Here is a 55,999-nt window from a genome sequence, read left to right as displayed (position 1 = left end):
GAAGGCCGCATCGCCATAATCCCGGCGATCGCCACGCGTTGCTTTTGACCCCCAGACAGACGATGTGGTTGTGCCTGTAAATAAGACTCCATCCCTACAGAAACGAGCGCCTCATCAATACGATTTCGCATCTCTTTGGGGTCCACACCCATGTTTTCTAGGCCAAAGGCGACATCATCTTCCACAGTAGCCCCTACAATCTGATTGTCCGGGTTCTGAAAGACCATGCCAACATGTCGTCGAATTTCCCAAAGCTGTTCCCCATCTTTCGTATCCATTCCACTGATAAGTACTGCGCCGCCTTCAGGAAGCAATAGAGCATTCATCAGCTTTGCCATCGTTGATTTGCCGGAACCGTTGTGCCCCAATACGGATACAAAGGAACCTTTTTGAATGGTAAGGTCAACACCTTGTAATACCGGAACCCGTTGGCCATCCTCACCATCGTAGGTATAAGAAACATCTCGCAATGCCAGCAGGTTATCTTCATTCATGAGGCATTCACAACCTCCCCAGCCTTCACAGGGAACTGACTAGCAGGATTTCGATGTAAAAGGAAAAAAGGGTTGAATCAGAGTCCAGCCTATGACCAGATCTGCCCCCACCCTTTTCGCGGTAATCTACCAGGCTTAAAACCTGAGTAAACGACCAGTTTACATGTATTAAACGAATTCGATGTACGCCATTGGAGCAGCGTCGCCACGGCGAGGGCCGGCTTTCAGGATACGAGTGTATCCACCGTTGCGCTCTTTGAAGCGAGGAGCGATTTCATCGAACAGTTTTTGAACAGCATCGCGGCCTTCAGCATTCGCAACTTCTTTGCGAACGAAAGCAGCAACTTGACGGCGAGCATGCAGATCGCCACGTTTCGCGAGCGTAATCATTTTTTCAGCGATTGGGCGCAGTTCTTTCGCCTTCATCTCTGTAGTTTCGATGCGCTCGTTGATGATCAGGTCTGTTACCAAGTCGCGGAACAGCGCTTTACGAGCTGAGCTACGACGACCCAATTTACGTTGTGCCATGTGGTTTACCTCCCTCTTAATCGAGAGAACAAAAGTATGCTTCTTGGTTTGCTACTCTAGTCGTCACTGCGCAGGGACAGGCCCAGTTCAGCTAACTTTTCTTGAACTTCTTCAAGAGATTTGCGCCCCAGATTGCGTACTTTCATCATGTCCTCTTCGGTCTTCTGCGTCAGCTCTTGCACGGTATTAATACCGGCACGCTTCAAGCAGTTGTAGGAACGAACGGAAAGATCGAGCTCTTCGATAGTCATCTCCAAGACTTTCTCTTTCTTGTCCTCTTCCTTCTCTACCATGATTTCTGCATCCTTCGCCTCGTCAGTCAGACCAACGAACAGGTTCAGGTGCTCCGTCATGATTTTTGCGCCGAGACTCACGGCTTCTTCCGGACTGATGCTACCGTTAGTCCAAACCTCAAGTGTTAACTTGTCATAGTTGGTCATTTGCCCTACACGGGTATTTTCCACTTGATAGTTAACGCGCTTGATCGGCGTGTAGATCGAATCAATCGGAATCACACCAATAGGCAGATCCTCAGATTTGTTTCCGTCAGATTGAACATAACCACGACCACGTCCAGCTGTCATGCGGATATGCAGACGACCGCCATTGGCCAACGTTGCAATATGAAGATCAGGGTTTAAGACCTCCACATCACTGTCAGCACGGATATCTCCCGCTTTGACAACGCCTTCGCCTTCTGCATCGATCTCGATTACTTTTTCTTCATCGGAATGGATCTTCAGCGCCAAGCCTTTGATGTTCAGGATGATCTCGGTTACATCTTCAACGACGCCTTCAACCGTAGAGAATTCGTGAAGAACCCCATCGATTTGAACAGTACGAACTGCCGCGCCTGGCAAGGACGAAAGAAGAATTCGTCTCAGCGAGTTGCCAAGGGTAGTTCCGTATCCGCGCTCTAGAGGTTCTACAACAAACTTTCCATACGAGTTGTCGTCGCTTACTTCCACAACCTCGATTTTTGGTTTTTCTATTTCTATCATTAAACAAACCCTCCTTCAAAACGTCGAAATCCTTGGGTGGGCCGCATACGTGCCCACTCAGGAATTTCCCCGGCGGTTTACCGTTTGCGTGCATGACAAGCTATAAATCAGAATTTACCATTCTAGTATGGACATGTTCTGAACGATATAAACCAGTTACACGCGGCGACGTTTTGGTGGACGGCAACCGTTGTGCGGAATTGGCGTCACGTCTTTAATCATGTTCACTTCAAGACCAGTTGCTTGCAGGGAACGGATCGCAGCTTCACGACCTGCACCTGGGCCTTTTACCGATACTTCAAGGGAACGCATGCCGTGTTCCATAGCAACGCGTGCAGCCGCTTCAGCAGCCATTTGCGCAGCAAATGGAGTGCTTTTACGGGAGCCTTTGAAGCCGAGGGAACCAGCACTGGACCAAGAGATCGCGTTACCGTGTGGATCCGTGATAGTGACGATCGTATTGTTGAAAGTAGAACGAATGTGTGCTACGCCGACTTCAACATTCTTACGGTCACGACGACGGGTACGAGTTGCTGTAGCTTGTTTTCTTTTCGCCATGTCAGATTACCCTCCTTTACTTCTTCTTGTTTGCTACTGTACGGCGTGGACCTTTACGCGTACGAGCATTTGTTTTAGAACGTTGACCGCGAACTGGAAGTCCACGACGATGACGGATGCCACGGAAGCAACCGATTTCCATCAGACGCTTGATGTTGAGGGAGATCTCACGACGGAGGTCACCTTCCACCTTCACAGTTTTGTCGATGTACTCACGAAGTTTGTTCACTTCGTCTTCTGTCAGATCGCGAACACGAGTGTTCATGTCTACGCCAGTAGCGGACAGAATTTTTTGAGACGTGGGGCGGCCAATACCAAAAATGTAGGTAAGAGCAACTTCAACGCGTTTTTCGCGCGGCAAGTCTACGCCTGCAATACGTGCCATGTGTCAAAAGCACCTCCTTGTTTACCCTTGTTTTTGCTTATGCTTCGGATTTTCACAAATAACCATTACGTTACCTTTGCGACGGATAACCTTGCATTTCTCGCAGATCGGTTTAACCGAAGGTCTCACTTTCATGGTTCTTGCCTCCCTTTTCTAGGGGTTTTGCTTACTATTTATAGCGGTACGTAATACGTCCGCGGGTTAAGTCGTACGGCGACAGTTCAACAGTTACTTTATCCCCCGGCAGGATACGGATAAAGTGCATGCGGATTTTTCCAGAGACGTGAGCGAGGACTTTATGTCCATTCTCTAATTCTACTCGAAACATAGCATTTGGCAAAGGTTCGATTACCGTACCTTCCACCTCAATTACATCATCTTTTGCCATGGTAAACTCTCCTTTCTTCTGCTCTTCAGTCGGACCATGAGTTTTGCGAAATGATCACACAACGAACTTATCGTCGACACGTTGGACGACAATCCCGAACCGTTCGGAACTACCGTTTTTATGTCCGTGTAAAAATCTCATAGCCATCTTCCGTAATCGCGATGGTGTGTTCAAAATGAGCACAAGTTTTCCGATCCACTGTTACTACCGTCCAATTGTCCTCCAATGTGCGGACATAACGTTCGCCGGCATTTACCATTGGCTCAATTGCCAACACCATGCCTGGTTTTAACCGCGGTCCTCGATCAGGAGGGCCGTAATTAGGAACCTGCGGATCTTCGTGCAAGTTTTGCCCGATCCCATGCCCCACATACTCGCGAACGAGTGTGAAGCCGGCAGCTTCTGCATGAACCTGAATCGCATGAGAGATGTCGGATAAGCGTCCACCCGGAACAGCTTTTTCAAGCCCCTTGTACAACGACTCTTCCGTTACTCTGAGCAACATCTGGTTTTCTGTTGAAATCATACCGACCGGATACGTCCAAGCGGAGTCGCCATGGTAACCCTGAAACTGGGCACCAATGTCGATACTGATAATGTCTCCTTCTTGTAACGCCCGTTTACCTGGGATCCCGTGTACGAGTTCTTCATTGACTGAAGCACAGATACTTCCTGGAAAGCCACCATAGCCTTTAAACGATGGAATTGCTCCCATGCTTCGAATAAAGGTCTCGGCAATTTCGTCTAGCTGCTTCGTCGTGACACCAGGCTTGATCGCCTTGGCCAGTTCTTGATGGGTGAGTGCGACGATACGACCAGCTTCGCGCATAACCTCAAGTTCTGCTTTCGACTTTAGGATAATCATTCGCAATTACCCTCGCAACAATGACTTAATTTCCGCAAACACTACCTGGATATCTTGTTCTCCATCGATATCTCGCAGAAGTTCCTGTGCGGAGTAGTAGTCGATAAGTGGCTGTGTTTGAGCGATATTCACGTCAAGGCGTTGTGTTACCACTTCGATCTTGTCGTCTTCACGCTGATACAGCTTACCACCATCTTTATCACATACGCCAGCCTCTTTTGGAGGATTGAACATCGTGTGATAGCTAGCACCGCAAACAGGGCAGATCCAGCGACCGGTCAGACGTTCAATCAATTGCTCGCGTTGAACGTTGATGTTAATTACATGGTCAATTTCGCGTCCCAGCTCTTTTACTGTAGCTGTCAACGCTTCCGCCTGAGGAACTGTGCGCGGAAAACCATCTAAGAGGAATCCCTTTGCGCAGTCATCCATCGAAAGGCGCTCCCGCACAATACCAATGACGACCTCGTCTGGGACGAGATGTCCTTTATCCATGTAGGATTTAGCCTCTAGTCCGAGCGGCGTTTCGTTTTTGACCGCAGCTCGGAACATGTCGCCAGTCGAAATGTGCGGGATGTCAAACTCTTTTACGATACGTTCTGCCTGTGTCCCTTTACCGGCTCCAGGCAGTCCCATCAGAATTATGTTCACGTCCATTCCCTCCGTCCCATCGAAAAAGCTACAGAAGCTTTTCTGTAAACATCTAAGTCATTACTTGATAAACCCTTGGTAGTGGCGTTTGATCATTTGACTTTCAATCTGCTTCATTGTATCCAAGCTTACCCCAACCACGATCAACAGCGATGTACCACCGATGTAAATGGATTGTGGCAAGTTTGCAAGACTGCCGAAGAAGAATGGCAAAATCGCAATAATCATCAAGAACAAAGCGCCCGCCAATGTTAACCGGTTTAATGTACGAGTAATGAATACCTCAGTGTTTTTACCAGGTCGGATACCAGGAATGTAACCGCCATTTTTTCTCATGTTTTCTGCCATTTGTACAGGGTTGATCTGTACGAATGTGTAGAAGTAGGTGAATCCGAGAATCAAGATAGCGTAAAGCGTCATTCCTAATGGTTGGTTGACTTGGAAGTTCTGATAAATCCAGTTAGCAAATCCTTGACCGGATGCATCCACCCAGAACTGAGCAATCGTTGACGGGAACATTACCAGCGATACCGCAAAGATAACAGGAATAACACCAGCAGAGTTGATTTTCAGTGGAATGTGGGTAGATTGACCACCGTACATTTTGCGTCCAACCACTCGTTTCGCATATTGCACTGGAATCTTACGAAGGCCTTGCTGCATAAAGATAACCCCGACAATAATGGCGAGGATCACCAATAGGATAAGCAGAACTTTGACGATGCTGAAGAATACGTTTTGAGATGGGTCAGCGAACTGTGTTGTGTAAATCGTCGTAATCCCTTGCGGAATGTTAGCGACGATCCCGCCAACGATCAGGATCGAAATCCCGTTACCGATACCCTTCTCCGTAATCTGTTCCCCCATCCACATCATGAATGCGGTCCCAGCTGTCAATGTCAACGCAATGAGTGCATAGCTGCTAACCGAAGTGTCGTTCAGCAAACCAGGCGCCATATTGTTGAATCCAATCGTCATCCCTACAGACTGAATCAAACCAAGGATAATCGTAGCGTAACGGGTAACGGTGGCAATCTTGCGACGGCCAACTTCCCCTTCACGAGCCCATTGCGTAAGCTTAGGCACAACATCCATGGACATCAGCTGCATGATAATCGATGCCGTAATGTACGGCATGATACCCATGGCAAAAATCGAGAAGTTATGCAGTGCTCCACCTGAGAAGGTGTTTAACAAGCCCAGTAATTGGTTTGTATTCTGCTGAAACAACTCGACATTTACGTTAGGAACTGGCACATAGCTTCCGATCCGGAAAACGACCAGCATCATAAGCGTAAAAAGGATTTTGCGACGAAGGTCGCTAATTTTGAAAATGTTAGTTAAGGACGCTAACATTAGATCACCTCGGTTGTTCCACCGACTTGTGCGATCTTCTCAGCAGCAGCTCCGGAGAACTTGTGAGCTTTTACAGTCAGCTTCACAGTCAGTTCACCGTTAGCAAGAACCTTAACACCGTCGCGCAGCGCGCTGATAACACCAGTTTCTTTCAACAGCTCAGGTGTTACTACAGTGCCCTCTTCGAAACGGTTCAGCGCGTCCAAGCTAACAATCGCAAATTCTTTGCGGCTAATGTTAGTGAAACCACGCTTAGGCAGACGACGGTACAATGGGTTTTGACCACCCTCGAAACCTGGGCGTACGCCGCCACCGGAACGAGCGTTTTGACCTTTGTGACCTTTACCAGCAGTTTTGCCAGTACCGCTACCAATACCGCGACCGATGCGCTTACGAGTGTGACGGGATCCTTCTGCAGGTTGCAGTTCATGCAATTTCATACGTTGCACCTCCTAACTAATTGAGATGTTCAATTAAGCTTCTACTTCTTTCACTTCTACCAAGTGCTTCACTTTGAAAACCATTCCACGGATTGCAGGATTATCTTCCTTCACTACAGTGGAGTTGATTTTGCGAAGACCCAGAGCTTTTACAGTGTCTTGCTGATCTACTGTACGACCGATCAGGCTGCGTTTGAGGGTGATTTGCAATTTTGCCATGTTCATTCCCTCCTTATTAACCCAACAACTCGTCAACAGTCTTACCGCGCAATTTCGCGACATCTTCCGCTGTTTTCAGACGACCGAGGCCTTCCAGCGTAGCGTTGACCATGTTGATAGGATTGTTGGAACCAAGAGATTTACTCAAGATATCGCCTACACCAGCCAGTTCGAGTACGGCACGAACAGGTCCACCAGCGATAACACCTGTACCAGGGGCAGCAGGCTTGATGAGAACCTTACCAGCGCCGAATTGGCACAGTACTTGGTGCGGAACAGTTGTTCCTCTCATCGGTACACGGATCAATTTTTTCTTAGCATCGTCAATCGCTTTGCGAATGGCGTCTGGAACTTCTTGAGCTTTACCCATACCAGCACCTACGTGGCCGTTACGGTCTCCCACAACAACCAAGGCGCTGAAGCTCATACGACGTCCACCTTTAACCGTTTTTGCTACACGGTTAACTGCGACTACTTTTTCTTCGAGCTCTAATTTGCTAGGGTCGATACGCATTCCTTACCCTCCTTGTTGTTAGAATTGCAGACCAGCTTCACGAGCTGCTTCTGCCAGTGCTTTAATACGTCCATGATAGATGTAACCACCGCGGTCAAAAATCACTTCAGTCGCACCTTTTTCTTGTGCACGCTTAGCGATCAGTGTGCCAACAGCTGTAGCAGCTTCCACGTTAGCGCCATTATTCAGGCCCAGCTCTTTATCCAAAGAAGATGCAGATACCAGTGTTACGCCAGTTGCATCGTCGATCAATTGAGCGTAGATGTGCTTAGAAGAACGGAATACGTTCAGACGTGGGCGAATGGTAGAACCAATCACACGTTTGCGGATTCGCAGATGACGTTTTTTCCGAGCTTTGTTTTTATCAGCTTTCGTAAACATTAAGCGGCCTCCTTTCTCATGAAGCTAGAAGCTTATTTACCTTTTTTACCTTCTTTACGACGAACAACTTCATTGCTGTACTTGATACCTTTACCTTTGTATGGCTCAGGTTTACGCAGAGAACGGATTTCAGCAGCAACTTGGCCTACGCGCTCTTTGTTGATACCTTTTACCACCAAAGTGGTTTGGTTTGGTACATCAATTTCGATACCCTCTTCTGGAGTAACTTCCACTGGGTGGGAGAAACCAAGAGAGAGAGTAACACCGTTGCCGGACTTAGCAGCACGGTAACCTACACCGACTAGTTCCAGGGTACGAGTGAAGCCTTCAGATACGCCAGTTACCATGTTGGATACCAGCGCACGAGTCGTACCATGCAGGGAACGGTGAAGTTTGTTATCGCTTGGACGCTCAATGATTACTTCGTTTTCAGCGACGTTGATTTTGATATCTTCATGGAAGCTACGAACGAGTTGACCCTTAGGGCCTTTTACCGTCAGCTCAGTACCGTTCAGAGTGAGGGTAACGCCTGCAGGGACCACGATCGGTTTTCTACCGACACGAGACATGTGGTGCACCTCCTGTGCTATTTACAATCTGTTAATTACCAAATGTATGCGAGAACCTCTCCACCTACGTGAGCTTGACGAGCTTGCTTGTCAGTCATTACACCAGTGGATGTAGAGATGATCGCGCAACCGAGACCACCCAAAACCTTAGGTACTTCATTGTTCTTTGCATAAACACGAAGTCCTGGCTTGGAGATACGTTTCAGACCTGTGATAACACGCTCGTTGCCTGCACCATATTTCAGGAATACGCGGATGATTCCTTGTTTGTTGTCTTCAACAAACTCCGCATCGCGGATGAAGCCTTCTTCTTTCAGAATGCGCGCGATTTCCTTCTTGATGGTCGACGCCGGGATTTCCACTTTCTCGTGGCGAACCATGTTGGCGTTACGAATTCGTGTCAACATATCTGCGATTGGATCAGTCATAACCATGAGAGAAAACCTCCTTCCCGTTTCAAATTACCAGCTTGCTTTTTTCACGCCTGGAATTTGACCTTTATAAGCAAGTTCACGGAAGCAAATACGGCAGAGTTTAAATTTGCGCAATACGGAGTGAGGACGTCCGCAACGCTCGCAACGTGTGTACGCGCGTACTGCAAACTTCGGCTCCCGCTGTTGCTTGATGATCATTGATTTCTTTGCCACATTCTTCCCTCCTTACGAGTGGGTTTATTTACGGAATGGCATACCCATTTGAGTCAGCAACTCACGAGCTTCCTCATCCGTTTTCGCGGAAGTAACAATAACGATGTCCATACCACGAACTTTATCAATTTTATCGTACTCGATCTCAGGGAAGATCAGTTGTTCCTTCAGACCAAGTGTGTAGTTACCGCGACCGTCAAAAGCCTTGGAAGAAATTCCACGGAAGTCACGAACACGCGGGAGAGATACGTTCATCAATTTGTCGAGGAAGTGGTACATACGCTCGCCGCGCAGAGTAACCTTCGCACCGATCGGCATACCTTCACGCAATTTGAAACCCGCGATGGATTTCTTAGCCTTTGTTACTACAGGCTTTTGACCAGCGATGATTTGCAGGTCTTCAATTGCAGTATCCAAGGACTTAGCGTTCGCTACCGCTTCGCCAACACCCATATTGATGATGATCTTTTCTACTTTCGGCACTTGCATGATGGAAGTGTAGTTGAACTTGCTCATCAAGCTAGGCACGATTTCGCTCGTATACTTTTCTTTCAATCTTGTTGCCATCTAGGATATCCTCCTTTCCAACCTGACTACTTGTCGAGTACTTCGCCAGACTTTTTCGCGTACCGAACTTTCTTGCCGTTATCCAAAACTTTGTAACCGATGCGAGTAGCTTTTCCGGACTTCGGATCGATCAAAGATACGTTGGATACGTGAATAGCTGCTTCTTGAGTCACAATGCCACCTTGCGGGTTAGCTTGGGACGGACGGCTATGTTTCTTCACGAGGTTGATACCTTCAACCAGAACGCGTTCTTTCTTTGGATAAGCAGCGAGAACGCGACCTTTTTTGCCTTTATCTTTGCCCGCATTTACGATAACAGTGTCGCCTTTTTTAACGTGCATCGCTTGGTGCACCTCCTATCGAACAAACTGCCTGAGTTTTGCCGTTCAATTAGATAACCTCTGGAGCCAGAGAGATGATCTTCATGAAATCCTTATCGCGGAGCTCACGAGCCACAGGTCCAAAGATACGAGTACCACGTGGGGATTGATCGTCTTTGATAACTACAGCTGCATTTTCATCGAAACGGATGTAAGAACCATCGTTACGACGAACGCCACTTACTGTGCGTACTACTACCGCTTTAACTACTTGACCTTTCTTGACAACGCCGCCGGGTGTAGCGGATTTTACGGAGCACACGATAACATCACCGATGTTCGCCGTTTTACGACCGGAACCACCCAGAACCTTGATGCACATGAGTTCCTTTGCACCGGAGTTGTCAGCAACAGCCAATCTCGTCTGAGTTTGGATCATTTACTGTTCCTCCTTTCGGAATTAATATCCGAAAATCTGACTTATACGATTACTGCCTCTTCGACGATACGTACCAAACGGAAACGCTTGTCTTTAGACAATGGACGAGTTTCCATGATTTCTACGATGTCGCCCACTTTTGCCGTGTTGTTCTCGTCGTGAGCCTTGAACTTTTTCGAGAATTTCATGCGTTTGCCGTACAAAGGATGTGTCTTGTAAGTTTCAACAAGAACAACAATGGTTTTATCCATCTTGTCGGAAACAACGCGACCTACAACTGTTCGACGCATATTGCGATCTGCGGTCATCGTTCAAACCTCCTTCCTATAATTAGCCGATTCCCAATTCTCTCTGGCGCAGGACGGTTTTCGCACGAGCAATATCCTTACGCACTTGTTTAATACGAGATGTGGTTTCGAGTTGACCCGTAGCCAGCTGGAAACGAAGGTTGAACAACTCTTCTTTCAAAGAAGTAACGTTTTGTTCGATCTCGGCAGTGGTCAAATTACGGTACTCATTAGCCTTCATGTGCGTCACCACCCACTTCTTCACGCTTCACGAACTTGCACTTGATTGGCAGTTTGTGCATAGCCAGACGCATAGCTTCGCGAGCGACTTCTTCAGGAACACCAGCAAGCTCGAACATGATCTTGCCTGGCTTCACTACCGCTACCCATTTCTCAGGAGAACCTTTACCGGAACCCATGCGGACTTCGAGCGGTTTTTGTGTTACTGGTTTATCTGGGAAAATTTTGATCCAAACTTTACCACCACGTTTGATGTAACGAGTCATCGCGATACGAGCTGCCTCGATCTGACGGTTAGTTACCCAAGATGGTTCCATTGCTTGCAATCCGTATTCACCGAACGCAACAGTAGTACCGCCTTTTGCGTTACCAGCCATTTTCCCGCGGTGTTGTTTACGGTGTTTCACGCGTTTTGGCGTCAACATGATTACTTGCCTCCTTCCTCAGTAGCGACGTTCTTTCTCGCTGGAAGGACTTCTCCACGATAGATCCACACTTTAACACCGATGCGACCATAAGTGGTATGTGCTTCAGCAGTACCGTAGTCGATGTCAGCGCGCAATGTGTGAAGTGGAACAGTACCTTCGCTGTAACCTTCAGAACGTGCGATGTCCGCGCCGCCAAGACGACCGCTTACCAAGGTTTTGATACCTTTAGCACCAGAGCGCAGCGTACGAGTGATCGATTGCTTTTGCGCACGGCGGAAAGAAATGCGGTTTTCCAATTGGCGTGCAATATTTTCAGCTACCAGAGTAGCATCCAGATCCGGACGTTTGATTTCGTTGATATTGATATGAACGCGTTTGCCAGTCAGATCAGTCAGGGTTTTGCGCAGAGTTTCAACCTCTGAACCACCTTTACCAATTACCATACCAGGCTTAGCGGTGTGAATCGTAACGTTCACGCGATTAGCTGCGCGCTCGATTTCGATCGTGGATACAGCAGCATCTTTCAGACGCCCTTTTACATACTTGCGGATTTTCAAGTCTTCGTGCAACAGAGTTGCGAAGTCCTTGTCAGCGTACCATTTGGACTCCCAGTCACGAATGACACCGATCCGAAGACCTACCGGGCTTACCTTTTGACCCACACGTAATCCCTCCTTATTTCTCGTTTAGTACCACTGTGATGTGGCTCGTGCGTTTATGGATGCGGCTAGCGCGACCCATAGCGCGCGGACGGAAACGCTTCAACGTAGGACCTTGGTCTACGAAGATTTTACCCACTACGAGGCTGTTTGGATCCATCTCGTAGTTGTGCTCAGCGTTTGCAATAGCCGACTTCAGGAGTTTTTCAACAACTGGAGAAGCTGCCTTTGGCGTGTGTTTCAAGATCGCCAAAGCTTCACCTACTTGCTTGCCTCTAATCAAGTCTACCACCAGGCGGACTTTACGAGACGCGATGCGAATGTTGCGTGCAACTGCTTTTGCTTCCATCTTTGTACCTCCTCTCTGTCAAGAGAAAATTAGCGCTTCTTGGACTTCTTGTCGTTGTCGACGTGACCCTTGAAGGTACGAGTTGGTGCGAATTCACCCAATTTATGACCAACCATGTCTTCCGATACGTATACTGGTACATGTTTGCGGCCATCGTAAACTGCAAACGTGTGTCCTACGAAATCAGGGAAGATGGTGGAACGGCGAGACCAAGTTTTGATCACGCGTTTCTCGTTCTTTTCATTTTGCTCGTCAACTTTTTTCATCAAGTGGTCATCCACGAAAGGACCCTTTTTTAAGCTACGTCCCATTAGTGAACCTCCCTTCGCCAAAGGCGTTCGGTTATAGTATCAGCCTACCTTACTTCTTGCGGCGGCGGATGATGTATTGGTCGGACTTGTTCTTCTTCTTGCGAGTCTTGAGACCCAGGGTTGGTTTACCCCAAGGAGTAACAGGAGCCTTACGACCGATTGGAGCGCGACCTTCACCACCACCGTGTGGGTGATCGTTCGGGTTCATTACGCTACCGCGAACAGTTGGACGGATACCCAACCAGCGGGAACGTCCTGCTTTACCGATGTTCAGCAGTTCGTGATCCAGGTTACCTACTTGACCGATAGTAGCGCGGCATACGTTGTGAATGCGGCGAGTTTCACCGGAAGACAGGCGAACGATTACGAACTCACCATCACGACCAAGCAATTGAGCAGATGTACCAGCAGCGCGCACCAATTGGCCGCCTTTACCAGGTTTCAGCTCGATGTTGTGGATGGTAGTACCTACCGGGATTTTCTCCATTGGCAGTGCGTTACCGATTTTGATGTCGGCATCTGCTCCGGATACGATCTGGTCGCCCACTTTCAGGTTGTGTGGAGCGATAATGTAACGCTTTTCACCGTCTGCATAGTTGATCAGCGCGATGTTAGCGGAACGGTTTGGATCGTATTCAATGGTTGCTACGCGACCAATGATACCATCTTTGTTACGTTTGAAGTCAATAATACGGTATTTACGTTTATGACCGCCACCTTGATGACGAACGGTAATTCTACCTTGGTTGTTGCGACCAGCTTTTTTGCTGAGAGGCGCCAACAAGGATTTTTCGGGAGTCGACGTGGTGATCTCCTCGAAAGTAGAAACCGTCATTTGGCGACGACCAGGAGAAGTCGGTTTAAACTTTTTGATACCCATGTTAATACCCTCCTTTTCGGTAGTCGTCGAGGTTATACTCCCTCGTAGAAGGCCAATTCTTTGCTGTCATCAGTCAGCTTAACGATTGCTTTCTTCCACTCGGACGTGTAACCGGAGTATTTTCCGTAGCGTTTTGGTTTCGCAGGTACACGAACTGTGTTAACTGCTTCTACTTTTACGCCAAATACTTTTTCAACAGCTTGTTTGATTTCTGTTTTGTTAGCTTTGAGAGGTACTTCGAAAACGTACTTCTTCTCAGCCATCATATCAGTGGTGCGCTCGGTAATGACAGGGCGTTTAAGGACATCATGAAGGCTCTTCATTATGCGAGCACCTCCTCTACTTTCGCAACCGCTTCTTTCGTCACGATTACTTTGTCATGCGCTACCAGATCAAGAACGTTAATGCCTGCAGCATCTACGATTTTTGCACCTGGGATGTTACGGGAAGCGAGCGCTACGTTTTGGTCGTACTCGGAAGTAACAATCAGAACTTTGCGATCTACTTTCAAGCTGCTCAGAACAGCTGTCATTTCCTTAGTTTTAGGAGCTGCGAAGTTCAAAGCTTCCAATACCAGGAGTTCGTTGTTTTGTACTTTCGTGGAAAGTGCAGATTTCAGAGCCAAACGGCGAACTTTACGGTTCAGTTTGTAACCGTATTTGCGCGGAGTTGGACCGAATACAACACCGCCACCTTTCCATTGCGGAGAGCGAATGGAACCTTGGCGTGCACGACCTGTACCTTTTTGGCGCCATGGCTTGCGGCCACCACCACGTACTTCAGAACGGTTCTTTACATCATGTGTACCTTGGCGTTGGGATGCTTGTTGCATCACGATCGCATCGTACAGAACTGCGCTGTTAGGCTCGATACCAAATACGCTGTCTGCCAGATCGATTTCGCCAACTTGAGAACCGGTTTGGTTATAAAGAGCTACTTTCGGCATGTCAGTTCCTCCTTTCCTTACTAGTTCTTCTTGACTGCCGTGGATACCAGTACGCAGCTGTTTTTCGGACCAGGCACGGAGCCTTTTACGAGAACCAGGTTACGTTCTGTATCTACTTTAATTACTTCCAGGTTTTGAATGGTAACATTGTCGCCACCCATTTGACCTGGCAGGGTTTGACCTTTAAATACGCGGTTTGGAGCTACAGCACCCATGGAACCTGGACCGCGGTGGTAACGCGAACCGTGAGCCATAGGACCGCGGGATTGATTGTGACGTTTGATCGCACCTTGGAAACCTTTACCCTTGGATACGCCAGCTACGTCCACCATTTCTCCCTCGGCAAAAATGTCAGCTTTCAACTCTTGACCAACCTCGTAATCTGCGAGGTTAACTCCGCGAATTTCGCGAATGAAGCGCTTAGGAGCAGTATTAGCTTTCGCTGCATGTCCTTTTTCCGGCTTGTTAGCGCGCTGTTCTTTTTTGTCTTCGAAACCGATTTGAATTGCTTCATAACCGTCAGTCTCAACGTCTTTCTTCTGGAGAACTACGTTGGAACCTACTTCGATAACCGTTACAGCAGTCGCTGTTCCGTTTGGACCAAAAACTTGAGTCATGCCAAGTTTTTTCCCTAAGATTCCTTTGGTCATTTGTGCCACCTCCTGTGCTTATTTCAGTAAAACGCTTTTTATGTTGTATCAAGTCCCCATCGATGCGCAGGGGTGCCATTTTAAGGGTTTGTTGCTTGGTATAACACGCTTATCAAGACAACGTCTGCGCGTGTATCGCTTTTTGGGACCTTACAGTTTAATCTCGATGTCCACACCAGATGGCAGATCCAGACGCATCAAAGCATCTACTGTTTGTGGTGTTGGGTTCAAGATGTCGATCAAACGTTTGTGTGTACGCATCTCGAATTGCTCGCGAGAATCTTTGTACTTATGAACCGCACGCAGGATCGTGTAAACTGCTTTCTCCGTAGGGAGTGGAATCGGACCGGATACGTTAGCACCGGAACGCTTCGCAGTGTCCACAATTTTTTCTGCGGACTGATCCAGGATTTTGTGATCATACGCTTTCAAACGAATACGAATCTTTTGCTTTGCCATTGAAGTCCCTCCTTTTTCGCCCATTTTTTAAACAGACATTTCTCCGTGGAAATATCCTGCACCCCGGTCATGGCAAAGGGGCCGGGTGTGTCAGCAACCTCCCACATCATCGCAAGTCCATGACCAACATTCAATATTGTACTAAAAAGATTTGGGCAACGCAAGTTTTTTCTTGGGTTTCCGCATAATTTTTTGTACATGGTGTGCCTACTGAATGGCTCACCTTGACAATATTACAGATTTCCGTGAAAGAAGGCAAGCGGGATTACCTGCCAACTCGTCGGGTCATCTATCTATAATAGAAGGAAGACGTTATACTTATGGTTGTAATCGTTATGAAATGGAGGTTTACCTCAATGTCTGATGTGAATCAAACCCCTTATGAAATCATTGGCGGTGCAGATACTTTGGCCCGTCTTGTCGATACCTTTTATGATCTGGTAAAGCAGCATCCCGACATTACCGACCTCTTTCCGGAAGATTTAACCCACGTGAAGGAACGTCAGTATCAGTTTTTGACACAGTTTCTCGGTGGTCCAAGCCTGTATTCAGACGCACACGGTCATCCGATGCTGCGAGCGCGACACATGCCGTTCCCTATTGGACCTGTACAGGCAGAGGCTTGGCTCTCTTGTATGGATAGAGCCATGGATCTGACAGGACTAGATGGCGAAATTCGGAAGCAAATCTTTGATCGCTTGCGTTTAACTGCTCACCATATGGTCAATAAGTGGGATCAATAAGAAAAAGCGTAGGACAATTGAGTGTCCTACGCTTTTGTTGTTATATCAGAGGTTGCTGCTGCACGAGTAGTTTTGGGTCTCACCAAGCTACGCGATCCTAAATATACACCGCCTACGATCATACACAATGCTAGTAAGTGTACGAGTTGAAGGCTTTCTCCCAGAAATATCGCTGCAAATACCAAACTGGCCATCGGCATTCCATTTAAGAAAACAGCTGTTCGACTCGCTCCCAGCTGACGTATCCCGTAATTCCAGCCGATCGAGCCAAGCGCAGTTGATAGCGCACCTGAAGCAAAAATTACAAGCCATTGGAAGGATGAAACGTCCAAAGAAAGATAATAGGAAGCTGGTTGAACAGTCAATGCGACTCCCCACAAGAAGATGACCCCAAACATTTGCGATAAAGCCGTAATTAAAAGTACCGGTACACCTCTTACAACCAATTTCCGAATGAGTAAACCACCTGTCACATACATGAGCATGGAGAAAAACATTATGGCATCTCCCCAACCATTCATATGAAGGCCGCCGTGCTGAGAGATGACGACAATCAACACTCCTGCAAAACCCATTCCAATCCCAAGTCCTTTTTTCAACGACATGCCTTCCCCTAAGAAAAGCATCGCCAAGAGTGCCGTTGCCAACGGATTTAATCCAAGAATAAGCGAAGCATTTCCTGCTGTCGTGTATTGAACACCGGCCGCAAGCGTTATTTGATGAAGTGCGATAGAACTAGCACCGACTCCGGCCAATAAGAACCAATCTGTTTTGCTGAATCGCAAACTCTTTCGGTATAAGAAGATGAGTGGCGATAAACAGATTCCACCGACAGTCATCCGTATAGCCGCGACATATAATGGAGGAAACGTTGTTAAATACTTGACCATAACGACATTCAAGCCCCATAGCGTGACAACACCTGCAAGCATAAGAAACAATAATCGCTCATTATTTTTCATCTCTGATATCCCCCATCCAATCCTGATGGTATTGTAGCATATTGCTTCGAGAGGCAAATTGAATGATTTTGATGGGAGTTATTTAAAAGTTCGATAAATGCACATAAAAAAACCCGACAACCAAAGTTGTCGGGTTTTGTATATCCGTATATCTTACGCGTCGATAGAAGCTACAACGCCAGCGCCTACTGTACGGCCACCTTCGCGGATCGCGAAGCGAGTACCTTGTTCCATCGCTACTGGAGCGATCAGTTCTACAGTGAACTCAGTGTTGTCGCCAGGCATGATCATTTCAACGCCTTCTGGCAGTTGGATGATACCTGTTACGTCAGTTGTACGGAAGTAGAATTGTGGACGGTAGTTAGCAAAGAAAGGAGTGTGACGTCCGCCCTCTTCTTTGGACAGAACGTAAACTTCTGCTTTGAACTTAGTGTAAGGCTTAACGGAACCTGGTTTCGCCAAGCATTGTCCACGCTCGATGTCGTTACGGTCTACACCGCGCAGCAGAGCACCGATGTTGTCACCAGCTTGAGCTTGATCCAGCAATTTGCGGAACATCTCAACACCAGTTACAGTTGTGTTTTTAGTTTCTTCAGCCAGACCAATGATTTCTACTTGGTCACCAACTTTAACGATACCGCGCTCTACACGACCAGTAGCAACAGTACCACGACCAGTGATCGTGAACACGTCCTCTACAGGCATCAGGAACGGCTTGTCAGTTGCACGCTCAGGAGTTGGGATGTAGCTGTCAACAGCTTCCATCAGTTCGCCAATTTTCTTAGCCCACTCACCAGTTGGGTTGTCCAAAGCTTCTTTAGCAGAACCTTTGATTACTGGAGTGTCGTCACCTGGGAACTCATATTGAGACAACAGGTCACGGATTTCCATTTCAACCAGTTCCAACAACTCTTCATCGTCTACCATGTCGCATTTGTTCATGAATACTACGATGTAAGGTACGCCTACTTGTTTGGAGAGCAGGATGTGCTCGCGAGTTTGTGGCATAGGGCCATCAGCTGCGGATACAACCAGGATCGCGCCGTCCATTTGAGCAGCACCAGTAATCATGTTTTTCACATAGTCCGCGTGACCAGGGCAGTCAACGTGAGCATAGTGACGGTTTTCAGTTTCATACTCAACGTGAGCAGTGTTGATAGTGATACCGCGCTCTTTTTCTTCTGGAGCAGCGTCGATAGATGCATAGTTCATTGCTTGTGCTTGACCTGTTTGTGCCAAAACAGTTGTGATAGCAGCAGTCAGGGTAGTTTTACCATGGTCAACGTGACCGATGGTACCAATGTTAACGTGTGGTTTATTACGCTCAAATTTCGCTTTAGCCATGAGAGAAAAGCCTCCTTATAGATAAGGGTTTTATGGTTTGAAGAAAGGTTTACCTTACGAATGGTTGTCCCTTCCATATTGTAAACCTTTCTGATTGCAAGATAAAGCTGTAACCTGTAATTATTCGCCTTTAGATTTCTTGATGATCTCTTCAGCGATAAATTTAGGTACTTCTTCGTAGTGGTCGATCACCATGGAGTAAACGCCACGGCCTTGGGTACGGGAACGAAGAATTGTGGAGTAACCAAACATCTCGGACAGTGGTACCATTGCACGGATTACTTGTGCATTTGCACGAGCTTCCATACCTTCGATACGACCGCGGCGGGAGTTCAGGTCGCCCATAACGTCGCCCATGTACTCTTCTGGCATTGTAACTTCTACTTTCATGATTGGCTCGAGTAGTACAGCGCCACATTTTTTCGCAGCTTCCTTCAATGCGAGGGAACCTGCTACTTTAAATGCCATCTCGTTGGAGTCAACATCATGGTAGCTACCGTCTACGATAGTAGCTTTGATATCAACCAGCGGGAAACCGGCGATAACACCATTTTTCATGGACTCTTCGATACCCGCTTGAACAGCAGGGATGTATTCGCGTGGTACTACACCACCAACGATTTTGTTTTCGAATTGGAAGCCTTGACCAGCTTCGAGTGGAGCGAATTCCACCCAAACGTGACCGTATTGACCACGACCACCGGACTGACGAACGAATTTACCTTCCACTTTCGCTGCGTTACGGAATGTTTCACGGTAAGCAACCTGTGGAGCACCAACGTTCGACTCAACTTTAAATTCGCGTTTCAGACGGTCTACGATAATCTCCAGGTGAAGCTCACCCATACCGGAGATGATTGTTTGACCAGTCTCTTCATCTGTACGAGTTCTGAACGTTGGATCCTCTTCAGCAAGCTTGGACAGGCCGATACCCATCTTGTCTTGGTCTGCTTTGGATTTTGGTTCGATCGCAACAGAAATAACTGGCTCTGGGAAGTCCATAGACTCAAGGATTACTGGAGCCTTTTCATCACACAGAGTATCACCAGTTGTTGTATCTTTCAAACCTACAGCTGCTGCAATGTCACCGGAGTAAACCGTTGTGATCTCTTCACGGTGGTTTGCGTGCATTTGCAGGATACGGCCAACGCGCTCACGTTTACCCTTGGTAGAGTTGAGAACGTAAGAACCGGAGTTCAGTACACCGGAGTATACGCGGAAGAAAGTCAAACGACCAACATACGGGTCAGTCATGATCTTGAACGCAAGAGCAGAGAACGGACCGTTGTCGTCAGCTGGACGATCAACTTCATCTTCAGTATCTGGCAATGTACCTTTAATTGCAGGGATATCTACCGGAGACGGCAGGTAAGCAACTACGTTGTCCAGCATAGGCTGAACACCTTTGTTCTTGTAAGAAGAACCGCACATTACCGGCGTCAGTTTGCACTCGATAGTACCCTTACGCAGAGCAGCACGGATTTCGTCGTTGGTCAGCTCTTCGCCTTCCAAGTACTTCATCATGAGCTCTTCGTCTTGTTCAGCAGCTGCTTCAACCATAGCCATGCGAAGTTCTTCGCAACGTGCCAGGATGTCAGCAGGAATTTCAGCGGAGTCAGAAGTTTTACCCAAGTCATCAGTATATACGATTGCCTTCATTTCAATCAGGTCAACCATACCTTTGAATTGATCTTCTGCACCGATTGGATATTGGATCGCTACTGGATTTGCACCCAGGCGAGATTTGATCTGACCCAAGCACATATCAAAGTTAGCACCCATGATATCCATTTTGTTGATGTAGCACATGCGTGGTACGCCATAACGGTCAGCTTGGCGCCATACGGTTTCGGTTTGCGGCTCAACGCCACCTTTTGCGTCAAAAACGGTTACAGCACCGTCAAGAACGCGGAGGGAGCGCTCAACTTCTACAGTGAAGTCTACGTGGCCTGGCGTATCGATAATGTTGATTCGATGACCATTCCATTGAGCAGTAGTAGCAGCCGAAGTGATCGTGATACCACGCTCTTGCTCTTGTTCCATCCAGTCCATGGTAGCTGCACCTTCGTGCACCTCACCAATTTTATGAACGCGACCAGTGTAGAACAGAATACGCTCAGTAGTCGTCGTCTTACCAGCATCGATGTGAGCCATGATACCGATATTACGCGTATTCGGCAAAGAGAACTCGCGAGCCATTAGGTATGCTCCTTCCATACTCGAGTTTGAGAATAAACGGGTATCCAATACGGACACCCGATTCAATTCCTACCAGCGATAGTGAGCAAACGCTTTGTTCGCTTCAGCCATCTTGTGCGTGTCTTCACGCTTTTTAACTGCTGCACCGGTGTTGTTAGCAGCGTCCATGATCTCGTTAGCAAGACGTTGTTCCATGGTTTTCTCTCCACGGTTACGGGAGTAGTTAACCATCCAACGCAGGCCAAGAGTGGTACGGCGCTCCGGTTTTACTTCGATTGGTACTTGGTAGTTAGCACCACCTACACGGCGAGCTTTAACTTCCAGTACTGGCATTACGTTTTTCAGTGCTTCTTCAAACACTTCCATCGGGTTGCGACCTGTGCGCTCCTGGATGATGTCAAATGCGTTGTAGAGAATGTTCTGAGCTACACCACGCTTACCATCCAACATCAGGCGGTTAATCAAGCGAGTAACCAACTTGCTGTTGTGAATAGGATCAGGCAGCACGTCACGACGGGTTACAGGACCTTTACGAGGCATCGTATTCCCTCCTTCTTTTCGTTATAAATTCACGCCACTTCACAGGCGTTTTTTTATTACTTCTTCGCTGCTGCTTGACCTGGCTTCGGACGCTTAGTACCGTATTTGGAACGACCTTGTTTACGGTTGTTCACACCAGCAGTGTCAAGAGCACCACGAACGATATGGTAGCGTACCCCTGGCAAGTCTTTTACACGACCGCCGCGCACCAGCACGACGCTATGCTCTTGCAGGTTGTGGCCAATACCACCGATGTAAGCTGTTACCTCGATTCCGTTAGTCAAACGCACACGAGCGTATTTACGCAACGCGGAGTTCGGTTTTTTCGGAGTCATGGTACCTACACGAGTGCAAACACCACGTTTTTGAGGAGAGCTTTGGTTAGTTTGGCTTTTCTTGAAGCTGTTGTACCCCTTTTGAAGAGCTGGGGACTTCGACTTCACAACCTTATCCTCGCGACCTTTACGCACCAATTGGTTAATTGTAGGCATGATGTTACCTCCCTTCTTAATACCCAATCTTCAAGACCACAGATCCAGGTGAGTCATTTTTAGGTCAAATAGAAAGTCCTTGTCCAGCATTACGCAACGTGTAAGCCGCTGACAAAAACATCGTTAACCACTTTTTTTAATCGCAGCAGTAGCCGCTCCCACTTCAATTCCGCACGCTTTGCCTAAGCGATACATGGAATCTACATGAATGACTGGAACACCCTTCTCTTTGCAAAGGAGCTCGACTTTTTGGGTCAAACGCTTATCTGCATCAACAGCGATATACACCGCTTCTACCTGTTGGTTTTCCACAGCTTTGATCGTCTGCTTAATGCCGATTGTCAAGTCCTTGGCCCGCTCTACTTTTTCATAAGACATGATTCTCATATCCTCCAAAGTACAGATGTCAGGCACACTTGAATATAATATCAGGTGGGCTAGTTGTTGTCAACGCCCATTTGATATTTTTATTTAGGAAAGCGCCCACCAATCGGTGATGGGCGCTTTTCCCGCCATTACTCTACAGAAACTGCTTCTTGCTCAGCTTTCGCTGCTTCCAGCTCTGCTTCGTAATCTACTTGACTAGCAACTTTTACATTGCGGTAACGTGACATACCGGTACCTGCTGGAACCAGCTTCCCGATAATAACGTTCTCTTTCAAACCTAGCAAGCGGTCCACTTTTCCTTTGATCGCTGCATCGGTAAGAACGCGAGTCGTTTCCTGGAAGGATGCTGCCGACAGGAAGGAGTCGGTTTCGAGGGATGCTTTGGTGATCCCCAGAAGAACCGGACGGCCCACTGCTGGATTTCTGCCTTCCATGAGAACTTTAGCGTTCGCTTGCTCAAATTCAGGAACCTCTACATAGGAACCTGGCAAGAGGTCTGTATCTCCGCTGTCGATAACGCGCAATTTGCGCAGCATCTGACGAATCATTACCTCTACGTGCTTGTCGTTAATTTCTACCCCTTGCATACGGTAAACTTTTTGTACCTCTTGCAAGATGTAGTTGGAAACGCCGCGCATACCACGAACTTTGAGCATTTCTTTCGGGTCTACGGAACCTTCCGTGAGCTCGTCACCAGCATTCAGCTTGACACCAACAGAAACCTTGATGCGTGAGCCATACGGTGCTGCATACACTTTGTTCTCCGCTTCTCCACGTACTTCGATCTCGCGACGATCTTTCCCTTCGCGAATATCAACAACTTCACCATCAATTTCGGAGATGACTGCTTGCCCTTTCGGATTACGCGCTTCGAACAACTCCTGAATACGCGGCAAACCTTGGGTAATATCGTCTCCCGCAACCCCACCGGTATGGAAGGTACGCATGGTCAGCTGGGTACCCGGCTCACCAATGGACTGAGCAGCGATAATACCGACTGCTTCTCCCACTTCCACCTCGGCTCCTGTTGCCAGGTTGCGTCCGTAGCACAGTTTGCAGACACCATGGCTGGTACGGCAAGCAAGTACGTTACGGATGTAAACGTCAGTGATTCCAACTTTTTCGATATACTCGGCAACCTCTTCAGAGATCTCCTCATTGCGGTGCACGATAATTTCTTTTGTCTCAGGGTGGCGCAAAGTCTCGAAGCAAGTACGTCCTACCAGACGGTCAGACAGCTTCTCGATTTCTTCTTTACCATCCTTGATCGCTGTTACACGGATACCTTTATCTGTTCCGCAATCGGTTTCGCGTACAATCACGTCTTGGGCAACGTCTACCAGACGACGAGTCAGGTAACCCGAGTCCGCTGTACGCAAGGCTGTATCGGCGAGACCTTTACGCGCACCGTGCGTGGAGATAAAGTACTCCAATACCGTCAGACCTTCACGGAAGTTGGATTTAATCGGCAACTCGATGATTCGACCGGATGGGTTTGCCATCAGACCGCGCATACCAGCCAGCTGAGTGATCTGGGATACGTTACCACGGGCACCGGAGTTCGCCATCATGAAGATCGCATTGAACTTATCCATGGACTTCATCAAAACGTCTGTTACTTCATCCTTCGCTTTGGACCAGATGGAGATTACGCGGTCATAGCGCTCGTCTTCGGTGATCAAACCGCGACGGAACTGCGTCATGACAGTTGCAACCTTTTCATCCGCTGCGTCGAGGATGTCTTTTTTCTTTCCTGGTACCGCAATGTCCGCTACAGCAATCGTGATACCTGCTTTTGTCGAGTACGTGAAGCCCAGTTCCTTGATTCTGTCGAGAATCATGGACGTTTTCATCGTACCGAAGCGACGGAAGCACTCGGAAATGATCGTTCCCAAGAAGCCTTTCTTTACTGCACCCGGGTCAGGCAGGTTCTTGATGAACTCTGAAACATTTGTACCTTTATCAAAGATAAAGCACTCGTCTGGAACCATAAATTGCAGGTTAGCCTTGGTGGGTGCATTGATGAACGGCAGATCTGCAGGGAATATCTCGTTGAAGATCACTTTCCCTACTGTCGTTACGAGAAGCGCGTTCTCTTGACGTTCAGTAAAGCTGGTTTTGTTCAGGCGTTTCGCTGGCAGAGCAATGCGCGTATGCAGGCTGATAAAGCCTTGCTGATAAGCGGCAATCGCATCGTGAGGATCGCGATAGATCGTACCCTCGCCTTTGTCGCCCTCACGTTCCAGTGTCAGGTAGTAGGAACCAAGCACCATGTCCTGGGATGGTGTTACTACCGGTTTACCGTCTTTCGGGTTCAAGATGTTCTGCGCTGCCAGCATGAGGATACGTGCTTCTGCCTGTGCCTCAGCAGACAACGGAACGTGAACCGCCATTTGGTCACCGTCAAAGTCCGCGTTGTACGCTGTACAAACGAGTGGATGCAGACGGATCGCACGGCCTTCAACCAGAACTGGTTCGAATGCCTGGATACCCAGACGGTGCAAGGTGGGGGCACGGTTCAACAGTACCGGATGCTCGCGAATAACGTCCTCGAGAACGTCCCATACCTCTGGCTGAACGCGCTCAACCTTGCGCTTTGCGCTCTTGATGTTGTGAGCGAGGCCTTTGGAAACCAGCTCTTTCATCACGAACGGTTTGAAGAGCTCTAGTGCCATTTCTTTAGGCAAACCGCACTGATACATCTTCAGGTTAGGTCCTACAACGATAACGGAACGACCGGAGTAGTCAACACGCTTACCGAGCAGGTTTTGACGGAAACGACCTTGTTTACCTTTCAGCATGTGGCTGAGAGATTTCAAAGGACGGTTACCTGGTCCTGTTACCGGACGTCCACGACGACCGTTATCGATGAGCGCGTCTACTGCTTCCTGCAGCATGCGTTTCTCGTTTTGTACGATAATGTCAGGAGCACCCAGTTCGAGCAGGCGCTTCAGACGGTTATTACGGTTGATTACACGGCGGTACAGGTCATTCAGGTCGGAAGTGGCAAAACGTCCACCATCCAACTGAACCATTGGACGAAGCTCTGGCGGGATAACCGGCAGTACGTCGAGAACCATCCAATCCGGGTGGTTACCGGAGTTGCGGAATGCCTCGAGCACTTCCAGACGCTTGATCGCACGGTTGCGACGCTGGCCTTGTGCTGTTTTCAAATCTTCTTTTAGCGTTTCCACGTCTTTATCCAGATCGATTTCAGCAAGCAGGCGCTTGATCGCTTCTGCTCCCATCATCGCTTGGAAGGAGTGGCCGTATTTCTCACGATAGTTGCGATACTCTTTTTCGGAGAGCAATTGCTTTTTATCGAGAGGAGTGTCACCTGGATCGGTTACTACGTAAGAAGCAAAGTAGATAACTTCCTCCAGGGAACGAGGGGACATGTCGAGCACCAAGCCCATACGGCTCGGAATCCCTTTGAAGTACCAGATGTGAGAAACTGGGGCAGCCAGTTCAATGTGCCCCATGCGCTCACGCCGTACTTTGGCGCGGGTCACTTCCACGCCACAACGGTCGCACACTACACCTTTATAACGAACACGCTTGTATTTACCGCAATGGCATTCCCAGTCCTTGGTCGGTCCAAAGATGCGTTCACAGAACAAGCCGTCTTTTTCCGGTTTCAGTGTGCGGTAGTTGATCGTCTCTGGCTTCTTCACTTCCCCGAAAGACCACGAACGGATCTTATCGGGGGAAGCCAAGCCGATCTTCATATATTCGAAGTTGTTCACGTCAATCACAGGGCGTTACCTCCCTTGGTACCGGAATCTTACTCGTCGTTCAAGCTTCCGCCTTCGAGAACGAGGTTCAGTTTTTCACCGTTGCCTTCATCCTCGTCTTCCATTTCACGCATTTCAATCTCCTGCTCGTCTCCGGACAGAATCTTCACGTCCATACCCAAGCTCTGGAGTTCCTTGATCAATACCTTGAAGGACTCTGGAACACCTGGTTCTGGAACGTTTTCGCCCTTAACGATCGCTTCGTACGTCTTCACGCGGCCCACGACGTCATCCGACTTGACAGTGAGAATTTCTTGCAAGGTGTAGGCAGCACCATATGCCTCCAATGCCCAAACCTCCATCTCCCCGAAACGCTGTCCACCGAATTGAGCTTTACCACCCAATGGCTGCTGCGTAACAAGAGAGTAAGGACCAGTAGAACGAGCATGGATTTTATCGTCAACCAAGTGAGCCAGTTTCAGCATGTATACGCAACCTACCGTTACACGGCGGTCAAACGGTTCACCTGTACGACCATCGAACAAGATCGTTTTTCCGTCACGATCCAGACCTGCTTCTTCCAACGTTTCGAATACTTCTGCCTGACGTGCACCGTCGAATACCGGCGTTGCTACGTGGATACCCAGAAGCTTCGCTGCCATACCCAAGTGAGTCTCCAATACCTGACCGATGTTCATACGCGAAGGTACGCCCAACGGGTTGAGTACGATCTCTACTGGAGAGCCATCTGGCAGGAACGGCATATCTTCTTCCGCCATGATGCGGGCGATAACCCCTTTGTTACCATGTCGACCGGCCATTTTGTCACCCACGGAGATTTTCCGTTTTTGGGCGATGTAAACGCGAACGAGTTGGTTTACGCCTGGTGGCAATTCGTCGCCATTCTCACGCGTAAATACTTTAACGTCTACGATGATACCGGAACCACCATGCGGTACGCGCAGGGATGTATCACGAACTTCACGAGCTTTTTCACCGAAGATGGCATGCAGGAGGCGTTCTTCTGCTGTCAGCTCAGTAACCCCTTTAGGTGTAACCTTACCAACGAGAATGTCGCCGTCCTGAATCTCCGCACCAACACGGATGATACCGCGTTCGTCCAGGTTTTTCAGAGCATCTTCCCCAACGTTTGGAATATCGCGAGTGATTTCCTCTGGACCCAGCTTGGTGTCGCGAGCTTCGGACTCGTATTCTTCAATATGGATAGACGTATACACGTCATCTTTTACAAGTTTTTCACTCAGAAGAATCGCGTCTTCGTAGTTGTATCCTTCCCACGTCATAAACGCAACGATTACGTTACGACCGAGAGCCAATTCACCTTTTTCAGTGGATGGGCCGTCCCCAATGATATCGCCTTTTTCAATCCAGTCCCCAGTGCTTACAATTGGACGCTGGTTGATGCAGGTACCTTGGTTGGAACGGATAAACTTGTGCATTTTGTATTTATCGAGATCGCCGGCAACTTTTCTTCCGTCGATTTCTTGGTAACGACGAATCCAGATTTCGCGAGCCGTTACGCGCTCTACTTGACCCGGATGCTTGGCAACGATCGCCACGCCGGAGTCTTGCGCTGCTTTATGTTCCATACCCGTACCGACAAACGGTGCTTGTGGAATCAAAAGCGGAACGGCCTGCCGCTGCATGTTTGAACCCATCAGTGCGCGGTTGGCGTCATCGTTCTCGAGGAACGGAATCAGCGCTGTCGCTACGGATACAACCTGCTTCGGAGATACGTCCATGAAGTCTACCTTGTCGCGCGGTACGCTCAAGATCTCACCTTTACGACGGCAGATTACCATGTCGTTTACGAAACGACCATCTTCATCAAGTGGCTGATTCGCCTGTGCCACGTTGAACACGTCTTCCTCATCAGCAGTCAAGTAGCTGATATCAGTCAACACGAAGCCCGTTTCCGGATCTACTTTACGACGAGGCGTTTCAATGAATCCGTAATCGTTAATGCGTGCAAAGGACGACAGGGAGTTGATCAAACCAATGTTTGGTCCCTCTGGCGTCTCAATTGGACACATACGACCGTAGTGGGAATGGTGAACGTCGCGCACTTCGAAGCCCGCGCGCTCACGCGTCAAACCACCAGGTCCGAGTGCGGACAGACGGCGTTTGTGCGTCAGCTCAGCCAATGGGTTTGTTTGATCCATGAACTGAGACAGCTGCGAGCTACCAAAGAACTCCTTCAGTGATGCAATCACTGGACGGATGTTAATGAGAGCTTGCGGTGTAATTTGGTTTTGATCCTGGATGGACATGCGCTCACGAACCACACGTTCCATACGGGACAAACCGATACGGAATTGGTTCTGTAGAAGCTCACCCACGGAACGCAGACGACGGTTACCCAAGTGGTCGATATCGTCTGTGGAACCTACACCGTGCAAGAGGTTCATGAAATAGTTGATCGCCGATACGATATCCGCCGGCGTAATATGTTTGAAGGACTTATCTACATTTCCGTTTCCGATTACTTTGATGATCTTGCCATCCTCAATCGGAGAGAAAATATTGATAGATTGCAAATGAATCGCTTCATCTTCCAATACACCGCCATGCGTACGAACATCGATAAAGCCGATGTTTCCTTCCAGCGCTGGCACGATGCGATCAAGGACACGACGGTCAATCATTTGACCTGCTTCGGCAAAAATTTCACCTGTTGTCGTATCGACCAGCGTCTCAGCCAAACGTTGGTTGTACAGACGGTTTTTCAAATGAAGCTTTTTGTTCATTTTGTAACGACCAACAGAAGCCAAATCATAGCGCTTAGGGTCGAAGAAACGAGAGATCAAGAGGCTCTTCGCATTTTCGACTGTTGGTGGCTCACCCGGACGAAGACGCTCGTAGATTTCAATGAGCGCTTTTTCCGTAGAATCGGTATTGTCTTTTTCCAGCGTGTTCTTGATGTATTCATCTTCACCCAGCAAGTTGAGAATCTCAATGTCGGAACCAAAGCCCAACGCACGCAAAAGAACCGTTACCGGGATTTTTCGCGTACGGTCGATGCGGACATAAATAACGTCCTTCGCATCGGTCTCCAGCTCCAGCCAAGCACCCCGGTTCGGGATTACTGTAGCTGTAAACGTCTGCTTGCCGTTTTTGTCCACTTTGGTGTTGTAATATACACTGGGGGAACGAACAAGCTGGCTGACAATAACGCGCTCAGCACCATTAATAATGAAGGTTCCCGTTTCGGTCATGAGCGGGAAGTCCCCCATGAATACTTCTTGTTCCTTCACTTCTCCCGTCTCTTTGTTCAACAAACGTACCTTCACACGCAGAGGCGCCGCATAGGTGACGTCACGTTCTTTCGACTCGTCAACATCGTACTTCGGCTCTCCCAAGCTGTAGTCGATAAACTCCAGCACGAGATTACCTGTGAAGTCCTGGATTGGCGAAATGTCTTGGAACATCTCACGGAGCCCCTCATCAAGGAACCACTGGTAGGACTTTTGTTGAATCTCGATGAGATTTGGAAGGCCCAGCACTTCGTTAATACGTGAATACGTACGACGCTGGCGGTGTCGGCCACTTTGAATCACTTTACCTGCCAACTTATTCACCCCTCAGGTTGTGTTTTCACACATAGAAACTCGGCATTCGGCAACTTCTTTCAGTCGCATTCGAATGCCTAAAAATAAAAATGGGTTAAAGCAGCTTCAACCATTTTTAACCCAGAGAAACTCTATTTTAAAAGAATTCCCATGTTTTCACGCAAACATTCCTATCTCAGGAAAAAAGTAGAAACGCTTGACAGACAGGGAATTGCTGAAAAATAGACATTTATCCCATATTGACATTTTATAATGCTACCACATTCAATTATTCGCGTCAAGAAAACTTTTCTAATGATTTCTTCTTGCTTATTTGATTGCCCTGAATATGTGATAGCCTTTTTCCCGATCTACCTCTATTACTTCCCGGTACGTTTCCTGTAGCTTCTTCAATGCGGATGGGGCGCCTTGCTTCTTCTGAATGACAACCCACATTTCTCCACCTTCTACTAACAGGTCGTATCCTTCTACAAAAATGCGATGAACGATTTCCTTACCCGCACGAATAGGCGGATTGGTCAGAATGACATCAAACTGCTCGCCTTGTACGCCGTTGTAGACATCACTCACTCGAACCTCAACATTTTTAATACCATTTGCTTCTGCATTACGACGAGCCAGGTTAACCGCACGCTCGTTCACGTCGATCATCGTCACCCGACCATGATCAGCAAGCTTGGCAGCCGTCAATCCCATCGGACCATACCCGCATCCCACATCAAGCACACGCGCATGACTGTCGATCTCCATGTTCTCGATGAGCAATACACTTCCAAAGTCAATCCGGTCTCGGGAAAAAACGCCAGCATCCGTTATGAAACGAAATTCATTACCACGGAGCTTGAACGTAAATTGCTGTTCATCATGTGCAGCGCCCGGTTGATTGGTATAGTAATGGTCTGCCACGTGTGATTCACCCTTCCTCATCGTTTAAATAAACCTTTATCATCAAAAGTTTATAGAAAATCCCCCTGCCGCAGGCAAGGGGATATCCTAAAGGAAGCTAACTTACTTTACTTCTACTTGAGCGCCAGCTTCTTCGAGTTTTGCTTTGAGGGCTTCTGCTTCGTCTTTGGAAACGCCCTCTTTGAGTGTTTTTGGAGCGTTGTCTACCAGGTCTTTTGCTTCTTTCAGACCCAAGCCAGTCAGCTCGCGAACAACTTTGATTACGTTGATTTTGGAAGCGCCGCCGCTTACCAGGTTTACAGTGAACTCAGTTTGCTCAGCAGCAGCTTCTGCTCCGCCACCAGCAACTACAGCTACAGGAGCAGCAGCAGTTACGCCGAATTCTTCTTCAATTGCTTTTACCAGATCGTTCAGTTCGAGAACGGACATGCCTTTAATGGCTTCCAAGATTTGGTCTTTAGACATTTGTAAATCCTCCATTCAAGGAATAGTATTTGTAAAACATTAACCGATCAGACGATTACGCGCCTTGACCTTCTTTTTGTTCTGCCACTGCTTTGACTGCCAGTGCAACGTTGCGCATTGGAGCTTGCAGGACGGAAAGAAGCATGGACAAGAGACCTTCGCGGTTCGGCAGGGAAGCCAGAGCTTTAATTTGCTCAGCATCAACTACTTTACCCTCGATAACGCCACCCTTGATTTCCAGCTTGTCGTTTTTCTTAGCGAATTCAGCGATAACTTTCGCTGGAGCGATGATATCCTCTTTGGAGAACGCCAGAGCGTTTGGTCCAGTCAGATATTGATCCAGTTCAGTCAGGCTTTCCTTCTCAGTAGCCAAACGAGTCAGGGAGTTTTTCAACACCTGGAACTCAACACCAGCTTCACGCAATTGCTTACGGAGCTCAGTTACTTGTGCTACTGTCAGACCGCGGTAGTCAGCTACCACTGTAGTTTGGCTTTCGCGAAGTTTAGTTGCGATTTCGTTGATCGCTTGTACCTTTTCTTCACGAATAACGGTTGGACGAATTTCTGCCATTGATTACACCTCCCGTGCTCTAATCCTAGAAAATGAAGAATGCCCTCGCAGACTCACGAGGGCATAATGCTATATCGTCAAAGGAAAACAGCGTTTCCTCATTCGTACATTACACGCCTCGGAGGGATATTAAGCGTTACTCTCACAAGCACCGCACCTTCTGTCTACGGCATATTCTTTTCATCAACAGGGACTATCTTAACAACTCCCATAAAGGAAGTCAAGTGTCATTATTTTACAGCTACGCGTACGCCAGGGCCCATAGTGGAGCTCAGGGTTACGTTTCTCATGTAAACACCTTTAGCAGCAGCTGGTTTCGCACGGTTCAGTGCTTCAGTCAGAGCAGCCAGGTTTTCTACCAGTTTGTCAGCATCGAAGGATGCTTTTCCGATAGGAGCGTGGATGTTACCCGCTTTGTCTACACGGTACTCAATTTTACCTGCTTTGATTTCGTTAACCGCTTTGGTTACATCGAAAGTAACTGTACCGGTCTTAGGGTTTGGCATCAGGCCTTTTGGACCGAGTACACGACCCAATTTACCTACTTCACCCATCATATCAGGAGTAGCTACTACAACGTCAAAGTCGAACCAGCCACCTTGAATTTTCGCGATCATGTCTGCATCGCCTACGAAGTCTGCGCCAGCTGCTTCTGCATCTTTCGCTTTTTCGCCTTTTGCGAATACGAGAACACGTTGTACTTTACCAGTACCATGTGGCAATACAACTGCGCCACGAATTTGTTGGTCAGCACGCTTAGGATCTACGCCCAAACGGAAAGCTGCTTCAACAGTTTCATCGAATTTAGCTGTAGCTGCTTTTTTAACCAGCTCAACGCCTTCAACTACTTCGTAAACTTTGTTTTTATCAACGAGCTTTACAGCCTCTTGATATTTCTTACCTTTTTTCGCCATGATTAAATCTCCCTTCAATGTGGTCGTAGCGGTTGATCCTCCCACAGACAGGGGGGCACAACGTCTGTGCCCCCTTGCACTCAAGACAATTAGTCTTCGATTACGATACCCATAGAACGAGCTGTACCTTCTACCATGCGCATAGCCGCTTCTACGGATGCAGCATTCAGGTCAGGACGCTTCAGTTCTGCGATTTCACGAACTTTATCACGCTTCAGCGTAGCAACCTTTGTTTTGTTTGGTACGCCAGAACCGGACTCGATACCAGCAGCTTTCTTCAACAGAACTGCAGCTGGAGGAGTTTTTGTGATAAAAGTGAAAGAACGGTCTTCAAACACGGTGATTTCCACCGGAATGATCATACCTACTTCGCTTTCAGTGCGAGCATTGAATTCTTTACAGAATCCCATGATGTTTACACCAGCTTGACCGAGAGCCGGACCTACTGGAGGTGCAGGATTCGCTTTACCTGCTGGGATTTGTAATTTAATTACGCGGATAACCTTCTTAGCCACGTAACACACCTCCTTACTTCACATGTGGTTATTACGGGGGAATGCCCCCTCCCACCGTTTTTTGAAAGTCTGTATGTAAAAGACTTTCGATCTATAGTGAGAGTGCAAGAAACCCCAAATAGTGTTGTGGGATTGTTAAAACAAAATGAAATGTACCACATAGCGCGATACTTTTCAAGTTGAATCCTAATCCAATTGTTGAACTTGTGTAAAGTCTAGCTCTACCGGTGTTTCGCGACCGAAGATGTCCACCAACACGCGAACCTTCTGCCTGTCCGGGTAAATCTCGATAATCTCCCCGGTGCGATTGGAAAACGGACCATCTGTGACGCGCACCATATCGCGGAGAGCAAAATCGACTTTGATCTTGGGAATTTCGATTCCCATTTGCTTGAGAATCGTATCGGCCTCTTCAGGACGCAGCGCTGTCGGTTTAGAGCCAGCACCCGTGGATCCGACAAAGCCGGTAACCCCAGGGGTGTTGCGCACGACATACCAAGAGTCGTCCGTCATCACCATTTCAACAAGGACGTATCCAGGAAACACTTTTTTCGTGACGGTGCGCTTTTTACCATCCTTGGTTTCCACCTCTTCTTCAGTGGGAACAAGAACGCGAAAGATCTTGTCTTCCATGCCCATCGACTCGAGTCGCTTCTCCAGATTTGCTTTTACCTTGTTTTCGTAACCTGAGTACGTATGAAGTACATACCATGCTTTTTCCATATCCAACAGGACGATAACCGTCCGTCCCTCCTAAGACTTGCATAATTACGTTCCTAGAATCAAATCGATCAAGCGCGAGATACCCAAATCAACGACGAAGAAGAATATTGCAAGGAGCACGACCGTAACGAGTACAACAAGCGTATAGGTTGTTAACTCTTTACGGTTGGGCCAACGGACTTTCTTTAGCTCGGACATTACGTCACTAAAAAAACCACCGGTACGGCGAAAACTGGCTCCGATTCGTGATAAAAAACCCACTTTGCCACCCCCTGACTTCGTCGCATCAACCATTACTTCGTCTCGCGATGAAGGGTTTGCTTCTTGTCACGGGAGCAATACTTTTTCAGTTCAACACGTTCAGTAGTGGTGCGCTTGTTCTTTGTGGAGATATAGTTACGCTCGCCACACTCGGTGCACGCCAACGTGATGTTTACTCGCATTTATTGCCACCTCCATCTCATTTCAAACCTGCTATTAGTTAAAAGTACCCCGATGATAAATAGTACGGGAAAACCGCTACTTTTTCCAGACCATTTCATTCACCTAAGTAACCATAGAACAGAGAGATAAGAGTCTATGGCTACCTAAATAAATTTATCATACCGAAATACCCATGTCAAACAAAATGACTTGACAAGAGATAGTCCTTTTGCTTCCAAAATAAAAAGAGAGATTCTCTACAGATGAATCTCTCTTCCTTCCAAATAGCGCTCTAGCTTGCGCTTTACTCGCTGCAATGCATTATCAATAGACTTGACGTGACGCTTCAGCTCGACGGCAATCTGCTGATAGGATCGTCCATCCAAATAGAGCATGAGAACCTGGCGCTCCAAGTCGCTCAAAATTTCACTCATCTTGCCCTCGATATCATCGAACTCTTCCCGATTGATAAACAATTCCTCTGGATCGGTCACTTTTGTTCCCGAGATCACATCGAGAAGTGTTCGGTCAGAATCTTCATCATAGATAGGCTTGTCCAGTGAAACGTAAGAATTGAGCGGGATGTGCTTTTGGCGTGTCGCTGTCTTGATCGCGGTAATGATCTGACGGGTAATACACAGCTCGGCAAATGCTTTGAACGACGTGAGCTTGTCTCCTCGGAAGTCGCGAATAGACTTGTACAGTCCGATCATCCCTTCCTGCACGATGTCTTCGCGGTCAGCCCCAATAAGAAAATAGGATCTCGCTTTGGCACGAACGAAGTTCTTGTATTTGTTGATCAAATACTCCAAAGCTTCGGCGTCATTATCGCGAACCAGGTCGACTACTTCTTCGTCGGTCATTAGTTCATATTGGGCATGTTTTAACTCCTTGAGGTCAACACTCACAAATGATCCCTCCGCCAACCGGTTTCTCCAATAGATAGCGCTATTATACATGATGCCGTAAAAAAGCGTCAACCGAATCCAAGTTATTCCCTTCTCCATTTTTCGAATATTTTCGCTATTTCATCATTCAGCGTAATCCGCGTGGAGAAACGTTCTTCTTGCGTTTTTTCGACTTGTTTCTTGATTTCCTTGCCTGCATTTTCCATATCGAGCAACAACTCCCGCGCTGATTTGCGCAAAGCCCCCTGCCCAAATATGACACGTTGAGAGGTATAGTCAGAAGTTGCTACATAAATTTGTCGATTTTTATTGTGAAATTGGGAGACTAACTGCTCAATTTTCTCGTCTGCCGTCTCCTTTTTCTTCGTAAAATAAACTTCAACCTGGAAGTCTTCCATTTGACGGCCAATGCCAGGAACGTTGTACGCATCGAAGACAATGATGACCTTCACACCAGTGTAGCTCTGGTACTCAGCCATTTTTGCGATTAATTGATCACGCGCCTCGTCCATCCGCTCTTGATCCTTCAGCAGGCGCAGATCGGGCCAGGCGCCGATGATATTGTATCCATCTACGATCAACAGCTGCTTGGCTTTTCGTTTCGCCATGTCATTTCACCCGCGTCGGAATTGGACTCCTGGAGCGATAGACTTCATACATCAACAAGGCAGCTGCTACAGAAGCATTGAGTGAGGTAACATTTCCCGCCATCGGAAGGCTGTACAGAAAATCACAGTTTTCCCGGACGAGACGACTCATGCCTTTTCCTTCACTACCAATGACAATCGCAAGCGGCATCGTATAATCACCCTCGCGGAAATCTTGTTTGGCACTCGCGTCTGTTCCCGCGATCCAAACACCGCGTTCTTTGAGCTCTTCCATGGTACGAACCAAATTCGTCACTCGCGCTACTGGCACGTAGTTGATCGCCCCAGCCGAAGCTTTTGCCACTGTTGCTGTAAGACTGACAGAACGCCGTTTCGGAATGATGACACCATGAGCCCCAACTGCATCGGCTGTCCGCATGATGGAGCCTAGGTTATGCGGATCTTCCAGCTCGTCCAACAGCAAAATGAACGGCGCTTCGTTTTTTTCCTCTGCCCGCTTCAAAATATCGTCTACTTCTACGTAATCGTAAGCAGCAACAGAAGCCACAACACCCTGATGGTTGTCCGTCGACACGAGCTGATCCAGCTTTTTGCGGTTCGCTGTCGTCACAATGACACCCTGTTCTTTTGCCAAGGCAAAGACAGGCCCCATCAGATTTTTATTCGTTCCCTCTGCAATCCAAATCTTATTGATCGTACGGCCAGATCGCAAAGCCTCGATGACGGGGTTTTTCCCCAGAATCCACTCTTCACTCATTTCATGATTCTCCTTCCACTATGGCAAAAGCCTGCTGCACAATTTCAGCGATCCGCTCTTCTTTTCCACTCAAGTACAGGTACCCGATCAATGCTTCAAAAGCCGTTGCATGACGGTAGTCGATAATATCGGCGTTTTTGGCACTGGAGCCGGATTTGGCATTCCGCCCCCGCTTCACTACATTCAATTCTTCCTCTGGCAATGTGGGCATTAACGTCAACAACACATTGGCCTGTGCTTTCGCTGAAACATAGCGGTTTGCCGCCTTGTGGAGCTGGTTTGGTTTAACCAGCCCCTTGGCGATCAAATGATACCTGACACAGTGCGAATAGGTAGCATCACCGAGGAAGGCAAGCACGAGTGGATTTGTCAGATTAGGATCTCGGGTCAGTTCTTCTTTTTGCATCTATTTTCTTCGGCCCCTTATTTTCGACGCCAGCGAACACCTTGTGGCGTGTCCTCCAGCACGATTCCTTTTGCTGCGAGCAGATCGCGGATTTCGTCAGAACGCGCAAAGTTTCTTGCTTTGCGAGCTTCTGTGCGCTCTTCGATTAACGCATCAATCTCACTATCCAACAGCTCCTGCCCTTCTGCAATTTCAAGACCAAGAACTTCCGTCAACTCCACCAACAAATCCATGTACGCACGAACTTCGGTTTCGCCTACATTTTGATGACGCAAATACAGGTTGGCTTCCTTCACGACGTCAAAAATAACGGTAATCGCATTCGCAGTATTAATATCATCATCCATCTCAGCAATGAAGCGCTCGCGAAGCTCTCCAATGATTCGTGCCTGCTCCTGTGCCTGATCATTCGGCTCTTCTGCGCGCACGGTATCCAGTCGATGGGACAGATTCGTATACGCCGTCTTGATTCTATCCAAACCATTGGCCGCTTGTTCGATCAACTCTTCGCTAAAATTGATCGGGTTGCGATAGTGTCCCTGAAGCATAAAGAAGCGAATTAATTGACCACCGAATTTTTCCGAAAGATCGCGTGCAAGCAAGAAATTCCCGAGAGATTTGGACATTTTTTCGTTATCGATATTGAGCATACCGTTGTGTAGCCAGTAGCGAGCAAAAACTTTACCCGTAAAGCACTCCGACTGGGCAATTTCGTTTTCGTGATGCGGGAACACAAGGTCTGTTCCGCCCGCATGGATATCGATTTCCTCACCCAAAAACTTCAGGGCCATTGCCGAGCACTCAATATGCCATCCCGGTCTTCCTTCGCCCCACGGACTATTCCAGGTAACTTCTCCAGTCTTAGCCGCTTTCCAAAGTACAAAGTCCAGGGGATGTTCCTTTTTCTCGTTGATTTCCACACGAGCACCTGCCTGCAAATCATCCAACGGTTGATGCGATAGCTTTCCGTATTCCTGAAAACGTCCTGTGCGGAAATAGACGTCACCTTCACTCTCATAGGCGAAGCCTTTTTCAATCAGTCCTTGCACGAATTCAATGATTTCTGGAATTGTCTGCATCACTCGCGGTTGAATATCCGGTGGTGATACGTTCAGTGATTTCAGATCAGCATTGTACGCATCTGTGTATCGATCCGCCACTTCTTTGACAGTGACACCCTCCTGATTCGCCACACGAATCAGTTTGTCATCTACGTCCGTAATATTTTGCACGAATGTCACTTCGTAGCCACGATATTTCAAGTAACGGCGCAATGTATCAAATACAATGGCAGGGCGCGCATTTCCAATGTGGATGTAATTGTACACGGTCGGGCCGCACACGTACATTTTTACCTTTCCTGGCTCCAATGTGTGAAACGGTTCCTTTCGCCGTGTCATCGTGTTAGTTAGCTGAATGCCCATCGTTCTTTTTATCCTCCCTCAAAAGCTCCAATTCTTTGCGTAATTGATCAATTTCCTTTTGCATCATACGAATCGTATCCGCTACCGGGTCTGGCATGTTTACATGGTCGAGATCGTTTTTGACCCGCTTGCCATCCTGAATGACGATGCGTCCCTTGATTCCTACTACGGTCGAGTTAGGCGGTACCTCCTGCAAGACAACAGCACCAGCCCCTATCTTTGAATTATCGCCAATTTTGAAGGAGCCCAACACTTTTGCTCCCGTCGCAATAATGACATCATTGCCGATCGTAGGGTGACGCTTCCCTTTTTCTTTACCTGTTCCCCCGAGTGTAACCCCTTGATAAATCGTTACATTGTCTCCGATTTCGCATGTTTCTCCGATCACAACACCCATGCCATGGTCAATGAACAGGCCGCGGCCAATAGTTGCGCCCGGGTGAATCTCAATTCCCGTGAAAAAACGGGATAGTTGAGAAACAATTCGGGCGAGTGTACACAGCTCAGCCTTCCAGAGCCTGTGGGCAATCCGGTGCCCCCATATCGCGTGCAAACCGGAATAGGTCATGACGACTTCCAACGTACTGCGCGCAGCCGGGTCTCGTTCAAAAACAGCATGAATGTCATCTCTCATCTGTGCTAACATTTTTGGGTGGCACCTCCTGCCTGATTTACCTGCCGAGTGTTCAACTTCCTCTAAAATAAAAAACGTCCCCATCCCCTCAAATACGAAGGGACAGAGACGGGTTTACCGTGGTTCCACTCTGCTTAGATCGTCTTGGCTGCAAAGACTTAACAAACAACTTTGAACGATCTCGCTCTTATCCCGATAACGGCGGGAAGCCGATGGCGCCTACTGACATCTTTTCAAAAAGATAGGTTCAGCTCATTGCTCACAGGGGCATTTCCATACAGGGCACATCAGATGGCTCTCACCTATCCATCCTCTCTGTAGATGTGCAGACTGTTGTACTTCTCCTGATCGTCGCATTCCATATTTATAAAAGAAAACCAGCCAATACTTACTGACCGTTTGCAATTACTTGCTGTGCGCGTGCAATCACCTTGTCGCGGCCGAGCAGATACAACGTCTCTGCCAAATCACGACCATGCGCCTGGCCAGTTGCTCCTACGCGAACCGGCATAAACAACGCCTTGCCTTTGTGACCCGTTTCCTTTTGCACGTCCTTGAGTACCGCTTTAATAACATCCACATTATATGCATCCTGGGCAGAAAGGTGTTTCACAAAGGAAGTCAGCACTTCCGGCAATTGCGGTTCTTTCAGCACCAGAGTTGCTTCTTCATCGTACACCACTTCGTCGAGGAAGAAAAGAGCTGCCAACGGAACGATTTGCGCACAGTAGGACATTTGTTCCTGGTACAGACCTACGATACTGCGAACCCATTCGCGCTTCTCGGCAGACAAATTCTCTTCGATGAAGCCAGCCTTTTGCAGATGCGGGATACACATGTCTGTGATCATATCCAGCGGTTGGCGCTTCAAATAGAAGTTGTTCATCCAGTTCATCTTCGTTGCATCAAAGACAGCTGGCGACTTGTTCACGCGGTCCATAGAGAACAGCTTGATCAGATCTTCCATTAAGAAAATCTCTTCTTCGCCACCTGGAGACCATCCCAAAAGAACAAGGAAGTTCACGATTGCTTCTGGCAAGAAGCCGAGGTCACGATACTGTTCAATGAACTGAAGAATGCTCTCGTCGCGCTTGGACATCTTTTTGCCGTCTTGGTTGAGGATCAGTGCCAAGTGAGCAAAGTCAGGCGCTTCCCACCCAAACGCTTCATAAATCATCAATTGACGAGGCGTGTTGGACAGATGCTCTTCTCCACGGATGACGTGGCTAATTTTCATCAAATAGTCGTCCACTACAACGGCGAAGTTGTATGTAGGAATCCCATCCGGACGGCAAATAACGAAATCGCCCATCTCGTTGGAGTTGAATGTTACCTGGCCACGAATCAGGTCGTTCACGACATACTCGCGATCATCCTGAACGAGGAAGTGAATGGATGGCACTCGGCCTTCTGCTTCGTACTGAGCACGCTGCTCGTCCGTTACATGGCGATGCTTTTCCAGAATACGTGGCGTTTCTCCACGCGCGAGCTGTTCTTCACGCTCTGCATCCAACTCTTCTTTTGTCGCGTAGCAGTAGTACGCTTTGCCTTCTGCCAGCAGTTGATCGATATATTTCCGATAAATGTCCAGGCGCTCTGTTTGACGGTACGGTCCATATGGTCCACCAACGTCTGTACCTTCTTCCCATGTTACGCCGAGCCATTTCAGGTTTTTCATTTGTTCTTCGTCCGCATTTTCCTTATTGCGCGTTTGGTCCGTATCTTCAATCCGAACGATGAATGAACCACCGTGATGTTTCGCAAAAAGATAATTGAAGAGCGCTGTTCGCGCACCGCCGATGTGTAAATGCCCCGTAGGACTCGGCGCATAACGAGTGCGAATTTCTTTCGCCATTGGTAGCACCATCCTTATGAATGTAAAAGGCTATAACCTTGACCTAAGTAAAAACGTATCTAAGGCTTTATGTTACACCTTGCCCCTCTACTTGACAAGCAAGCATACCGCCTGAGCAGCGATTCCTTCTCCTCTGCCTGTAAAACCGAGTTTCTCCGATGTCGTCGCCTTCACATTCACTTGCGAGAGATCGTCTGCCTCCAACACGCGGGCAATGACTGCACACATTTGCGGGATGTACGGCGCCATCTTCGGTGCTTGGGCAATGATCGTTGCATCCACGTTTCCTAAACGGTAACCGCGCTCCCGAACCAGCTTCCATACATGCTCCAGCAGCTTTACGCTATCGGCATCCTTGAAAGCCGGGTCTGTATCCGGGAAATGACGACCAATATCCCCCTCACCAATCGCACCAAGAATCGCGTCACTAATCGCATGGAGAAGAACGTCCGCGTCAGAATGCCCTAGCAAACCTTTTTCATACGGGATGGTGACGCCTCCGATAATGCATGGACGTCCCTCTACCAATTGATGCACGTCAAAACCTTGTCCAATACGCATGAGCTACTCTCCCTTTCGTTTCCGCAATATCTCTTCACCAAACCACAGATCGTCTGGCGTCGTAATCTTAATGTTCTCATAGTTTCCCTGCATAATCGATACCGGATGACCTAGCCACTCAACCAGCATCGCATCATCCGTACCCTGCTTCCCCGCTGCCTCAGCTGCCTGATGTGCCTCTCGCAATAAAGACATACGAAAAGCTTGTGGGGTTTGAACCGCCCACAAGCTTTCCCGTGCCGGAGTTGACTCTACGAGTCCATTTGCCCCCACCACTTTAATCGTATCTTTGACAGGTACTGCCATGATCGTTGCCTGATCTTGTTGCACCTGTTTGATCATGTCACTGATCTGTTTGCGAGTGACGAAAGGACGGGCAGCATCGTGAACCAGTACGTAATCGCAATTTGCGGATAGTGATGCCAAGCCGTTTCTCACACTGTCTTGTCGCTCTGCTCCACCCAGAGTAACCACGACCGCCAGCTTTTCAGCCGAGATCCAGGCCATAACTTCTGCGTGGTCTGCTTCACTCACCACCAGCACGACTTCATCAATGTCGGGATGAGTGGCAAAAAGACGTACCGTATGAGCCAAGATCGGCTCGCCCGCAAGCGGTAACCACAACTTGTTTCGTTGTCCACCCATTCGTTTACCCGAACCGGCTGCAACGATCACGACACCCGTGCTCACTGATTCATCCCTCTCCTGTTGGCTTTTCTATAATGCTCGTTCCAGTAACTTTGGTTTGGCGAAGATCATACGTCCTGCTGAAGTTTGCAGTACACTCGTTACGAGAACATCAACGTCGTTTCCGATGTATTCTCGTCCGCCCTCTACAACAATCATCGTGCCATCATCCAGATAAGCGACACCCTGACCGTGCTCTTTTCCATCCTTGATGACTTGAACGTTCATCTCTTCTCCAGGTAAAACTACAGGCTTGACTGCATTTGCCAAATCATTGATGTTCAATACCGCAACACCTTGCAGCTCACATACCTTATTCAGGTTAAAGTCGTTTGTTACGACCTTTCCGTTAATGAGCTTTGCGAGCTTGATCAGCTTGCTGTCCACCTCGGATACTTCTTCAAAATCGCCTTCCCAAATCTGAACCTTTACCTTCATTTCTTTTTGAATCTTGTTCAAGATATCCAGACCCCGACGACCGCGGTTTCTCTTCAGTACATCGGAGGAATCGGCGATATGCTGCAGCTCCTCTAACACAAATCCCGGAATGACCAGTACCCCTTCCAGAAAGCCGGTACGGCAAATATCTGCGATGCGTCCGTCAATGATGACACTGGTATCGAGAATTTTATTTTCCAAGTTAACGGCAGTTGTCGCACTTTCCTTTTTCCTGTCCTTGCGTCCAATCGAAAATACCGACATAATCTCGTCCCGCTTGCGAAATCCTACCTGGAAGCCCAAATAACCGAGCAACCCGGAAACAATTAACGGCAAAAGATCTCCTACAAATGGAATCGGAATTTTACTGATGGGCAGGAATAATAAGAATGCAACAATAAGACCACTAATCAACCCCATCGCTCCGAACATCACATCGACAACCGGCATTTTGACGAGTGCCTCTTCACCCCATCGAACGATGCGCAGAACATAATCCACAACCCAATTCGCTAAAAAGAAAAACAAGATGGCACCCAGTATAGCTCCAATATATTGCGATCCGGCTACTACACCAAAGTTTAACAATGGATCGAGCAACGAAAACAATTCGTCACCAAATCGATACCCCAATCCGCCACCAATCAAAACAAAAATGAATTTTCCTACTCGGCGTAACATGCCTTCACCTCCTTTTACTAATATAGACAGAAGCCTAAGAGTAAAACCCTATTTTTTTCCAAATCATTATAATGCTTCATTTTACTTTCCCTCACTATAGCAAAAAAGATTTTGCCATGTCAAATAGCCAAAAATTTTAACATAGTTGTCATTTTCTCGTCAACCCGGGAACACTCGTTTCCTTTGATGATAAATTGACAGGGAGCTGACTCCCTTCTTATAATGTCAGTATCGTAATGAGAGAAAATTATGACGATACCAACAGCCTAAAGCAGAGGTGAACCAGATGGACAATCGAAACATAGACGACTTTCAAACGCAAGTATCGGAGCTTTTGATCAGACATCGTAGCGTACTGGACGTCATGTCCAAAGTTCAGGAAACGGCATCCCGCATTAACCGTTCACTGACAAAAGCCATCACCGAATGCGGCTGTGTCGAAGTGGTTGCCAAAAAACAGACGTACGATTCGAACAAGAATCTGGAGGACAACAAGTCCCATTTGGACACCCACTTTAACGGACCGCTGTGCGAGCATTGTCGCGATGTAGTTACTGCTGAGCTTGGCAAAAACATCTTCTACCTCACTGCTTTGTGCAATATTACTGACATTAAGCTAGAAGATGTGCTTCAGAAAGAATCCAACCGCCTGAATACTTTGGGTGTCTTCAATCTGTCTTAAAAGTCCGTTACTCGTATTACGAATGAACCCTAAAAAAAGTTGCATACAAAAAAGAAAAACCCGCACATTGAAGTGTGGGTTTTTTTAGGTCGTAACTATTCAAACGGAACGGTTTCTTCCTCTTTGTTTTTACGCTTGCGTAATTTTTTGACGAGAAAGTCAACGTTTTTTTTTATTCCGTACAGTGCATAAAAAGCAAGTGGCAGGAAAACGATTTTTGGAAATTGCTGCGGGTACTTAATCGCTACAACAACCACAATCGCGATGATAATGGGTGTGATCCAGTAAGCAGACTTTGGAATCCCCACTTTTTTAAAGTTAGGATACTTGACCTTTGATACCATCAAAAAGGCAAGCAACAACATACTTACGGCAAGCAATACCGGAGTGAATACCTGGTGATAGAGTGCGAGCGTAGCCAGTACGCCCCCCGCTGCCGTAATCGGCAAGCCGATGAAATACCCCGGAACCCCGGCCTGTACGTTAAAACGCGCCAAACGTAGCGCACCGCAGATCGGAAAAATGGCTGTAATGAGAATCCCAAGCAAATCAAAGTGTTGCAAGACGACAACATACATGATGAACGCTGGCGCAATCCCAAATGTAATAACGTCAGAAAGGGAATCCAATTCCTTCCCGAACTCACTTTGGGCATTCAACATACGAGCTACACGTCCATCCAGCCCGTCTGCCAGCATACCAATGATCACTGTGATCGCTGCATATTCGACGTATTGATCGCCTCGAAACGCAAGAATAATTGCTAAAACTCCCAGAAACAAATTGCTTACGGTTAGTATGTTCGGTAACGATTTCACGAACATAGACTACCTCCTGATTTCTTTTGCGTAAGGAGCAGGTTATCCTGTTGACCTTGTTTTTATCCAAGTCCCTTAGGCAAATGCTGAATACAAATAATGCCTTTATCCTATTCTACTTTAAATGTGCCTGTCAATGAACACTTGTTCTTGAATCCGTTTCAGTCCCTCTTTAATCGCTCTCGCTCGAACCTCGCCAATGCCTTCCACTTCGTCTAATTCCTGAATCGTTGCCATCATGATTCGAGGCAGATGATGAAAATGTTCTACCAGATTCGAGATGATCGTAACGGGCAGACGCCTGATCTTGTACAGGATCCGATAACCTCTAGGGGAAACCGATTCATCCAGCATACTGGCATTGGAGGAATACCCCAGCGTTCGCAAAAAAGAGGTGAGCTCCAGCATTTCCTCCGAGTTTAATTTTTTCATGTCCCGCAGCACAAGATCAGGTGAATAGGATGCATCTCGGGAATAATCCCGGATAAGCATATGAGCCTCTTCCTCAATGTTTGAAACCAGTTCCTCCAACTGCATACTGACGAGCCTTCCTTCTACTCCTAGCTCGCATATGTACTTGGAGACCTCTGTCTTAATACGTAACACCATCTCAATCCGTTGCAAAACCGAGGCAACTTCGTGCAAAGTAACGAGCTCCTCGAATTCTAACGCACCGAGATTCGTCAAAGTTTGATCAAGCACGGCCTTGTATTTCTCAAGGGTAGATACAGCTTGATTCGCCTTGGCCAAAATGACACTAATTTCGCTTAAAACATACCGGAAATTCCCCTGGTATAGCGTGATTACATTGCGACGCTGGGAGATAGCAATGACCAGATGATTCGTTTGAATGGCCGTGCGTTGTGCTGTACGATGCCGTGTCCCCGTCTCGCTCGTGGGGATTGAGGAGGGCGGGAAGATTTGCGTATTTGCGTACAGGATGCGTTTTGCGTCTTCACTTACTATAATCGCCCCATCCATCTTCGCTAATTCATACAAATGGGCAGGAGAAAAATCACAATTGATGGAAAAACCGCCATCGACAATCGACTTCATCTCCGGACCGCACCCAATAACGATCAAACCCCCGGTTTTGGCCCGTAAAACATTTTCCAACCCTTCACGAAGCTGTGTACCGGGTGCCACGAGACGAAGCACATCACCGATTTGCGGAATTCTTTTGATGTTCCCCTGCATGCCCACTCCTACCTCCTTATCACCTCGTTCAACGCATCGGCAATATTGCTCACACCAATTACTTGAATATCTGCTGGGGCATCCAGACCGCGGATGTTTTTCTCTGGTATGATGACACGCTTAAAGCCCAATTTATGTGCTTCTCGTACTCGTTGCTCAATACGAGAGACACCGCGCACCTCACCAGTCAAGCCAATTTCTCCGATAACAACATCATGCGGATTGGTAGCGTGGTCACGGAAGCTGCTTGCAATGCTTACGGCAATCGCCAAATCAACTGCTGGCTCATCCAGTCTGACCCCACCTGCTACGTTTACATATGCATCCTGATTTTGCAGCATCATGCCCATGCGCTTTTCCAACACTGCCATAATCATCGCCACACGCTGATGGTCGACCCCTGTTGCCGTTCTCCGTGGGGTTACAAAGCTGGTCGGGGCAACGAGAGCTTGCAGCTCAACCAAAACGGGACGTGTGCCCTCCATACTGGCTACGACCGTGGAACCCGCAACGCCAAATGGACGCTCTGCCAAAAATATCTCAGATGGATTCGCCACTTCCTCCAAGCCGCGATCCTTCATTTCGAAAATACCGATTTCGTTTGTCGAACCAAAACGGTTTTTGACGGCGCGCAAAATTCGAAACGTATTATGGCGCTCCCCTTCAAAATAGAGAACAGCATCCACCATGTGCTCAAGCATACGCGGACCAGCGATAGAACCTTCCTTGGTTACGTGACCGACAATGAAGGTACCGATCCCTTTTCCTTTTGCAATTCGCATCAATTGAGCAGTAGCCTCGCGCACTTGTGCGACGCTCCCCGCAGCCGATTGGATCGTCGGGTGAAACACGGTCTGGATCGAGTCAATAATCAGCACATCCGGGTCTACTTGATTAATATGCTGTTCGATCAAATCCAAATCATTTTCTGCCAATACAAACATCGGCGGCGTTTGCAAATGAAGTCGATCCGCGCGAATTTTGATTTGTTTTGCCGACTCCTCTCCCGATACATAGAGAACCTTCGCCCCTTGATGAGCCAAGGCAAAAGAAGTCTGCAAAAGCAATGTCGACTTTCCGATTCCGGGATCTCCCCCCACCAAAATGAGTGAACCCGGAACAAGCCCTCCACCTAGAACACGATTCAATTCTCCTATCGTCGTATCCATCCGTGGCTCTTCTTCACTGGCTACCTGGGTTAATGGAATCGCAGATTGGCGCTGGCCTCCGCTCAGCCCTTCGTGACGATGGGCATTTTTTACCGTCACTTCCTCTACCAACGTGTTCCAGCTGCTGCATCCTGGACATTTCCCCATCCATTTTGGCGATTCATAGCCACATTCTTGACACGCGTATTTCGTTTTATACTTTGACATAATCGCACCCTCACTTGGATTTCTTTCTCTACTTTTATCATAATTACGCACCCAAAAAAAGAATACCTCCTGAATCAGGAGGCATTCTATTACGTTTCAACAGCTTACGATTTCGTTTTTTCGAGGCGCTTGACAACCAGCTTGCCTTCTTCGGCTTCGATATTGACGGTATCGCCTTTACTGATCGTACCCTTGAGCAATTCCTCAGACAAATTATCCTCGATGTGGCGCTGGATAGCACGACGCAGAGGACGTGCACCATAGGCCGGATCAAAGCCTTCTTTTGCCAGTACTTTCTTGGCTTCTTCGGTCAATTGGAAATCAATGTCTTGCTCTTTCAAACGTTTACGCAGCTCTTCTGTCATGAGCGATACGATTTGCTCGATGTGCTCTTGCTCCAAAGAGTGGAACACGATTACTTCATCGATACGGTTCAGGAACTCAGGACGGAAGCTCTTCTTCAGCTCATCCATGACTTTGTCCTTCATGTCCTGATACTTTCTTTCCGAATCGTTGGTCGTGAAGCCAAGCGTTGTATTTTTCTTGATCATGCTGGCTCCGACGTTGGAAGTCATGATGACAACCGTGTTGCGGAAATCGACGGTACGCCCCTTGGAGTCTGTCAGACGGCCATCATCCAATACTTGCAAGAGGATGTTGAATACGTCTGGGTGAGCTTTCTCGATTTCGTCCAGCAAAATGACGGAGTAAGGCTTGCGACGAACTTTTTCGGTTAGCTGGCCGCCTTCGTCAAAGCCTACGTAGCCAGGAGGGGCACCTACCAAGCGAGCGGTGGAATGCTTCTCCATGTACTCAGACATATCCACACGGATCATGGCATCCTCGTCACCGAAAAGTGTCTCCGCCACAGCACGAGCCAATTCAGTTTTACCCACACCGGTAGGTCCCAGGAAGATAAACGAGCCGATCGGGCGTTTTGGGTCTTTCAAGCCAGCACGGGCACGGCGGATCGCACGCGAGATGGATTTGACTGCTTCATCTTGGCCAATGACACGATCGTGCAAAATCTCTTCCATCTTCAGCAAGCGCTCTGTTTCTTCTTCCTTCAGCTTCAACACAGGAATACCCGTCCAGCTCGCCACTACTTGCGCGATGTCTTCTGGCGTAACCTCCATGTTCAGCTGGCCTTGGCGCTCTTTCCAGTCTTTTTTCGTTTTATCCAGCTCTTCACGCAGTTTTTGCTCCTGATCGCGAAGGGCTGCTGCTTCCTCGAACTCTTGTGATTGTACGGCAGCGTCTTTTTCCTTGCGTACCTCTTCCAAACGTCCCTCCAGCTCTTTGAGGTTGGGTGGAACCGTAAAGGATTGCAAGCGAACTTTGGATGCCGCCTCGTCAACCAAGTCGATGGCCTTGTCAGGCAGGAAGCGTTCCGTAATATAGCGGTCAGACAGTTTTACTGCCTGCTCAATTGCTTCATCGGTAATTTTGACGCGATGGTGGGCTTCGTAACGATCACGTAGGCCATGCAGGATACGAATAGCATCCTCCGCTGTCGGTTCATCAACCTGAATCGGTTGGAAACGACGCTCCAGTGCTGCGTCTTTTTCGATGTACTTGCGATATTCATCCAGCGTAGTAGCACCTACGCACTGTAGCTCGCCACGTGCCAGAGCAGGCTTCAAAATGTTGGAGGCATCAATTGCGCCTTCTGCTCCACCGGCACCAATCAAGGTGTGCAGCTCATCAATAAACAGGATGATGTTTCCTGCTTGGCGAATTTCGTCCATGATTTTTTTCAGACGATCCTCGAACTCACCGCGATATTTGGTTCCCGCAACAACAGTTCCCATATCGAGGGTCATGACGCGCTTATCACGAAGGGTCTCCGGAATTTCGTTGTTCACGATTTTTTGGGCAAGACCTTCTGCGATAGCTGTTTTCCCGACGCCAGGCTCCCCAATCAAAACAGGGTTGTTCTTGGTGCGTCTGCTAAGTACTTGGATCACACGCTCGATTTCTTTTTGGCGACCGATGACTGGGTCCAGCCCGCCATCACGAGCAATTGCAGTCAGATCCCGAGCCAAGCCGTCCAGTGTCGGCGTATTCGCAGCTGGATTCCCTCCAGACGGTTGATGAGATGCCATCATTTCCGAGCTGCCAAGCAGCTGAAGCACCTGTTGACGTGCCTTGTTCAGGCTAACGCCCAAATTGTTCATGATTCTTGCAGCAATGCCTTCTCCTTCACGGATCAAGCCAAGCAGAATATGTTCAGTCCCCACATAGGTATGACCCAGTTTGCGGGCTTCGTCCATCGACAGTTCAATGACCTTTTTGGCGCGAGGTGTATAGTTTGGTGTGTAATTGCTACCGGACTGCTCTGTTCCTCGCCCGATTAACGACTCCACTTCACTCTGGATTTTATCGAGGCCAAGCCCAAGTGATTGCAGTGCCTTTGCAGCAATCCCTTCGCCTTCTCGAATGAGTCCCAGCAGCACATGCTCTGTCCCAATATCTTTGTGCCCGAGACGAACCGCCTCTTCCAGGGCAAGCGCCAGTACTTTTTGTGCTCGTTCTGTAAAACGTCCAAACATCATATCGTACACCTCCGTATAACCGTGTTTTTTCTCTATATGGTTAACAATTGCGTGATACCATTACTCTTGCGATTCTACTACGCGCAGACGCTCGCGGATCAACCTTGCCCTTCTTTCGTCGCGTTGGTCCGGAGTGAGCTTTTGACCAGCGTGGTGTTGTAAAAACCCTGGCTGTGTCGTGACCAACAGTTCGTTTAGGACCAGCGGAGACACGTTTGGAATGATGCCAAGATCAATCCCCAGACGGACATCGGACAGGCGCTGAGCCGCTTCTTTGGACTCTACCGTGCGAGCATACATCAAGATGCCAAACGACCGAAAAATCCGATCCTCCAAAGAAACCCGTGTATGCTCCAGCAAGTACGTACGTGCCACACGCTCTTGCTCAATAATCTGTCTGGCTACACCGTAGAGATTGGAAAGGATATCGGACTCAGACATCCCCAGTGTGACCTGATTGGATAACTGAAAAAGATTCCCTAGAGCTTCGCTGCCCTCTCCGTAAATTCCTCTAACGACCAGACCAACTTGATTAATCGCCTGTAAAATTCTGCTGATCTGCTGCGTCATAACCAGAGCGGGCAAGTGCAGCATCACGGATGCACGAATTCCCGTACCCACATTGGTTGGGCAACTTGTAAGATATCCACGTGTTTCGTCGAACGCGTAGTTCAAGTTTTTCTCAAAAATGTCGTCTATCTTCGTACCTATTTCCCATGCCTCGTTCAAACGAAACCCGGGTAATAGTACCTGTATTCGAATGTGATCTTCTTCATTAACCATAATGCTGACAGACTCATCTTCCCGAAGTAATACGGCACCTTTGCGAGATTCCTCTGCCAGATGGGGGCTAATTAGATGCTTTTCTACGAGCACGCGTTTTTCTAACGGGTTAATTTGATCCATATGGATGACCTGGAGCTGATGCCGTTTGCGCATTGCCTCCGAATCGCTTACTTCCGTTACCTTTCTGACGACTTCCTCGCCCTGCGAGTCCGTTGCCAATAACGGAAAGGGGTGCTGGCGCAGGTTACGGGCGATACGCAGCCGTGTACTAATGACAATGTCGGAATCAGGACCTTCTCCTTTCATCCAATTGCTCCACGGGTTTTGCATAAACTGCTTTTGGGACATAACCAGCTAACCTCCCTTGCTACGATTGGGCCATTTTTTGTTCCAATGCTCGAATTCGATCACGCATTTCTGCTGCCTTCTCGAACTCTTCACTGGCGACATGACTTTGCAGCGCTTGCTTTAGTTGCTCCAGCTCTTTACGGATCTTCAGTTTGCCACCGGTGCGCTCTGGTACTTTTCCACTATGCTGTGTGTTTCCATGAATCCGGCGGAAAAGTGGGTCCAGCCGATCTCCCAAAAAGGTGTAGCAATCACTACAGCCAAATCGGCCACTTTTACTAAATTGAGCATATGTGAGTCCACATGTTTCGCATTGAAGCGGCTTATTCGTTGCCGTTTCGCGTCCATTCTTTTGCATGGGATCAAATTTTAAAAGTCCTGACAGGAGATTGTTGATGCTGAAGTTGTGAAAGCCGGTAAAGACGTCCCCTTTTTCATGAGCACACTGCTCGCAAATATGGTATTCGGTTTTTTCGCCATTGACGATTTTCGTCAAATGAAGTGTCGCCGGTCGTTTTCCGCATTCCTCACAGTTCATATCATCATACCTCCTTTTACTTCAACAAGATTGCTGCGATCATCTGCTTTAAAATATTTGCCCGCAAACGATCCCGCAATTCAGCTTCTAAGGTCAATACGTTTCTCGAGGTAGCGATTTTCATCAAGGTGGCTTCTCTGATGTTGACTAATCCTTCCTCAAATAGTCTTTCTACGATCGCATTTCCCACGCTTTGACTGATGCTCTCACCAATCAGTTCTTCTGTTAGCAATTCTTGCAAGCGTGCTTTGCTGACAATCTGCACCTTGCGTATGCGAATATACCCGCCGCCCCCGCGCTTACTCTCTACGATGTAGCCTTTTTGAACGGTAAAGCGCGTATTGATGACGTAATTGATCTGAGACGGCACACATTGAAAATGGTCGGCAAGCTCACTACGCTGAATCTCGATCGATCCATTGGGACTGTTTGTAATGATGCTTTTCAAGTGATGTTCAATGATGTCCGAGATGTTACGCAAGTCATCGCCTCCTATTCCTCTGTGTATGTTCTTATGAGGTACCTATTGACTTTGACTATCTTTGACTTTAATTATAATGGGTTTAGTGCGTGCCCGCAAGTGTCCCTTACACATTCTAGTGTGGGCAAAAGAGGGTCGCTTGAAACTTGGACATGATCAACAAAAAAACCACTCCCTGAGGAATGGTTTATGCCTGTTTTTACGTATTGGTGTCGATTGCTGGCAAATGATTTAGTAGCTGTGAGAAGCTGGTAATGATGATATCTGCCCCATCAAGCTCGCCTGGTTTGGCAAAGCCAAAGTCGCATCCAATGGTAAATAAACCGTTTGTTTTGCCTGCTTCCACATCGGAGTGACGATCTCCTACCATGATGGCTTGCCCAATTTTGTAATCAGACAACAATTTTGCAACCAGATCATTTTTGGAATGCGTACGGAAACGGCCAGCGGAGTACAGGTCGGTCATCAGCGGCTTTAACTCGTATTCCTGACAAATGGCATCGATATATTCTTCCTGCCCATTGCTTGCTACAAACAATGCAAATCCTTTTTCATGCAGCTTTTCTAAGGTTGATTTTACATCCGGGTATAGCTCAGTCACTCGTTCTTTGAGTAACTGGATTTCATTGTCTAGCAAAAAGGCGTCTGCTGAGTGAATGGCTTCCTCACTCGCGCCCGGTAGCAATTTGTCCCAGATCTGCTCGATCGTCATTCCCAGTACATTGATCAGTTCACTTTCGTCAGGGGTTTCTCCTTGCCATAGCCCTTTTTGACGAAGCTGGTCAAACGTTCGGATAAATGCCGGGGTCGACAGCTTTTCAGTTTGCAGTAACGTGCCATCCATATCAAATAATATCGCGAATGGTACAGTCATGGGTTCCTCCATTTTGTCTGGCTAGGCAGCTATTCTATTTTCCCTGGCAACATATTCATATCATCCATGATAAACTCAGTAATTCGTTGTGCAGCATCTGGCTTTGAGATTTTCTGTCCCATTCTGCGCATATATTCCACCTTGGACGGGCTATGCAATAGTTCATCGATAAAGTAAATCAACTGCTCGGATAGATTCGCGTGCACTGCGCATCCATTATTGAGCAAAAAGTGGCTGTTCCTCTCTTCCTGTCCAGGCAGAGGGTTGTAAACAATCATGGGTACCCGTTTACTCATTACTTCAGCTGATGTAAGTCCGCCTGATTTGGTGACAATTAAATCAGCAGTCTCCAAGTATTCGTGGAAGTTATTGATGAATTTTAGCGGAACGACTTCATGGCGATACGTACGATTTGTCACTTTATTGTACAGCTTGTCGTTTGTCCCTGTTAACACAAAGGTTTTCAGAGGAATGTTAATCTCTTCTAACCCATCTAATACCTTTTCCATCGAGCCGAGACCCAATCCGCCCCCCGAAAGAATAATGCTCTTTTGTCCAGGAGCGAGGCCCAGCTTTTGCCGAATCAAATCGGCGTCCAATGGCAAGCTGAATTTTTTCATGATGGGAATGCCCATCGGAATGAATTTTTGATGATCCTGTCGATAAACGTCTAACAGGTAATACAGTTGCTCATGGCCGATGAAGTAATAGTTGATATGATGATTAATCCATGAAGGATGGATGGTATAGTCGGTAATAATTGTATAGATTGGTTCCTTCCAGTCATTTCTTCCTTTCAGTACGGAGAGCATACAGCTTGCAAATGGATGCGTAGCAATAAAGGCATCAGGCTGTACACTGTTGATCAGCTTTTTTAGTTTGTTTGCTAATAACTTATTCATCAGCACATTCATATCGAAGAAACGGGTTTTTTCTGTATTATGATAAATTCTGCCCCACATCTTGGGTGACAGCCTTAACAGATTCATATAGCTTTCCAGCAAAATCTTGTGAAAGGTGGGGCTAATATATTCCAGCGTATCGATGATCATTGATGTGCAACCACTCTCAGCCAAGCTTTCTTGCATAGCCCGCGCTGCCTGGTTGTGTCCGTTACCGATGGAAGCGGAAAAGATTAGAATTTTTTTCATGAACGATTCTCCTTCATAACCTCGCCTACTCCAACGCTTGGATCAGGTACCTTCTCATGTTAGTCTACCCCAAGACCCGTCTGCAAGAGGGAACTTGTCGGTCATTCGGCCTAACTTATCGACAAAATAATCGCGAGTTTGACTTTTTGCTGTAAAAACGAAAAACCTCCTTACCCATTCTGGGGTAAAGAGGTTGGATTCATTCCCTGAAAACTGAATACGCATGATTGCTAAGTGTGTGGATAAGTCCTCGACCGATTAGTATTCGTCAGCTCCACGCGTTACCGCGCTTCCACACCGAACCTATCAACCTCATCGTCTATGAGGGGTCTTACGAGCTTGCGCTGTGGGAAGTCTCATCTTGGAGGGGGCTTCACGCTTAGATGCTTTCAGCGCTTATCCCGTCCGCACATAGCTACCCAGCTGTGCCACTGGCGTGACAACTGGTGCACCAGCGGTGCGTCCATCCCGGTCCTCTCGTACTAAGGACAGCTCTCCTCAAACTTCCTACGCCCGCGACAGATAGGGACCGAACTGTCTCACGACGTTCTGAACCCAGCTCGCGTACCGCTTTAATGGGCGAACAGCCCAACCCTTGGGACCTACTTCAGCCCCAGGATGCGATGAGCCGACATCGAGGTGCCAAACCTCCCCGTCGATGTGGACTCTTGGGGGAGATAAGCCTGTTATCCCCAGGGTAGCTTTTATCCGTTGAGCGATACTCTTCCATGCGGAACCACCGGATCACTAAGCCCGACTTTCGTCCCTGCTCGACTTGTAGGTCTCGCAGTCAAGCTCCCTTCTGCCTTTACACTCTACGAATGATTTCCGACCATTCTGAGGGAACCTTTGGGCGCCTCCGTTACCTTTTAGGAGGCGACCGCCCCAGTCAAACTGCCCACCTGGCATGGTCCTCTCGCCCGATAAGGGCGACGAGTTAGAAACTCCGTACATCAAGGGTGGTATCCCACCGACAGCTCCACAGAGGCTGGCGCCCCTGCTTCTCAGCTTCCCACCTATCCTGTACATGATGCACAAAGTTCCAATACCAGGCTACAGTAAAGCTCCATGGGGTCTTTCCGTCTTGTCGCGGGTAACCTGCATCTTCACAGGTATTATGATTTCACCGGGTCTCTTGCCGAGACAGCGCCCAAGTCGTTACGCCTTTCGTGCGGGTCGGAACTTACCCGACAAGGAATTTCGCTACCTTAGGACCGTTATAGTTACGGGCCGCCGTTTACTGGGGCTTCGGTTCAAAGCTTCGCTTGCGCTAACTCATCCCCTTAACCTTCCAGCACCGGGCAGGCGTCAGCCCCTATACTTCGCCTTGCGGCTTCGCAGAGACCTGTGTTTTTGCTAAACAGTCGCTTGGGCTTTTCACTGGCCCCTCGGGCTATTAACCCTACCGAGGCGCCCCTTCTCCCGAAGTTACGTACCATTTTGCCGAGTTCCTTAGCAAGAGTTATCCCGCGCACCTTAGATTCTCTCCTCGCCTACCTGTGTCGGTTTGCGGTACGGGCACCTTGTTCCTCGCTAGACGCTTTTCTTGGCAGTGTGAAATCAGGGACTTCGGTACTAAAATTTCCCTCGCCATCACAGCTCATGCTTCACGGTGTGCGGATTTGCCTACACACCACACTCACTGCTTGGACCATCCAGTATACCGCTCACCCTATCCTCCTGCGTCACGCCATTGCTCAAGCGGAACAGAGGTGGTACAGGAATATCAACCTGTTGTCCATCGCCTACGCCTTTTACTCAGCTTAGGTCCCGACTAACCCTGGGAGGACGAGCCTTCCCCAGGAAACCTTAGGCTTTCGGTGGACAAGATTCTCACTTGTCTTTTCGCTACTTACACCGGCATTCTCACTTCCAAGCGCTCCACCGCTCTTTCCAGTACGGCTTCACTGCTGCTTGGAACGCTCCCCTACCCAGTCCGTAAGGACTGCCATAGCTTCGGTGATACGTTTAGCCCCGTTACATTTTCCGCGCAGAGTCACTCGACCAGTGAGCTATTACGCACTCTTTAAATGGTGGCTGCTTCTAAGCCAACATCCTGGTTGTCTGGGCAACTCCACATCGTTTCCCACTTAACGTATACTTGGGGACCTTAGCTGATGGTCTGGGCTGTTTCCCTTTTGACGATGGATCTTAGCACTCACTCACCGTCTGACTCCCGGACATAAGTCATTGGCA

68 protein-coding genes, 1 rRNA gene and 2 other annotated features (2 of these 71 cut by a window edge) are annotated in these 55,999 nt (G+C 48.0%); of the genes, 2 read left to right on the top strand and 67 right to left on the bottom strand.

What is annotated here, in order from left to right; all coding sequences use genetic code 11:
• The 31 genes from HP567_RS04100 to rpsJ all read right to left on the bottom strand — a co-directional run.
• On the bottom strand, positions 1-494 hold the 5' portion of the coding sequence (locus tag HP567_RS04100; protein WP_173612332.1) for an energy-coupling factor transporter ATPase. 358 nt of this gene lie to the left of the window's left edge; 494 of the gene's 852 nt are visible here — the first part of the coding sequence; the start codon lies at positions 492-494; the stop codon falls past the left edge of the window.
• 168 nt (positions 495-662) lie between these two features.
• Positions 663-1,022: a 50S ribosomal protein L17 gene (gene rplQ / locus HP567_RS04095; protein ID WP_012684000.1), complete on the bottom strand. Its 360-nt coding sequence runs from the start codon at positions 1,020-1,022 to the stop codon at positions 663-665.
• Positions 1,023-1,078: 56 nt separating this feature from the next.
• On the bottom strand, positions 1,079-2,023 hold the full coding sequence (locus HP567_RS04090; RefSeq protein WP_005828801.1) for a DNA-directed RNA polymerase subunit alpha: 945 nt from the start codon (positions 2,021-2,023) through the stop codon (positions 1,079-1,081).
• Positions 2,024-2,179: 156 nt separating this feature from the next.
• Positions 2,180-2,581: a 30S ribosomal protein S11 gene (gene rpsK / locus HP567_RS04085; RefSeq protein WP_005828803.1), complete on the bottom strand. Its 402-nt coding sequence runs from the start codon at positions 2,579-2,581 to the stop codon at positions 2,180-2,182.
• A gap of 16 nt (positions 2,582-2,597) precedes the next feature.
• Positions 2,598-2,966, bottom strand: coding sequence for a 30S ribosomal protein S13 (rpsM, locus tag HP567_RS04080; RefSeq protein ID WP_012683999.1), 369 nt, complete (start codon positions 2,964-2,966; stop codon positions 2,598-2,600).
• Between the two features lie 21 nt (positions 2,967-2,987).
• On the bottom strand, positions 2,988-3,101 hold the full coding sequence (gene rpmJ, locus HP567_RS04075; RefSeq protein ID WP_003333770.1) for a 50S ribosomal protein L36: 114 nt from the start codon (positions 3,099-3,101) through the stop codon (positions 2,988-2,990).
• Between the two features lie 34 nt (positions 3,102-3,135).
• Entirely contained in the window at positions 3,136-3,354 is a 219-nt protein-coding gene (gene infA, locus HP567_RS04070; protein WP_003333772.1) for a translation initiation factor IF-1, read from the bottom strand.
• Positions 3,355-3,472: 118 nt separating this feature from the next.
• Positions 3,473-4,219, bottom strand: a complete 747-nt coding sequence (gene map, locus HP567_RS04065) for a type I methionyl aminopeptidase (RefSeq protein ID WP_173612331.1) — start codon at positions 4,217-4,219, stop codon at positions 3,473-3,475.
• A 6-nt stretch (positions 4,220-4,225) separates the two neighbouring features.
• The gene (locus HP567_RS04060; protein WP_012683997.1) at positions 4,226-4,870 is read right to left on the bottom strand and encodes an adenylate kinase; all 645 of its coding nucleotides are present in this window, start codon (positions 4,868-4,870) and stop codon (positions 4,226-4,228) included.
• Positions 4,871-4,930: 60 nt separating this feature from the next.
• Positions 4,931-6,226 (bottom strand): preprotein translocase subunit SecY, encoded by a 1,296-nt coding sequence (gene secY, locus HP567_RS04055; protein ID WP_173612330.1) that lies wholly within the window; start codon positions 6,224-6,226, stop codon positions 4,931-4,933.
• Positions 6,226-6,666: a 50S ribosomal protein L15 gene (gene rplO, locus HP567_RS04050; RefSeq protein ID WP_007716272.1), complete on the bottom strand. Its 441-nt coding sequence runs from the start codon at positions 6,664-6,666 to the stop codon at positions 6,226-6,228. The genes secY and rplO overlap by 1 nt, the downstream gene beginning before the upstream one ends.
• 33 nt (positions 6,667-6,699) lie before the next feature.
• Positions 6,700-6,885, bottom strand: coding sequence for a 50S ribosomal protein L30 (rpmD, locus tag HP567_RS04045; protein ID WP_012683995.1), 186 nt, complete (start codon positions 6,883-6,885; stop codon positions 6,700-6,702).
• A gap of 16 nt (positions 6,886-6,901) precedes the next feature.
• Entirely contained in the window at positions 6,902-7,399 is a 498-nt protein-coding gene (gene rpsE, locus HP567_RS04040; RefSeq protein WP_007716268.1) for a 30S ribosomal protein S5, read from the bottom strand.
• Positions 7,400-7,417: 18 nt separating this feature from the next.
• Entirely contained in the window at positions 7,418-7,780 is a 363-nt protein-coding gene (rplR, locus tag HP567_RS04035) for a 50S ribosomal protein L18 (RefSeq protein ID WP_017247053.1), read from the bottom strand.
• Positions 7,781-7,812: 32 nt separating this feature from the next.
• Positions 7,813-8,349, bottom strand: a complete 537-nt coding sequence (rplF, locus tag HP567_RS04030) for a 50S ribosomal protein L6 (RefSeq protein WP_173612329.1) — start codon at positions 8,347-8,349, stop codon at positions 7,813-7,815.
• A gap of 35 nt (positions 8,350-8,384) precedes the next feature.
• Positions 8,385-8,783, bottom strand: a complete 399-nt coding sequence (gene rpsH, locus HP567_RS04025; protein ID WP_012683992.1) for a 30S ribosomal protein S8 — start codon at positions 8,781-8,783, stop codon at positions 8,385-8,387.
• 27 nt (positions 8,784-8,810) lie between these two features.
• A complete protein-coding gene (locus HP567_RS04020) occupies positions 8,811-8,996 on the bottom strand; it encodes a type Z 30S ribosomal protein S14 (RefSeq protein ID WP_007716256.1) in 186 nt (61 codons plus the stop codon).
• 24 nt (positions 8,997-9,020) lie between these two features.
• The gene (rplE, locus tag HP567_RS04015; protein ID WP_047074703.1) at positions 9,021-9,563 is read right to left on the bottom strand and encodes a 50S ribosomal protein L5; all 543 of its coding nucleotides are present in this window, start codon (positions 9,561-9,563) and stop codon (positions 9,021-9,023) included.
• Between the two features lie 26 nt (positions 9,564-9,589).
• Entirely contained in the window at positions 9,590-9,904 is a 315-nt protein-coding gene (gene rplX / locus HP567_RS04010; RefSeq protein WP_007716253.1) for a 50S ribosomal protein L24, read from the bottom strand.
• Positions 9,905-9,953: 49 nt separating this feature from the next.
• On the bottom strand, positions 9,954-10,322 hold the full coding sequence (gene rplN, locus HP567_RS04005; protein ID WP_012683990.1) for a 50S ribosomal protein L14: 369 nt from the start codon (positions 10,320-10,322) through the stop codon (positions 9,954-9,956).
• 41 nt (positions 10,323-10,363) lie between these two features.
• Entirely contained in the window at positions 10,364-10,630 is a 267-nt protein-coding gene (gene rpsQ / locus HP567_RS04000) for a 30S ribosomal protein S17 (protein ID WP_012683989.1), read from the bottom strand.
• A 22-nt stretch (positions 10,631-10,652) separates the two neighbouring features.
• A complete protein-coding gene (rpmC, locus tag HP567_RS03995; RefSeq protein WP_012683988.1) occupies positions 10,653-10,850 on the bottom strand; it encodes a 50S ribosomal protein L29 in 198 nt (65 codons plus the stop codon).
• Positions 10,840-11,274 (bottom strand): 50S ribosomal protein L16, encoded by a 435-nt coding sequence (rplP, locus tag HP567_RS03990; RefSeq protein ID WP_007716249.1) that lies wholly within the window; start codon positions 11,272-11,274, stop codon positions 10,840-10,842. The genes rpmC and rplP overlap by 11 nt, the downstream gene beginning before the upstream one ends.
• 2 nt (positions 11,275-11,276) lie before the next feature.
• Entirely contained in the window at positions 11,277-11,939 is a 663-nt protein-coding gene (gene rpsC / locus HP567_RS03985; protein ID WP_012683987.1) for a 30S ribosomal protein S3, read from the bottom strand.
• Positions 11,940-11,952: 13 nt separating this feature from the next.
• Positions 11,953-12,285 (bottom strand): 50S ribosomal protein L22, encoded by a 333-nt coding sequence (gene rplV / locus HP567_RS03980; protein ID WP_047074707.1) that lies wholly within the window; start codon positions 12,283-12,285, stop codon positions 11,953-11,955.
• A gap of 29 nt (positions 12,286-12,314) precedes the next feature.
• Positions 12,315-12,596 (bottom strand): 30S ribosomal protein S19, encoded by a 282-nt coding sequence (gene rpsS / locus HP567_RS03975; RefSeq protein ID WP_007716246.1) that lies wholly within the window; start codon positions 12,594-12,596, stop codon positions 12,315-12,317.
• A 49-nt stretch (positions 12,597-12,645) separates the two neighbouring features.
• Positions 12,646-13,476 carry a 50S ribosomal protein L2 gene (gene rplB, locus HP567_RS03970; RefSeq protein WP_012683985.1) on the bottom strand — a complete coding sequence of 277 codons (831 nt, stop codon included), beginning with the start codon at positions 13,474-13,476 and terminating at the stop codon, positions 12,646-12,648.
• Positions 13,477-13,508: 32 nt separating this feature from the next.
• Complete coding sequence (gene rplW, locus HP567_RS03965; protein WP_007716243.1) at positions 13,509-13,799, bottom strand: 50S ribosomal protein L23; 291 nt, start codon at positions 13,797-13,799, stop codon at positions 13,509-13,511.
• Positions 13,799-14,422 carry a 50S ribosomal protein L4 gene (gene rplD / locus HP567_RS03960; RefSeq protein ID WP_016742844.1) on the bottom strand — a complete coding sequence of 208 codons (624 nt, stop codon included), beginning with the start codon at positions 14,420-14,422 and terminating at the stop codon, positions 13,799-13,801. The genes rplW and rplD overlap by 1 nt, the downstream gene beginning before the upstream one ends.
• Before the next feature lie 20 nt (positions 14,423-14,442).
• Positions 14,443-15,072: a 50S ribosomal protein L3 gene (gene rplC, locus HP567_RS03955; protein WP_012683983.1), complete on the bottom strand. Its 630-nt coding sequence runs from the start codon at positions 15,070-15,072 to the stop codon at positions 14,443-14,445.
• Between the two features lie 150 nt (positions 15,073-15,222).
• Positions 15,223-15,531, bottom strand: a complete 309-nt coding sequence (gene rpsJ, locus HP567_RS03950; protein ID WP_005828858.1) for a 30S ribosomal protein S10 — start codon at positions 15,529-15,531, stop codon at positions 15,223-15,225.
• Positions 15,532-15,887: 356 nt separating this feature from the next.
• On the opposite strand from rpsJ, the gene HP567_RS03945 reads away from it, so the two are divergent.
• The gene (locus HP567_RS03945) at positions 15,888-16,274 is read left to right on the top strand and encodes a globin domain-containing protein (RefSeq protein WP_173612328.1); all 387 of its coding nucleotides are present in this window, start codon (positions 15,888-15,890) and stop codon (positions 16,272-16,274) included.
• A gap of 26 nt (positions 16,275-16,300) precedes the next feature.
• Here the strand turns inward: HP567_RS03945 and HP567_RS03940 are convergent, their stop codons facing one another.
• The 26 genes from HP567_RS03940 to HP567_RS03815 form a co-directional block, all read right to left on the bottom strand.
• Positions 16,301-17,236, bottom strand: a complete 936-nt coding sequence (locus HP567_RS03940; RefSeq protein ID WP_173612327.1) for a DMT family transporter — start codon at positions 17,234-17,236, stop codon at positions 16,301-16,303.
• A gap of 153 nt (positions 17,237-17,389) precedes the next feature.
• Complete coding sequence (tuf, locus tag HP567_RS03935) at positions 17,390-18,580, bottom strand: elongation factor Tu (protein ID WP_012683980.1); 1,191 nt, start codon at positions 18,578-18,580, stop codon at positions 17,390-17,392.
• Between the two features lie 120 nt (positions 18,581-18,700).
• Entirely contained in the window at positions 18,701-20,779 is a 2,079-nt protein-coding gene (fusA, locus tag HP567_RS03930; protein WP_088910283.1) for an elongation factor G, read from the bottom strand.
• Positions 20,780-20,848: 69 nt separating this feature from the next.
• A complete protein-coding gene (gene rpsG / locus HP567_RS03925; RefSeq protein WP_007716226.1) occupies positions 20,849-21,319 on the bottom strand; it encodes a 30S ribosomal protein S7 in 471 nt (156 codons plus the stop codon).
• A gap of 56 nt (positions 21,320-21,375) precedes the next feature.
• Positions 21,376-21,810: a 30S ribosomal protein S12 gene (rpsL, locus tag HP567_RS03920; RefSeq protein WP_012683978.1), complete on the bottom strand. Its 435-nt coding sequence runs from the start codon at positions 21,808-21,810 to the stop codon at positions 21,376-21,378.
• 123 nt (positions 21,811-21,933) lie between these two features.
• On the bottom strand, positions 21,934-22,188 hold the full coding sequence (locus HP567_RS03915; RefSeq protein ID WP_173612326.1) for a 50S ribosomal protein L7ae-like protein: 255 nt from the start codon (positions 22,186-22,188) through the stop codon (positions 21,934-21,936).
• A gap of 137 nt (positions 22,189-22,325) precedes the next feature.
• Complete coding sequence (rpoC, locus tag HP567_RS03910) at positions 22,326-25,952, bottom strand: DNA-directed RNA polymerase subunit beta' (RefSeq protein WP_173612325.1); 3,627 nt, start codon at positions 25,950-25,952, stop codon at positions 22,326-22,328.
• 29 nt (positions 25,953-25,981) lie between these two features.
• On the bottom strand, positions 25,982-29,521 hold the full coding sequence (rpoB, locus tag HP567_RS03905) for a DNA-directed RNA polymerase subunit beta (protein ID WP_173612324.1): 3,540 nt from the start codon (positions 29,519-29,521) through the stop codon (positions 25,982-25,984).
• Positions 29,522-29,830: 309 nt separating this feature from the next.
• The gene (locus HP567_RS03900; protein ID WP_173612323.1) at positions 29,831-30,427 is read right to left on the bottom strand and encodes a class I SAM-dependent methyltransferase; all 597 of its coding nucleotides are present in this window, start codon (positions 30,425-30,427) and stop codon (positions 29,831-29,833) included.
• 102 nt (positions 30,428-30,529) lie between these two features.
• Positions 30,530-30,892 carry a 50S ribosomal protein L7/L12 gene (gene rplL, locus HP567_RS03895; protein WP_007716218.1) on the bottom strand — a complete coding sequence of 121 codons (363 nt, stop codon included), beginning with the start codon at positions 30,890-30,892 and terminating at the stop codon, positions 30,530-30,532.
• A gap of 55 nt (positions 30,893-30,947) precedes the next feature.
• Positions 30,948-31,463, bottom strand: coding sequence for a 50S ribosomal protein L10 (gene rplJ, locus HP567_RS03890; protein ID WP_173612322.1), 516 nt, complete (start codon positions 31,461-31,463; stop codon positions 30,948-30,950).
• 24 nt (positions 31,464-31,487) lie between these two features.
• Positions 31,488-31,651 (bottom strand) — a sequence feature (ribosomal protein L10 leader region).
• Between the two features lie 42 nt (positions 31,652-31,693).
• Complete coding sequence (rplA, locus tag HP567_RS03885) at positions 31,694-32,377, bottom strand: 50S ribosomal protein L1 (RefSeq protein ID WP_016742853.1); 684 nt, start codon at positions 32,375-32,377, stop codon at positions 31,694-31,696.
• 89 nt (positions 32,378-32,466) lie between these two features.
• Positions 32,467-32,892, bottom strand: coding sequence for a 50S ribosomal protein L11 (gene rplK, locus HP567_RS03880; RefSeq protein WP_005828886.1), 426 nt, complete (start codon positions 32,890-32,892; stop codon positions 32,467-32,469).
• Positions 32,893-33,078: 186 nt separating this feature from the next.
• Entirely contained in the window at positions 33,079-33,615 is a 537-nt protein-coding gene (gene nusG, locus HP567_RS03875) for a transcription termination/antitermination protein NusG (RefSeq protein ID WP_173612344.1), read from the bottom strand.
• 45 nt (positions 33,616-33,660) lie between these two features.
• On the bottom strand, positions 33,661-33,909 hold the full coding sequence (gene secE / locus HP567_RS03870) for a preprotein translocase subunit SecE (protein ID WP_012683970.1): 249 nt from the start codon (positions 33,907-33,909) through the stop codon (positions 33,661-33,663).
• Positions 33,909-34,058, bottom strand: coding sequence for a 50S ribosomal protein L33 (gene rpmG, locus HP567_RS03865; protein WP_003392018.1), 150 nt, complete (start codon positions 34,056-34,058; stop codon positions 33,909-33,911). The genes secE and rpmG overlap by 1 nt, the downstream gene beginning before the upstream one ends.
• Before the next feature lie 237 nt (positions 34,059-34,295).
• A complete protein-coding gene (gene sigH, locus HP567_RS03860; RefSeq protein WP_005828894.1) occupies positions 34,296-34,946 on the bottom strand; it encodes an RNA polymerase sporulation sigma factor SigH in 651 nt (216 codons plus the stop codon).
• Between the two features lie 83 nt (positions 34,947-35,029).
• Positions 35,030-35,554 (bottom strand): NYN domain-containing protein, encoded by a 525-nt coding sequence (locus HP567_RS03855; RefSeq protein WP_047074734.1) that lies wholly within the window; start codon positions 35,552-35,554, stop codon positions 35,030-35,032.
• A 1-nt stretch (position 35,555) separates the two neighbouring features.
• Entirely contained in the window at positions 35,556-36,311 is a 756-nt protein-coding gene (gene rlmB, locus HP567_RS03850) for a 23S rRNA (guanosine(2251)-2'-O)-methyltransferase RlmB (RefSeq protein ID WP_173612321.1), read from the bottom strand.
• 1 nt (position 36,312) lies between these two features.
• Positions 36,313-36,717, bottom strand: a complete 405-nt coding sequence (locus HP567_RS03845; RefSeq protein ID WP_007716204.1) for a Mini-ribonuclease 3 — start codon at positions 36,715-36,717, stop codon at positions 36,313-36,315.
• 17 nt (positions 36,718-36,734) lie between these two features.
• Positions 36,735-38,141 carry a cysteine--tRNA ligase gene (cysS, locus tag HP567_RS03840; RefSeq protein WP_173612320.1) on the bottom strand — a complete coding sequence of 469 codons (1,407 nt, stop codon included), beginning with the start codon at positions 38,139-38,141 and terminating at the stop codon, positions 36,735-36,737.
• Positions 38,122-38,787, bottom strand: a complete 666-nt coding sequence (gene cysE / locus HP567_RS03835) for a serine O-acetyltransferase (protein ID WP_064202937.1) — start codon at positions 38,785-38,787, stop codon at positions 38,122-38,124. Before cysE ends, cysS begins: the two co-directional genes overlap by 20 nt.
• 89 nt (positions 38,788-38,876) lie before the next feature.
• Positions 38,877-39,136, bottom strand: a binding site (T-box leader).
• A gap of 27 nt (positions 39,137-39,163) precedes the next feature.
• Entirely contained in the window at positions 39,164-40,630 is a 1,467-nt protein-coding gene (gene gltX / locus HP567_RS03830; RefSeq protein WP_173612319.1) for a glutamate--tRNA ligase, read from the bottom strand.
• 87 nt (positions 40,631-40,717) lie between these two features.
• On the bottom strand, positions 40,718-41,191 hold the full coding sequence (ispF, locus tag HP567_RS03825; RefSeq protein WP_173612318.1) for a 2-C-methyl-D-erythritol 2,4-cyclodiphosphate synthase: 474 nt from the start codon (positions 41,189-41,191) through the stop codon (positions 40,718-40,720).
• A 3-nt stretch (positions 41,192-41,194) separates the two neighbouring features.
• On the bottom strand, positions 41,195-41,881 hold the full coding sequence (gene ispD / locus HP567_RS03820; RefSeq protein ID WP_173612317.1) for a 2-C-methyl-D-erythritol 4-phosphate cytidylyltransferase: 687 nt from the start codon (positions 41,879-41,881) through the stop codon (positions 41,195-41,197).
• Between the two features lie 27 nt (positions 41,882-41,908).
• Positions 41,909-42,997 carry a PIN/TRAM domain-containing protein gene (locus tag HP567_RS03815; protein WP_173612316.1) on the bottom strand — a complete coding sequence of 363 codons (1,089 nt, stop codon included), beginning with the start codon at positions 42,995-42,997 and terminating at the stop codon, positions 41,909-41,911.
• Between the two features lie 286 nt (positions 42,998-43,283).
• Between HP567_RS03815 and HP567_RS03810 the strand changes: the two genes are divergently transcribed.
• The gene (locus HP567_RS03810) at positions 43,284-43,679 is read left to right on the top strand and encodes a DUF1573 domain-containing protein (protein ID WP_173612315.1); all 396 of its coding nucleotides are present in this window, start codon (positions 43,284-43,286) and stop codon (positions 43,677-43,679) included.
• Between the two features lie 95 nt (positions 43,680-43,774).
• Here the strand turns inward: HP567_RS03810 and pssA are convergent, their stop codons facing one another.
• The 10 genes from pssA to HP567_RS03760 form a co-directional block, all read right to left on the bottom strand.
• A complete protein-coding gene (pssA, locus tag HP567_RS03805; RefSeq protein ID WP_173612314.1) occupies positions 43,775-44,503 on the bottom strand; it encodes a CDP-diacylglycerol--serine O-phosphatidyltransferase in 729 nt (242 codons plus the stop codon).
• 114 nt (positions 44,504-44,617) lie between these two features.
• Positions 44,618-45,694, bottom strand: coding sequence for a DNA integrity scanning diadenylate cyclase DisA (disA, locus tag HP567_RS03800; protein ID WP_173612313.1), 1,077 nt, complete (start codon positions 45,692-45,694; stop codon positions 44,618-44,620).
• Positions 45,695-45,702: 8 nt separating this feature from the next.
• Positions 45,703-47,070, bottom strand: coding sequence for a DNA repair protein RadA (radA, locus tag HP567_RS03795; protein ID WP_088910268.1), 1,368 nt, complete (start codon positions 47,068-47,070; stop codon positions 45,703-45,705).
• Between the two features lie 104 nt (positions 47,071-47,174).
• Positions 47,175-49,625: an ATP-dependent Clp protease ATP-binding subunit gene (locus HP567_RS03790; protein ID WP_016742864.1), complete on the bottom strand. Its 2,451-nt coding sequence runs from the start codon at positions 49,623-49,625 to the stop codon at positions 47,175-47,177.
• 60 nt (positions 49,626-49,685) lie between these two features.
• The gene (locus tag HP567_RS03785) at positions 49,686-50,759 is read right to left on the bottom strand and encodes a protein arginine kinase (protein WP_173612312.1); all 1,074 of its coding nucleotides are present in this window, start codon (positions 50,757-50,759) and stop codon (positions 49,686-49,688) included.
• 19 nt (positions 50,760-50,778) lie between these two features.
• The gene (locus tag HP567_RS03780) at positions 50,779-51,297 is read right to left on the bottom strand and encodes a UvrB/UvrC motif-containing protein (protein ID WP_012683955.1); all 519 of its coding nucleotides are present in this window, start codon (positions 51,295-51,297) and stop codon (positions 50,779-50,781) included.
• Positions 51,298-51,313: 16 nt separating this feature from the next.
• Positions 51,314-51,778, bottom strand: a complete 465-nt coding sequence (locus tag HP567_RS03775) for a CtsR family transcriptional regulator (protein WP_048035636.1) — start codon at positions 51,776-51,778, stop codon at positions 51,314-51,316.
• Between the two features lie 199 nt (positions 51,779-51,977).
• Positions 51,978-52,652 (bottom strand): HAD hydrolase-like protein, encoded by a 675-nt coding sequence (locus HP567_RS03770; RefSeq protein WP_173612311.1) that lies wholly within the window; start codon positions 52,650-52,652, stop codon positions 51,978-51,980.
• A 29-nt stretch (positions 52,653-52,681) separates the two neighbouring features.
• Complete coding sequence (locus HP567_RS03765) at positions 52,682-53,803, bottom strand: MGDG synthase family glycosyltransferase (RefSeq protein WP_173612310.1); 1,122 nt, start codon at positions 53,801-53,803, stop codon at positions 52,682-52,684.
• 238 nt (positions 53,804-54,041) lie between these two features.
• Positions 54,042-55,999 (bottom strand): 23S ribosomal RNA (locus HP567_RS03760); it runs 960 nt beyond the window's last position.

The organism is Brevibacillus sp. M2.1A, assembly GCF_013284355.2.
In the GTDB taxonomy this organism is placed as follows: Bacteria; Bacillota; Bacilli; order Brevibacillales; family Brevibacillaceae; genus Brevibacillus.
The sequence above is the reverse complement of the archived record's forward strand: the minus strand, read 5'-3'. Positions and strand labels throughout refer to the sequence as shown.

What these genes read in the sequence shown, in the direction of transcription:
- rpmJ (WP_003333770.1), bottom strand. Translation starts at nt 3,101, where the DNA reads ATGAAAGTGAGACCTTCGGTTAAACCGATCTGCGAGAAATGCAAGGTT.
- HP567_RS03780 (WP_012683955.1), bottom strand. Translation starts at nt 51,297, where the DNA reads ATGAACTGTGAGGAATGCGGAAAACGACCGGCGACACTTCATTTGACG.
- rplP (WP_007716249.1), bottom strand. Translation starts at nt 11,274, where the DNA reads ATGTTGACGCCAAAACGCGTGAAACACCGTAAACAACACCGCGGGAAA.
- rplR (WP_017247053.1), bottom strand. Translation starts at nt 7,780, where the DNA reads ATGTTTACGAAAGCTGATAAAAACAAAGCTCGGAAAAAACGTCATCTG.
- HP567_RS03815 (WP_173612316.1), bottom strand. Translation starts at nt 42,997, where the DNA reads ATGTTACGCCGAGTAGGAAAATTCATTTTTGTTTTGATTGGTGGCGGA.
- cysS (WP_173612320.1), bottom strand. Translation starts at nt 38,141, where the DNA reads ATGGGCATTCAGCTAACTAACACGATGACACGGCGAAAGGAACCGTTT.
- HP567_RS03785 (WP_173612312.1), bottom strand. Translation starts at nt 50,759, where the DNA reads ATGTCCCAAAAGCAGTTTATGCAAAACCCGTGGAGCAATTGGATGAAA.
- rplF (WP_173612329.1), bottom strand. Translation starts at nt 8,349, where the DNA reads ATGTCTCGTGTCGGTAGAAAACCGATCGTGGTCCCTGCAGGCGTTACC.
- HP567_RS03810 (WP_173612315.1), top strand. Translation starts at nt 43,284, where the DNA reads ATGGACAATCGAAACATAGACGACTTTCAAACGCAAGTATCGGAGCTT.
- HP567_RS03915 (WP_173612326.1), bottom strand. Translation starts at nt 22,188, where the DNA reads ATGTCTTATGAAAAAGTAGAGCGGGCCAAGGACTTGACAATCGGCATT.
- rplW (WP_007716243.1), bottom strand. Translation starts at nt 13,799, where the DNA reads ATGAAGAGCCTTCATGATGTCCTTAAACGCCCTGTCATTACCGAGCGC.
- rpmD (WP_012683995.1), bottom strand. Translation starts at nt 6,885, where the DNA reads ATGGCAAAATTGCAAATCACCCTCAAACGCAGCCTGATCGGTCGTACA.
- rpsS (WP_007716246.1), bottom strand. Translation starts at nt 12,596, where the DNA reads ATGGGACGTAGCTTAAAAAAGGGTCCTTTCGTGGATGACCACTTGATG.
- HP567_RS03845 (WP_007716204.1), bottom strand. Translation starts at nt 36,717, where the DNA reads ATGCAAAAAGAAGAACTGACCCGAGATCCTAATCTGACAAATCCACTC.
- rpsE (WP_007716268.1), bottom strand. Translation starts at nt 7,399, where the DNA reads ATGCGTATCGACCCTAGCAAATTAGAGCTCGAAGAAAAAGTAGTCGCA.
- pssA (WP_173612314.1), bottom strand. Translation starts at nt 44,503, where the DNA reads ATGTTCGTGAAATCGTTACCGAACATACTAACCGTAAGCAATTTGTTT.
- rpsK (WP_005828803.1), bottom strand. Translation starts at nt 2,581, where the DNA reads ATGGCGAAAAGAAAACAAGCTACAGCAACTCGTACCCGTCGTCGTGAC.
- rlmB (WP_173612321.1), bottom strand. Translation starts at nt 36,311, where the DNA reads ATGAGTGAAGAGTGGATTCTGGGGAAAAACCCCGTCATCGAGGCTTTG.
- tuf (WP_012683980.1), bottom strand. Translation starts at nt 18,580, where the DNA reads ATGGCTAAAGCGAAATTTGAGCGTAATAAACCACACGTTAACATTGGT.
- HP567_RS03770 (WP_173612311.1), bottom strand. Translation starts at nt 52,652, where the DNA reads ATGACTGTACCATTCGCGATATTATTTGATATGGATGGCACGTTACTG.
- rplC (WP_012683983.1), bottom strand. Translation starts at nt 15,072, where the DNA reads ATGACCAAAGGAATCTTAGGGAAAAAACTTGGCATGACTCAAGTTTTT.
- rplQ (WP_012684000.1), bottom strand. Translation starts at nt 1,022, where the DNA reads ATGGCACAACGTAAATTGGGTCGTCGTAGCTCAGCTCGTAAAGCGCTG.
- rpmC (WP_012683988.1), bottom strand. Translation starts at nt 10,850, where the DNA reads ATGAAGGCTAATGAGTACCGTAATTTGACCACTGCCGAGATCGAACAA.
- radA (WP_088910268.1), bottom strand. Translation starts at nt 47,070, where the DNA reads ATGTCAAAGTATAAAACGAAATACGCGTGTCAAGAATGTGGCTATGAA.
- ispF (WP_173612318.1), bottom strand. Translation starts at nt 41,191, where the DNA reads ATGCGTATTGGACAAGGTTTTGACGTGCATCAATTGGTAGAGGGACGT.
- rpsM (WP_012683999.1), bottom strand. Translation starts at nt 2,966, where the DNA reads ATGGCACGTATTGCAGGCGTAGACTTGCCGCGCGAAAAACGCGTTGAA.
- rplA (WP_016742853.1), bottom strand. Translation starts at nt 32,377, where the DNA reads ATGGCGAAAAAAGGTAAGAAATATCAAGAGGCTGTAAAGCTCGTTGAT.
- disA (WP_173612313.1), bottom strand. Translation starts at nt 45,694, where the DNA reads ATGCAGGGGAACATCAAAAGAATTCCGCAAATCGGTGATGTGCTTCGT.
- secE (WP_012683970.1), bottom strand. Translation starts at nt 33,909, where the DNA reads ATGGTTGATGCGACGAAGTCAGGGGGTGGCAAAGTGGGTTTTTTATCA.
- secY (WP_173612330.1), bottom strand. Translation starts at nt 6,226, where the DNA reads ATGTTAGCGTCCTTAACTAACATTTTCAAAATTAGCGACCTTCGTCGC.
- gltX (WP_173612319.1), bottom strand. Translation starts at nt 40,630, where the DNA reads ATGGCGAAAGAAATTCGCACTCGTTATGCGCCGAGTCCTACGGGGCAT.
- nusG (WP_173612344.1), bottom strand. Translation starts at nt 33,615, where the DNA reads ATGGAAAAAGCATGGTATGTACTTCATACGTACTCAGGTTACGAAAAC.
- rplL (WP_007716218.1), bottom strand. Translation starts at nt 30,892, where the DNA reads ATGTCTAAAGACCAAATCTTGGAAGCCATTAAAGGCATGTCCGTTCTC.
- rpsQ (WP_012683989.1), bottom strand. Translation starts at nt 10,630, where the DNA reads ATGACCGCAGATCGCAATATGCGTCGAACAGTTGTAGGTCGCGTTGTT.
- HP567_RS03855 (WP_047074734.1), bottom strand. Translation starts at nt 35,554, where the DNA reads ATGGCGAAACGAAAAGCCAAGCAGCTGTTGATCGTAGATGGATACAAT.
- fusA (WP_088910283.1), bottom strand. Translation starts at nt 20,779, where the DNA reads ATGGCTCGCGAGTTCTCTTTGCCGAATACGCGTAATATCGGTATCATG.
- rpsH (WP_012683992.1), bottom strand. Translation starts at nt 8,783, where the DNA reads ATGGTTATGACTGATCCAATCGCAGATATGTTGACACGAATTCGTAAC.
- rplD (WP_016742844.1), bottom strand. Translation starts at nt 14,422, where the DNA reads ATGCCGAAAGTAGCTCTTTATAACCAAACCGGTTCTCAAGTTGGCGAA.
- rplE (WP_047074703.1), bottom strand. Translation starts at nt 9,563, where the DNA reads ATGGCAACAAGATTGAAAGAAAAGTATACGAGCGAAATCGTGCCTAGC.
- rplJ (WP_173612322.1), bottom strand. Translation starts at nt 31,463, where the DNA reads ATGGCAGAAATTCGTCCAACCGTTATTCGTGAAGAAAAGGTACAAGCG.
- HP567_RS03940 (WP_173612327.1), bottom strand. Translation starts at nt 17,236, where the DNA reads ATGAAAAATAATGAGCGATTATTGTTTCTTATGCTTGCAGGTGTTGTC.
- rplO (WP_007716272.1), bottom strand. Translation starts at nt 6,666, where the DNA reads ATGAAATTGCATGAACTGCAACCTGCAGAAGGATCCCGTCACACTCGT.
- infA (WP_003333772.1), bottom strand. Translation starts at nt 3,354, where the DNA reads ATGGCAAAAGATGATGTAATTGAGGTGGAAGGTACGGTAATCGAACCT.
- rplN (WP_012683990.1), bottom strand. Translation starts at nt 10,322, where the DNA reads ATGATCCAAACTCAGACGAGATTGGCTGTTGCTGACAACTCCGGTGCA.
- cysE (WP_064202937.1), bottom strand. Translation starts at nt 38,787, where the DNA reads ATGTTAGCACAGATGAGAGATGACATTCATGCTGTTTTTGAACGAGAC.
- rpsL (WP_012683978.1), bottom strand. Translation starts at nt 21,810, where the DNA reads ATGCCTACAATTAACCAATTGGTGCGTAAAGGTCGCGAGGATAAGGTT.
- map (WP_173612331.1), bottom strand. Translation starts at nt 4,219, where the DNA reads ATGATTATCCTAAAGTCGAAAGCAGAACTTGAGGTTATGCGCGAAGCT.
- rplB (WP_012683985.1), bottom strand. Translation starts at nt 13,476, where the DNA reads ATGGGTATCAAAAAGTTTAAACCGACTTCTCCTGGTCGTCGCCAAATG.
- rpsG (WP_007716226.1), bottom strand. Translation starts at nt 21,319, where the DNA reads ATGCCTCGTAAAGGTCCTGTAACCCGTCGTGACGTGCTGCCTGATCCT.
- HP567_RS04090 (WP_005828801.1), bottom strand. Translation starts at nt 2,023, where the DNA reads ATGATAGAAATAGAAAAACCAAAAATCGAGGTTGTGGAAGTAAGCGAC.
- rplX (WP_007716253.1), bottom strand. Translation starts at nt 9,904, where the DNA reads ATGCACGTTAAAAAAGGCGACACTGTTATCGTAAATGCGGGCAAAGAT.
- rpsJ (WP_005828858.1), bottom strand. Translation starts at nt 15,531, where the DNA reads ATGGCAAAGCAAAAGATTCGTATTCGTTTGAAAGCGTATGATCACAAA.
- rpmG (WP_003392018.1), bottom strand. Translation starts at nt 34,058, where the DNA reads ATGCGAGTAAACATCACGTTGGCGTGCACCGAGTGTGGCGAGCGTAAC.
- HP567_RS03765 (WP_173612310.1), bottom strand. Translation starts at nt 53,803, where the DNA reads ATGAAAAAAATTCTAATCTTTTCCGCTTCCATCGGTAACGGACACAAC.
- rplV (WP_047074707.1), bottom strand. Translation starts at nt 12,285, where the DNA reads ATGGAAGCAAAAGCAGTTGCACGCAACATTCGCATCGCGTCTCGTAAA.
- HP567_RS03945 (WP_173612328.1), top strand. Translation starts at nt 15,888, where the DNA reads ATGTCTGATGTGAATCAAACCCCTTATGAAATCATTGGCGGTGCAGAT.
- HP567_RS03790 (WP_016742864.1), bottom strand. Translation starts at nt 49,625, where the DNA reads ATGATGTTTGGACGTTTTACAGAACGAGCACAAAAAGTACTGGCGCTT.